Annotated in this window: 58 protein-coding genes (1 of these 58 only partly in view); 26 read left to right on the top strand and 32 right to left on the bottom strand. The window is 65.2% G+C overall.

Annotation, left to right across the window (positions count from 1 at the left end; translation table 11 throughout):
- Positions 1-119: 119 nt before the first annotated feature.
- The 8 genes from Q319_RS0104185 to Q319_RS0104225 all read right to left on the bottom strand — a co-directional run bounded on the left by Q319_RS0104185 (position 120) and on the right by Q319_RS0104225 (position 9,488).
- Positions 120-1,154, bottom strand: coding sequence for a DNA topoisomerase IB (locus Q319_RS0104185; RefSeq protein ID WP_029480743.1), 1,035 nt, complete (start codon positions 1,152-1,154; stop codon positions 120-122).
- Positions 1,154-3,454: a uracil-DNA glycosylase gene (gene ung / locus Q319_RS25335; protein ID WP_081845885.1), complete on the bottom strand. Its 2,301-nt coding sequence runs from the start codon at positions 3,452-3,454 to the stop codon at positions 1,154-1,156. Before ung ends, Q319_RS0104185 begins: the two co-directional genes overlap by 1 nt.
- 76 nt (positions 3,455-3,530) lie before the next feature.
- Positions 3,531-4,715, bottom strand: a complete 1,185-nt coding sequence (gene carA / locus Q319_RS0104195) for a glutamine-hydrolyzing carbamoyl-phosphate synthase small subunit (protein WP_029480745.1) — start codon at positions 4,713-4,715, stop codon at positions 3,531-3,533.
- 347 nt (positions 4,716-5,062) lie between these two features.
- Positions 5,063-5,899 carry a cytochrome c oxidase assembly protein gene (locus Q319_RS0104200; protein ID WP_034413723.1) on the bottom strand — a complete coding sequence of 279 codons (837 nt, stop codon included), beginning with the start codon at positions 5,897-5,899 and terminating at the stop codon, positions 5,063-5,065.
- Positions 5,900-5,938: 39 nt separating this feature from the next.
- Entirely contained in the window at positions 5,939-6,604 is a 666-nt protein-coding gene (locus Q319_RS0104205; RefSeq protein ID WP_029480747.1) for an SCO family protein, read from the bottom strand.
- A 4-nt stretch (positions 6,605-6,608) separates the two neighbouring features.
- A complete protein-coding gene (locus Q319_RS0104210; RefSeq protein WP_029480748.1) occupies positions 6,609-7,124 on the bottom strand; it encodes a copper chaperone PCu(A)C in 516 nt (171 codons plus the stop codon).
- Positions 7,125-7,317: 193 nt separating this feature from the next.
- Positions 7,318-8,448 (bottom strand): GGDEF domain-containing protein, encoded by a 1,131-nt coding sequence (locus tag Q319_RS28955; protein ID WP_281173825.1) that lies wholly within the window; start codon positions 8,446-8,448, stop codon positions 7,318-7,320.
- A gap of 77 nt (positions 8,449-8,525) precedes the next feature.
- Entirely contained in the window at positions 8,526-9,488 is a 963-nt protein-coding gene (locus Q319_RS0104225; RefSeq protein WP_029480750.1) for a GNAT family N-acetyltransferase, read from the bottom strand.
- A gap of 462 nt (positions 9,489-9,950) precedes the next feature.
- On the opposite strand from Q319_RS0104225, the gene Q319_RS28960 reads away from it, so the two are divergent.
- From Q319_RS28960 to Q319_RS0104235, 3 genes are all read left to right on the top strand, one after another.
- On the top strand, positions 9,951-10,079 hold the full coding sequence (locus tag Q319_RS28960; protein ID WP_281173826.1) for a hypothetical protein: 129 nt from the start codon (positions 9,951-9,953) through the stop codon (positions 10,077-10,079).
- Between the two features lie 27 nt (positions 10,080-10,106).
- Positions 10,107-11,006: an RIO1 family regulatory kinase/ATPase domain-containing protein gene (locus Q319_RS0104230; protein ID WP_029480751.1), complete on the top strand. Its 900-nt coding sequence runs from the start codon at positions 10,107-10,109 to the stop codon at positions 11,004-11,006.
- A 122-nt stretch (positions 11,007-11,128) separates the two neighbouring features.
- On the top strand, positions 11,129-12,886 hold the full coding sequence (locus Q319_RS0104235; protein WP_029480752.1) for a hypothetical protein: 1,758 nt from the start codon (positions 11,129-11,131) through the stop codon (positions 12,884-12,886).
- 78 nt (positions 12,887-12,964) lie between these two features.
- Here Q319_RS0104235 and Q319_RS0104240 read toward each other — a convergent pair whose 3' ends face one another.
- Positions 12,965-14,806 (bottom strand): menaquinone biosynthesis decarboxylase, encoded by a 1,842-nt coding sequence (locus tag Q319_RS0104240; RefSeq protein ID WP_029480753.1) that lies wholly within the window; start codon positions 14,804-14,806, stop codon positions 12,965-12,967.
- Between the two features lie 195 nt (positions 14,807-15,001).
- Here Q319_RS0104240 and Q319_RS0104245 point away from each other — a divergent pair, with 195 nt between their 5' ends.
- The 15 genes from Q319_RS0104245 to Q319_RS0104315 all read left to right on the top strand — a co-directional run bounded on the left by Q319_RS0104245 (position 15,002) and on the right by Q319_RS0104315 (position 30,843).
- On the top strand, positions 15,002-15,778 hold the full coding sequence (locus Q319_RS0104245) for a transporter substrate-binding domain-containing protein (RefSeq protein ID WP_029480754.1): 777 nt from the start codon (positions 15,002-15,004) through the stop codon (positions 15,776-15,778).
- A 74-nt stretch (positions 15,779-15,852) separates the two neighbouring features.
- Positions 15,853-17,013 carry an N-methyl-L-tryptophan oxidase gene (solA, locus tag Q319_RS0104250; RefSeq protein ID WP_081845886.1) on the top strand — a complete coding sequence of 387 codons (1,161 nt, stop codon included), beginning with the start codon at positions 15,853-15,855 and terminating at the stop codon, positions 17,011-17,013.
- Between the two features lie 86 nt (positions 17,014-17,099).
- A complete protein-coding gene (locus tag Q319_RS0104255; RefSeq protein WP_029480756.1) occupies positions 17,100-17,876 on the top strand; it encodes a transporter substrate-binding domain-containing protein in 777 nt (258 codons plus the stop codon).
- 177 nt (positions 17,877-18,053) lie between these two features.
- Positions 18,054-18,725 (top strand): amino acid ABC transporter permease, encoded by a 672-nt coding sequence (locus Q319_RS0104260; protein ID WP_029480757.1) that lies wholly within the window; start codon positions 18,054-18,056, stop codon positions 18,723-18,725.
- A 70-nt stretch (positions 18,726-18,795) separates the two neighbouring features.
- Positions 18,796-20,385, top strand: a complete 1,590-nt coding sequence (locus Q319_RS0104265) for a DUF4153 domain-containing protein (RefSeq protein WP_156039163.1) — start codon at positions 18,796-18,798, stop codon at positions 20,383-20,385.
- 20 nt (positions 20,386-20,405) lie between these two features.
- The gene (locus tag Q319_RS0104270; RefSeq protein WP_029480759.1) at positions 20,406-21,041 is read left to right on the top strand and encodes a DUF2268 domain-containing putative Zn-dependent protease; all 636 of its coding nucleotides are present in this window, start codon (positions 20,406-20,408) and stop codon (positions 21,039-21,041) included.
- Between the two features lie 54 nt (positions 21,042-21,095).
- Complete coding sequence (locus Q319_RS24205; protein ID WP_034413727.1) at positions 21,096-21,932, top strand: ion transporter; 837 nt, start codon at positions 21,096-21,098, stop codon at positions 21,930-21,932.
- Between the two features lie 8 nt (positions 21,933-21,940).
- The gene (locus tag Q319_RS0104280) at positions 21,941-23,170 is read left to right on the top strand and encodes a M24 family metallopeptidase (protein WP_029480761.1); all 1,230 of its coding nucleotides are present in this window, start codon (positions 21,941-21,943) and stop codon (positions 23,168-23,170) included.
- 78 nt (positions 23,171-23,248) lie between these two features.
- Positions 23,249-23,932, top strand: a complete 684-nt coding sequence (locus Q319_RS0104285) for an SDR family oxidoreductase (protein ID WP_029480762.1) — start codon at positions 23,249-23,251, stop codon at positions 23,930-23,932.
- 106 nt (positions 23,933-24,038) lie between these two features.
- Entirely contained in the window at positions 24,039-24,518 is a 480-nt protein-coding gene (locus Q319_RS0104290; RefSeq protein ID WP_029480763.1) for a DinB family protein, read from the top strand.
- 58 nt (positions 24,519-24,576) lie between these two features.
- A complete protein-coding gene (locus Q319_RS0104295; RefSeq protein WP_051655097.1) occupies positions 24,577-25,032 on the top strand; it encodes a DUF3197 domain-containing protein in 456 nt (151 codons plus the stop codon).
- A gap of 629 nt (positions 25,033-25,661) precedes the next feature.
- Positions 25,662-28,499: a sensor domain-containing protein gene (locus Q319_RS0104300; protein WP_245618968.1), complete on the top strand. Its 2,838-nt coding sequence runs from the start codon at positions 25,662-25,664 to the stop codon at positions 28,497-28,499.
- An 84-nt stretch (positions 28,500-28,583) separates the two neighbouring features.
- Positions 28,584-28,958 (top strand): nuclear transport factor 2 family protein, encoded by a 375-nt coding sequence (locus Q319_RS0104305; RefSeq protein ID WP_029480769.1) that lies wholly within the window; start codon positions 28,584-28,586, stop codon positions 28,956-28,958.
- Between the two features lie 99 nt (positions 28,959-29,057).
- Positions 29,058-29,786 (top strand): 23S rRNA (guanosine(2251)-2'-O)-methyltransferase RlmB, encoded by a 729-nt coding sequence (gene rlmB, locus Q319_RS0104310; protein WP_029480770.1) that lies wholly within the window; start codon positions 29,058-29,060, stop codon positions 29,784-29,786.
- A gap of 133 nt (positions 29,787-29,919) precedes the next feature.
- Positions 29,920-30,843, top strand: coding sequence for an aldose 1-epimerase (locus Q319_RS0104315; protein ID WP_029480771.1), 924 nt, complete (start codon positions 29,920-29,922; stop codon positions 30,841-30,843).
- 10 nt (positions 30,844-30,853) lie between these two features.
- Here the strand turns inward: Q319_RS0104315 and Q319_RS0104320 are convergent, their stop codons facing one another.
- The 3 genes from Q319_RS0104320 to Q319_RS0104330 all read right to left on the bottom strand — a co-directional run bounded on the left by Q319_RS0104320 (position 30,854) and on the right by Q319_RS0104330 (position 33,194).
- Entirely contained in the window at positions 30,854-31,090 is a 237-nt protein-coding gene (locus Q319_RS0104320; RefSeq protein WP_029480772.1) for a hypothetical protein, read from the bottom strand.
- 56 nt (positions 31,091-31,146) lie between these two features.
- Positions 31,147-32,220 (bottom strand): S1C family serine protease, encoded by a 1,074-nt coding sequence (locus tag Q319_RS0104325; protein WP_029480773.1) that lies wholly within the window; start codon positions 32,218-32,220, stop codon positions 31,147-31,149.
- 80 nt (positions 32,221-32,300) lie between these two features.
- Positions 32,301-33,194, bottom strand: a complete 894-nt coding sequence (locus tag Q319_RS0104330) for an N-acetylglucosamine kinase (protein WP_051655098.1) — start codon at positions 33,192-33,194, stop codon at positions 32,301-32,303.
- Positions 33,195-33,385: 191 nt separating this feature from the next.
- Here Q319_RS0104330 and Q319_RS0104335 point away from each other — a divergent pair, with 191 nt between their 5' ends.
- The 3 genes from Q319_RS0104335 to Q319_RS0104350 all read left to right on the top strand — a co-directional run bounded on the left by Q319_RS0104335 (position 33,386) and on the right by Q319_RS0104350 (position 35,285).
- Positions 33,386-33,859: an EVE domain-containing protein gene (locus Q319_RS0104335; protein ID WP_029480775.1), complete on the top strand. Its 474-nt coding sequence runs from the start codon at positions 33,386-33,388 to the stop codon at positions 33,857-33,859.
- Positions 33,860-34,210: 351 nt separating this feature from the next.
- Positions 34,211-34,837, top strand: a complete 627-nt coding sequence (locus tag Q319_RS0104345; protein WP_029480776.1) for a 1-acyl-sn-glycerol-3-phosphate acyltransferase — start codon at positions 34,211-34,213, stop codon at positions 34,835-34,837.
- 19 nt (positions 34,838-34,856) lie between these two features.
- Positions 34,857-35,285, top strand: a complete 429-nt coding sequence (locus Q319_RS0104350) for a GNAT family N-acetyltransferase (protein ID WP_029480777.1) — start codon at positions 34,857-34,859, stop codon at positions 35,283-35,285.
- Positions 35,286-35,432: 147 nt separating this feature from the next.
- Here Q319_RS0104350 and nrdR read toward each other — a convergent pair whose 3' ends face one another.
- The 6 genes from nrdR to Q319_RS0104380 form a co-directional block, all read right to left on the bottom strand.
- Positions 35,433-35,882 carry a transcriptional regulator NrdR gene (nrdR, locus tag Q319_RS0104355; RefSeq protein WP_029480778.1) on the bottom strand — a complete coding sequence of 150 codons (450 nt, stop codon included), beginning with the start codon at positions 35,880-35,882 and terminating at the stop codon, positions 35,433-35,435.
- 7 nt (positions 35,883-35,889) lie between these two features.
- Positions 35,890-36,627, bottom strand: a complete 738-nt coding sequence (locus Q319_RS0104360; protein WP_051655101.1) for an SDR family NAD(P)-dependent oxidoreductase — start codon at positions 36,625-36,627, stop codon at positions 35,890-35,892.
- Positions 36,628-36,658: 31 nt separating this feature from the next.
- Entirely contained in the window at positions 36,659-36,865 is a 207-nt protein-coding gene (locus Q319_RS0104365) for a hypothetical protein (protein WP_029480780.1), read from the bottom strand.
- A gap of 78 nt (positions 36,866-36,943) precedes the next feature.
- Positions 36,944-37,654: a heme exporter protein CcmB gene (locus Q319_RS0104370; protein ID WP_029480781.1), complete on the bottom strand. Its 711-nt coding sequence runs from the start codon at positions 37,652-37,654 to the stop codon at positions 36,944-36,946.
- A 174-nt stretch (positions 37,655-37,828) separates the two neighbouring features.
- The gene (gene ccmA / locus Q319_RS0104375; RefSeq protein ID WP_245618969.1) at positions 37,829-38,506 is read right to left on the bottom strand and encodes a heme ABC exporter ATP-binding protein CcmA; all 678 of its coding nucleotides are present in this window, start codon (positions 38,504-38,506) and stop codon (positions 37,829-37,831) included.
- Complete coding sequence (locus Q319_RS0104380) at positions 38,491-39,174, bottom strand: cytochrome c biogenesis CcdA family protein (RefSeq protein WP_029480783.1); 684 nt, start codon at positions 39,172-39,174, stop codon at positions 38,491-38,493. Before Q319_RS0104380 ends, ccmA begins: the two co-directional genes overlap by 16 nt.
- Positions 39,175-39,319: 145 nt before the next feature.
- Here Q319_RS0104380 and Q319_RS0104385 point away from each other — a divergent pair, with 145 nt between their 5' ends.
- Positions 39,320-39,865 carry a hypothetical protein gene (locus Q319_RS0104385; protein ID WP_029480784.1) on the top strand — a complete coding sequence of 182 codons (546 nt, stop codon included), beginning with the start codon at positions 39,320-39,322 and terminating at the stop codon, positions 39,863-39,865.
- A gap of 75 nt (positions 39,866-39,940) precedes the next feature.
- Here Q319_RS0104385 and Q319_RS0104390 read toward each other — a convergent pair whose 3' ends face one another.
- The 3 genes from Q319_RS0104390 to Q319_RS0104400 form a co-directional block, all read right to left on the bottom strand.
- The gene (locus tag Q319_RS0104390) at positions 39,941-40,357 is read right to left on the bottom strand and encodes a hypothetical protein (RefSeq protein ID WP_029480785.1); all 417 of its coding nucleotides are present in this window, start codon (positions 40,355-40,357) and stop codon (positions 39,941-39,943) included.
- Positions 40,358-40,437: 80 nt separating this feature from the next.
- Entirely contained in the window at positions 40,438-42,819 is a 2,382-nt protein-coding gene (locus Q319_RS0104395) for a transglycosylase domain-containing protein (protein ID WP_029480786.1), read from the bottom strand.
- Between the two features lie 34 nt (positions 42,820-42,853).
- Complete coding sequence (locus Q319_RS0104400; RefSeq protein ID WP_029480787.1) at positions 42,854-43,231, bottom strand: response regulator; 378 nt, start codon at positions 43,229-43,231, stop codon at positions 42,854-42,856.
- A 129-nt stretch (positions 43,232-43,360) separates the two neighbouring features.
- Here Q319_RS0104400 and mnmA point away from each other — a divergent pair, with 129 nt between their 5' ends.
- A complete protein-coding gene (mnmA, locus tag Q319_RS0104405; protein ID WP_029480788.1) occupies positions 43,361-44,500 on the top strand; it encodes a tRNA 2-thiouridine(34) synthase MnmA in 1,140 nt (379 codons plus the stop codon).
- A gap of 13 nt (positions 44,501-44,513) precedes the next feature.
- Here the strand turns inward: mnmA and Q319_RS0104410 are convergent, their stop codons facing one another.
- The 4 genes from Q319_RS0104410 to Q319_RS0104425 form a co-directional block, all read right to left on the bottom strand.
- The gene (locus Q319_RS0104410; RefSeq protein ID WP_029480789.1) at positions 44,514-44,858 is read right to left on the bottom strand and encodes a hypothetical protein; all 345 of its coding nucleotides are present in this window, start codon (positions 44,856-44,858) and stop codon (positions 44,514-44,516) included.
- Between the two features lie 72 nt (positions 44,859-44,930).
- Positions 44,931-45,587, bottom strand: coding sequence for a PAQR family membrane homeostasis protein TrhA (gene trhA, locus Q319_RS0104415; protein WP_029480790.1), 657 nt, complete (start codon positions 45,585-45,587; stop codon positions 44,931-44,933).
- Between the two features lie 91 nt (positions 45,588-45,678).
- Entirely contained in the window at positions 45,679-46,524 is an 846-nt protein-coding gene (locus tag Q319_RS0104420) for an HpcH/HpaI aldolase/citrate lyase family protein (RefSeq protein ID WP_029480791.1), read from the bottom strand.
- Positions 46,517-47,569: an NAD(P)/FAD-dependent oxidoreductase gene (locus Q319_RS0104425; protein WP_029480792.1), complete on the bottom strand. Its 1,053-nt coding sequence runs from the start codon at positions 47,567-47,569 to the stop codon at positions 46,517-46,519. Before Q319_RS0104425 ends, Q319_RS0104420 begins: the two co-directional genes overlap by 8 nt.
- Positions 47,570-47,709: 140 nt before the next feature.
- On the opposite strand from Q319_RS0104425, the gene paaI reads away from it, so the two are divergent.
- The gene (gene paaI / locus Q319_RS0104435) at positions 47,710-48,075 is read left to right on the top strand and encodes a hydroxyphenylacetyl-CoA thioesterase PaaI (RefSeq protein WP_029480793.1); all 366 of its coding nucleotides are present in this window, start codon (positions 47,710-47,712) and stop codon (positions 48,073-48,075) included.
- Here paaI and Q319_RS0104440 read toward each other — a convergent pair.
- The 3 genes from Q319_RS0104440 to Q319_RS0104450 form a co-directional block, all read right to left on the bottom strand.
- The gene (locus Q319_RS0104440; RefSeq protein WP_029480794.1) at positions 48,072-49,181 is read right to left on the bottom strand and encodes a DUF4357 domain-containing protein; all 1,110 of its coding nucleotides are present in this window, start codon (positions 49,179-49,181) and stop codon (positions 48,072-48,074) included. The genes paaI and Q319_RS0104440 overlap by 4 nt on opposite strands.
- Before the next feature lie 52 nt (positions 49,182-49,233).
- Positions 49,234-50,049: an AfsR/SARP family transcriptional regulator gene (locus Q319_RS0104445; protein WP_051655099.1), complete on the bottom strand. Its 816-nt coding sequence runs from the start codon at positions 50,047-50,049 to the stop codon at positions 49,234-49,236.
- A gap of 165 nt (positions 50,050-50,214) precedes the next feature.
- Entirely contained in the window at positions 50,215-50,484 is a 270-nt protein-coding gene (locus Q319_RS0104450; RefSeq protein WP_029480796.1) for a GlsB/YeaQ/YmgE family stress response membrane protein, read from the bottom strand.
- A gap of 582 nt (positions 50,485-51,066) precedes the next feature.
- Here Q319_RS0104450 and thrB point away from each other — a divergent pair.
- Positions 51,067-51,978 (top strand): homoserine kinase, encoded by a 912-nt coding sequence (gene thrB, locus Q319_RS0104455; protein ID WP_029480797.1) that lies wholly within the window; start codon positions 51,067-51,069, stop codon positions 51,976-51,978.
- A gap of 4 nt (positions 51,979-51,982) precedes the next feature.
- On the opposite strand, the gene Q319_RS0104460 is transcribed toward thrB, so the two are convergent.
- Entirely contained in the window at positions 51,983-52,192 is a 210-nt protein-coding gene (locus Q319_RS0104460; protein WP_029480798.1) for a hypothetical protein, read from the bottom strand.
- A gap of 134 nt (positions 52,193-52,326) precedes the next feature.
- Between Q319_RS0104460 and Q319_RS0104465 the strand changes: the two genes are divergently transcribed.
- On the top strand, positions 52,327-53,496 hold the full coding sequence (locus Q319_RS0104465) for an aminotransferase class I/II-fold pyridoxal phosphate-dependent enzyme (protein ID WP_029480799.1): 1,170 nt from the start codon (positions 52,327-52,329) through the stop codon (positions 53,494-53,496).
- 5 nt (positions 53,497-53,501) lie between these two features.
- On the opposite strand, the gene Q319_RS0104470 is transcribed toward Q319_RS0104465, so the two are convergent.
- The 3 genes from Q319_RS0104470 to Q319_RS0104480 form a co-directional block, all read right to left on the bottom strand.
- Positions 53,502-53,738, bottom strand: coding sequence for a hypothetical protein (locus Q319_RS0104470; RefSeq protein WP_029480800.1), 237 nt, complete (start codon positions 53,736-53,738; stop codon positions 53,502-53,504).
- 4 nt (positions 53,739-53,742) lie between these two features.
- Complete coding sequence (locus Q319_RS0104475) at positions 53,743-53,934, bottom strand: hypothetical protein (RefSeq protein WP_029480801.1); 192 nt, start codon at positions 53,932-53,934, stop codon at positions 53,743-53,745.
- A gap of 71 nt (positions 53,935-54,005) precedes the next feature.
- Positions 54,006-54,213: the 3' portion of a DEAD/DEAH box helicase gene (locus Q319_RS0104480; RefSeq protein WP_029480802.1), read on the bottom strand. The gene runs 2,423 nt beyond the window's last position; the window shows 208 of its 2,631 coding nt (coding positions 2,424-2,631); the start codon falls outside the window, past its right edge — the gene reads right to left on this strand; the stop codon is at positions 54,006-54,008.

The following is a 54,213-nucleotide window of genomic DNA, read 5'->3' on the forward strand; positions in this document are numbered from 1 at the left end:
ACCATTTTGGGACTTTGAACATCTCCAAATGGTTTCAGGCGGCGCTGAGATTTCTCTCAGCGCCGCCTGAAAAAATGGACAAAGTCGAACTTAGCAAATAACTTGATCGGAGTTGGTCTTCACGCTCTCCTGCGCCGCCCCACCTTCAGCACCTTCTCGCTCTCCAGCAGGCGTTTCAAGGCCGCCTCGCTGCGGCTCAGGCCCTCCAGTTCGGCGGGCAGGCGTCCGGCGCGCGGTTCGTAGTCGTCCAGCACCTTGCCCTCCAGATAGCGGTCAAAGATCACCGGGCAGATGTAGCTGCCGCGCGTGACGGCGGGCGTATTGCCCAGGTCCTCGGCCACATGCTTGACGCAGTCCACCAGCACCTTACGGGCCTCGCGCTCGGTTCCCGCCACCCCAGCCTCGGCCAGATACTCGGCAGCCAGCAGCGTACCTCCCCAGGTGCGGAAATCCTTGGCGGTAAAGGGGCCGATGACCTCTTTCAGGTAATGGTTTAATTCCGGGGCGTGAACGCGGCGGCGGCCTTCCTCGCCCACCGTCTGGAACAGCCACGGGCCGGGCAGCTCCAGCAGCTTGCCGATATTGCCCGCCAACGTGGGGTTGCGCGTCGCCTTGTTCTGCGTGATGCCGTGCTTGCCCCGGAAGTTGAAGGTGATCAGATTGCCCTCCAGCGTGACATGCCGCTGGCGCAGCGTGCTGAGGCCATAGGTCTTGTGTAGTTTGGCGTAGGCGTCGCTGCCCACCCGGAAATGCGCGACGTGCAGCAGCCGGGTCATCAGCGCCATGACCTTGCGCGGCGGCAGCCCCTGAAGACGCAGATCGGAGGTGGTGACCTCACGCAGTGTGGGCAGAGCGGTGGCGAAACGCGTCAGCCGCTGCCATTTCTTCAGCGCCCCGGCCTGCACAAAATCGGGGTGATAACGGTACTGGAGGCGTCCGGCGGCATCGCGGCCAAACGCCTGCAACTCGGCATCCGCATCGGGCGAGACGTAGACATCGGCGTAAGCGGGTGGTACAGCGAGGCTGGCAATGCGTGTGATGCCGCCGTCATCCTCATAGGGCGTGCCGTCCGGCCAGAAATACTTGAACTTCTTGGGATCGTTGCCCTCGCGGCGCAGGTATTCCTCCTGCAAGATTTCGGTGCGGCCCGGCATTATTCCGTGACCTGCATCGGCAACTGCCAGTCAACGGGGGTTACCCCAGCCTCTTCCAGCGCGGCGTTCACCTTGCTGAAGGGTTTTGTCCCCATGAATTTGGTCACGCTCAGCGGGCTGGGGTGGGCGGATTCCACGATCACATGGTTGGGATTGGTGATCAGCTTGGCCTTCTTGCGGGCATACGCGCCCCACAGCACGAAGACCACGCGCTCTTCTTTGGCATTCACGGCTTTAATCACCGCATCCGTAAAGCCCTCCCAGCCCTTATTCGCGTGGCTGTTGGCCTGCCCCGCCCGCACGGTCAGCACAGCGTTCAGCAGCAGCACGCCCTGCTCGGCCCAGGCCCGCAGGTAGCCGTGACGCGGCGGCGTGAAACCGGAAATGTCGGTCTGCAACTCCTTGTAAATGTTCTGGAGGCTCGGCGGTACGCGCACGCCGGGCCGCACGCTGAAGCTCAGGCCGTGCGCCTGATTCGGGCCGTGATAGGGGTCCTGCCCCAGAATGAAGACCTTCACGTTGTCCAATGGCGTGAACCGCAGCGCGTTGAACACATCGGCGGCAGGGGGGTAGATGGTCTGCGCGGCGCGTTCCTCCACCAGAAAATCCTTGAGTTCGTGGAAATAAGGTGCGGCAAATTCACCCTCCAGCGCGGCCTTCCATGAGTCGGGAATGCCAGCGGGAATGATGGGTTTGGCGGCGTCGGGGGCGTTGCCGAACAGGTCTGGTTGATCGCTCATGGGGGTTCTCCTGGGGGTGGGCGGTCTGGTAGGCGTCTTTTTGGGAGGTGGTTTGGCGGGCAGTCCGCGCGCGACTCTTTCCGCACGGATGGCGGCTTTCTTGCGGCTGCCGTGCTTGTGGTAGATGCGTTTGGCCTCGGTTTCAAATTCGGGCGAGGCGCGGGCGGCGGCAATGCGGGCGCGGGCCAGCCGTCCGGCCCTGTTCTCGTCCACGATGGGCGGCGGGTAGTTCAATCGGGCGGCCCCGCTCCACTCCCAGGGCGCGTGCAGAAAATCCCCCGGTATATCCGCCAGCTCCGGCACCCAGCGGCGGATGAAAATGCCGTCCGGGTCCTGCTCGCGGGCCTGCCGGGTGGGGCTGTAGATGCGGACGCGGTTGATGCCCACGGTGCTGCTCTGCATCTGCATCTGGGACCAGTGGATACCGGGTTCGTTGTCCAGCCACTGCCGCGCCAGAAACAGGCCCGGCTGCCGCCAGTGCAGCCATAAATGCTGACTGGCAAACGAAACGAGCATGGCCCGCATTCGGAAATTGAGCCAGCCGGTCTGCCGCAGCATCCGCACACAGGCGTCGATCAGGGGGTAGCCGGTCTGCCCGTGCGCCCAGCGGTCATAGAACTCTGGATTCCACTCGTCCTCGCGCAAGCCGTCCAGCGCCCGGTTGAGGTTGCGAAATTCCATCCCTGGTTCGGATTCCAGCCGCTGCATGAAGTGGCAGTGCCAGTGCAGCCGACTCTCATAACTGCGGAGCGAACGCACCCAGCGCGAATCGGCCCAGGTGTCACCGCGCACGGCAGCGAGGCGCTGCCGGGTAGCACTCACCACACTTCGCAGGGAAACCGTGCCGTAAGCCAGCGGGCCGCTCAGGCGCGAACAGCTTTCCTCCGCGCTCAGGGGACTGCTCATCTCGCGCATGTAGTTCACGCCGCGCACAGCCAGGAACGAGTCCAGGGTGGCGCGGGCCACCGATTCGCCGCCAGGGGGGATGATCTTGTTATCAGTCTCCACACCGAGTTCAGCGTGAGACATGATCCGGCGGGGTGAAATGGACGTTCCAGATAACTTTTCCGGCGCGGGCAGAGGCGGCGTTCCCAGGCGTTCTTCCCAGGCATCGGCCCAGCCGTCACGGTTCCGCATCCCGCGCACCACACCGTTCTGCGCCAGTTCGGTCAGCGGCAGCCCACGCGCACGCGCCCAGGCCCGCACCCGCCGATCCCGCGCAAAGGACACGCCGTTCCCCGTTTCCTGATGCGCCCAGACGCCGCCAATTGGAAGCTCGCGGCTCAGCTTCTCCAACACTTCCACCGCCTCGCCGTGTCGCACCACCAAAGGCGTTCCCAGTCCACGCAGATTGATGTCCAATTCTCCCAGGCAGTCGTTCAGGTAGGTCAGGTGCTGTCCGGTGAATTCCTCGTGTCCAAGCTGCTCCGGCTCGTAGATGAACAGCGGCAGGACTGGGCCGCGCGCCGCCGCCTCACACAACGGCGCGTGGTCCGCCACCCGCAGGTCCTTCTTGAACCAGACGAGCTGAACGGGACTGGATTGTGCGGAATGAGGCACGCCGCAGTCTTATGCAAGGCTGCGGCGTGGACGGTAAGAAGAGACGGGTTGGAGCTTTGGGAAACCTGAAGGCGGCTTAAACGCCCAGCCGTCCGGTCTGCGATTTCTCGGCAGGCGTTCCGGTTGCGCCGTCAAAGGCGTCAATTTCTTCAATGAAACGGTCAAACAGGTAGCGGCTGTCATGCGGTCCCGGCGAGGCTTCGGGGTGGTACTGCACGCTAAAGACGGGGTAACGGCTGTGCGCCATACCTTCCAGCGTGCCGTCGTTGAGGTTGATGTGGGTGGCGACGAACGCGCCGTTCGGGATGCTCTCCAGGTCCACCGCGTAGCCGTGGTTCTGGGCGGTGATTTCCACGTTGCCCGTGAGTAGATTCTTGACCGGCTGATTACCGCCCCGGTGGCCGAATTTCATCTTGAAGGTCTGACCGCCCGCCGCCAGCCCCAGAATCTGGTGGCCCAGGCAGATGCCGAAGGTGGGCAGCAGACCCATCAGTTCCCAGGCGGTCTTGTGCGCGTATTCCAGCGGCGCGGGATCGCCGGGGCCGTTACTGAGGAAAAGGCCGTGCGGTTGCAGCGCCATCACCTGCGCCGGGGTGGTGTGCGCCGGGACCACGATGGGTTCGATGCCCACCTCCGAGAGCCGCTCGATGATGGTGTGCTTGATCCCGAAGTCCATTAACACCACGCGCTTGCCGTGGCGCAAGGTGGGAAAGGCGTAGGGCAGGGCGGTGGTCACGTCCTTGGTCATGTCAAAGCCGTCGATGTCCTGATGGTCTCTGGCACGCTGCACGTAGACGCTTTCCTCTTCGGGGGAGAATTCGCCGTAGGGGTCCGTGGGGTGGGTGTACGAGCGGTGGGCGATGACGCCCTTGACCACGCCGCCCGTGCGGAGGCGGCGGACCAGGGCGCGGGTGTCGATGCCCTGAATGCTCACCACGCCGTACTGCTGCATGAAGGCTTCCAGCGACTGCTGGGCGCGGTAATTGCTGTATTCGCCGCTAAACTCGCGGGAGATGAAGCCGCGCACATACGGCTTGTTGCTCTCCATGTCGTAGATCGCCACGCCGTAGTTGCCCACATGCGGGTACGTGATGGTCACGATCTGCCCGTTGTAGCTGGGGTCGGTCATGATTTCTTGGTAGCCGGTCATGGAGGTGTTGAAGACCACCTCGCCCACGGTCTCACCCCGTTGCCCGAAAGCGTAGCCCCGGTACACCGTGCCGTCCTCCAGCGCCAGAATCGCGCGTTCTTTCCTGATCATGCTGTTTCTCCCATATTGGCCCCCCTCCATTCGCGCCTCACGGGACGCAGTTCATGACGTGTGCAGTGCATGGTGTGTAGCGTAAGGCATCGGCAGGTTGCCGGGTGACCCCTTGCTCTAGAGGAGCATTATCCACGCTTGCGGCGCGGAAGCGTCCGCCCCGGCTCACGTTCTCGCAAACGGCGGACGGCTGATCAACATTCGGCTCAATCCGCTCCAGCACTTGCCACGCTGGAATCTGAATCGCCACCACCTTCAGCGCCGAGCTGGCCCCAAGACGCGCCACATGAAAAGCCCCATCCAATCACCGTTTGACCGGGCACAGGATGGGGCAAGAGTGGCTGCCCTCAGGTGGGCGGCATCGCCTCGTCGCCCCCGGTCAGTTCCACCAGCCACTGGAACAACTGGATAAACGCCAGCGCCAGCGCCGGAATCCCGGCCAGCATCATGATCCAGCCCGAGAGCTGCTGGTTTTGCAGCGGCGAGAGGTTCCACAGGCACAGCGCGTTGACGTAGGGCGTGTACAGCACATTCGGCGCGTACAGCCACACCGAGGCCACCGCCATCATGGGCAGCGCCGCCAGCAGGCCGAAGCCCCCGCGCGATCCCATTCCGGCGGGCTGCACGTTCGGCAGCGGGCGGAGAATGACGCTCCAGACCAGCAGGCTGCTCAGCAGGTACAGCGCGGGCAGCAGCGCGGCGGCGGTGTTGGTCACCACGCTGGCGTTGAACCCGGCGGGCACATTCCAGAAGATGATCACAGCGGCCCACACCGCCAGCGCCACCCACGGATCGAGCAGCACGCCCAGTACGCGGGCTGCCGCGCCGCGCGGGTTGATCTTCACGCCGCGCGGAATGCCCAGCACCAGCAGCGGCGGCACGATCTCGGCCAGCAGCATCAGGCGGCCCATGTACAGCGCCATGCTGCTGCCAGTCAGGGTGGCGGCGCGGCTCTGCGTGGTCATCAGGAGCAGCACCATGCCCAGCGCGAACAGCACGGCCCGCCAGACCGGCCAGCGGGCACGGCCCTCGGCGCTGCGACGCGACACGATAAAGCGCCAGACGTAATATCCAGCCACCAGCAGCGTGGGAATCAGGAACACCAGATCGGGGGCCGGGATCAGCAGATCGGTCAGCGTGGGATCGAGGTTGATGGAGCCGGGAACCGTGACGGGGGCGCTCATGGTGGTGTTCTCATTGCATCGTCCTCACAGTGTCAGCCTTCATGGGGAAGTCTCCAGCACATGCTGCACATCGGCCACCACGCGGTCCACCTGCGGCAACTGGGTGTAGTCCCACAACAGGCGCAACTTGCCGGAGCCGTCGATCAGGTACGTGGCGGTGGTGTGGTTCATCTGGTAGTCCGCGCCCTTCACTTCCGCCCGCTGATAGCCGACGCCGTAATCGCGGGCCACCTGACTCAGGGCGGGTTCGGGAATGTAGATGCCTGAAGCCTTGCCGAAATATTCCACGTAGGCCTTGAGGCGCTCAGGCGTGTCGCGGGCCGGGTCCACGCTGACCAGCACGGTCTGAAAACGCTCACGTTCACCCTCGGGCAGCGCCGCCTTGACCTTGTCCAGATACGCCAGGGTCAGCGGGCAGATGTTGGGGCAGTGCGTGAAGCCGAAGAACAGCGCCGTGACCTTGCCCCCCTGCCCCGGCACGAAGGCGTAGGGCTTGCCATCCTGATCGGTGCCCTTGAAGCCCGCCGCCGCCGTGTTGCCGTTGTAGGCGGTGCCGTAAAAGGGGTAGGGACTCTTGAGCCGCGCGAAGACCCAGGCCGCGCCCAGCAGCAGGCCCACGGCCACCACGGCCAGCAGCGCCGACACGTACCACGGACGGCGGGCCGGACCCGTCTGAATCTCGGAGGTGACAGGCAGTTCGGTCATCCGCTCAGGGCTTCCTGACGGTGGCCTTGAGGGCGAAGGTCCGTCCGTCCCTGGCACTCAGGGTCAGGGTCAGCGTTTCGCCGATCTTCAGCGGACGCCTGAGCTTCATCAGCATCAGATGATCGCCCGTGTCGCTCAGGACCAGCTTTCCCCCGGCGGGAATGGTCAGGGTCTGGGCCATGCTCATGCCCTGCATTCCGCCCGCAGCCTTCTTCGTGACCATCAACATGCCGTGACCGGCGACGGCGGCCCGCACGCCAGTGATGACAATCGGCGTCTTGCCGGTGTTCATCAGCGTGCCGAAAACGCTGGTTTCCGTGATGATCGGCGGCACGGCCACCACGGTGGCGTTCATGGCCCTGATCGGCAGCGTGCCAGTGGACTTCTGGGCCGCCGCAGCGGGCATGGGCATACTGTGATTCATTTGCTGGGCCATGACTGGGAGAATCAGGACGGACACGCCCAGCGCCGCAGCGAGGGCAGCGCCGAACAGCATCCGGCGGGAGGTGGGGTAGGACATGGGGCAACTCCTTGATGAATGTGTGGCGGCAGCGGCCAGCGAAAAACCCGCGCGGAGAGGGGAGCCGTCTGCCAGAGACAGGCGCAGTCTAGGCCACGCCGACAGGCTCAATTGTCCCCACTGTCTCCACCCTCAGCGTCTCCAGGCATCGGCGTTCCCGCAGCCGCAACGTTGCCGCCGTTCAGCCGCCGGGTTATCTGGAAGGAGTCAGTTCCAGCGGCGCAGCGCTGAAGGACCGGGCTTCACCGGTCAGATCGCTGGCCTGCACGTCGTCCATGTTCATCCGGGCACGGCCTGCATCCTTGGCGCGGTACAGGCGACAGTCCGCCAGTTTCAGCAGCTCTGCCGCTTCCTGCGCCTCACTCGACAGCGCCGCACCGATGCTGACCGTGACGCGGGGCAGGGCCTGCGGCCAGTCCTGCTCGGCCAGCGCGCGGTGAATGCGGGCGCAGATGTGTTCCAGCGCGGCGCGCTCGCCCGCAGCCACCAGCAGCACGAATTCCTCGCCGCCCCAGCGGACCGCCAGATCGCCGGACCGGGCGCAGGCCCGCAGCGTCTGCCCCACGGCCACCAGCACCCGGTCCCCGGTGTCGTGGCCGTAGGCGTCATTGACCGCCTTGAACAGATCGACGTCGATCAGCAGGATGCCGATGGGCGCAGCCCTCTCTCCAGTGATGGGCGGAGTGATGGCAGCAGCATGGGGCGCACTGGCCTGCGGACTGTAGTGGTCCTCCAGCCGCCGTTCCATCGAGCGGCGGTTGAGCAGCCCGGTCAGTGGATCGGTCAGGGCCAGATCCGCGTAACGGGCGGTGCGCGACAGTTCCTGCTGAAGCTGCCGCACGGTCACGGTCATCTGCCCGATCAGAAACAGCAGAAAGCCAGTGTACAGCAGCGGCACCGGATCGGTGGGCCAGCGGCTCAGCACCAGCGCAGCCAGAACCAGATACAGCACCCCGCCGCGCAGGGCGGCCTGTTTCAGCGGCAGCAGCCCGAACCACACCGCGAAAAAGAGCGGGACCGTCAGCGATTCCCGCGCGCCCAGGTCCAGGCCCCGGCTGGAGAAGTCCCACAGAAAATAGCCCGCCCCGATGTTCGCGCACCACACCACCAGCGTATCCAGCCGCTGCGCCGAGACCCGGCGACTCAGGATGACGGGCAGCAGCGCGGCGCTCAGCAGGGCCACCGTTGCGGCCCGCCAGTTGCCCTGCGGCAATTCCCGTGTGGAAATAGCCGCATGAACCGCCACCGAACACGCGCACAGCACCAGATAGCCCCGCCGACGGGTGGCTTCCAGCAGCCGTTCGCGCAGGGCGTTCTCGGGCATCCAGCCCATTCTAGGAGCCTGTCCTTTATGACCGCTGCTACATTTGGCACATCTCTTGACTTGGCCTTACGCCGATGCTAATCCAAAGGGGGCAGGACAGATAGAGAGGGGAGGGCCAGCTCGCGCTCCCAGGTGATCCACATGCGTTCCACGCGGTAGCCCAGCCGGGTGTTCACGCGCAGCATCGGCAGGTTTAACACCGTGCCGCCGGTGCCCGCCTTCAGAAAGCCCTCGCCCGCAGCCCAGGCCAGCGCGCGGGCCTTGACCAGCGTCGCCAGCCCCCGTGAGCGGTGATCCGGGTGGGTGACGGTGTTCTCGCTCTCCACTTCAGATCCTTGCGGGGTCAGCCGGGTCAGGGCCACGATCTGGCCGCGCCAGCGCACCACGAACGCGGTTTCCTCGCGCACGATCATCTCGCGCAGTTCTGCTCGGGTCAGGGGATCAGGGATGGTGGTGGGGTTGCGCGGCGCGTCGGCCAGCCCGCGCCCATGCAGGACGTACAGAGCGGTCCAGTCGGCTTCCGGCGCACCGTTGGACAGTTGCTCCACCTCGTACCCCTGCAAAAAGAGGCGTTCTTCCAGAGGTTGAAAGGCGGCGAAATCAAATCCCTCCAGGTCCAGATGTGCGCCCCAGGATTGCCAGGCGTTGCGAAAGCCTGCCGCACCGAAAAAGTCCATCTGTTCACCAAAATCCTCGCGGGTCACGCCCAGCAGCCGTGAGAAACCGGGGGGCAGATCGGCCAGATGCGCCAGATACAGCGGCGTAAAGGCGGCCCCGTCTCCGGCCAGATCCAGGCGCAGGGCATCAGGGGTGGCGTCTCCAAAGGGCAGCAGGTGGGCGGTGGCGATGACCTCTGTACCAGCCAGCGCGACGAGGCGACGGCGCAACGGATCGGCACTCTCGCGGAAGCGCTCCGGTGGGTAGGTCCAGTGACCGCGAACGCCGTCTGTGACGAGGCGGGCAACGGCAGATGCGTCGGCATTCTGGAAAGGACGTAGCGTGAAACGGCCTCCAGGGGGGTGTTCGTGTGAATCGTTCATGCCGACATCCTGGCCGAAAGGCGGGTGGGGGGCGAATTTCCGCCCTAAGCCAAATGGCGCATTTCCTGCATATGCGCCGGGTGAATACCGGCCTTCCTCTGTCCCCGACGCCGGGGCTGAATATCCAGACCACCTCATACTCAGTCTGCATACACAGACCAGCTTGACATGATTATGCTCTTGGCGTATTATGCCTACACCGGAACGGGAACGCCGACAGCGTGTTCGCAGGCCAGCCCGGAGGAAGCCCCGCCTTCCCCCAGCTTCAGAAGCACAGATTTCTAAAACACGAGTCCACAGCAGGATCAAAGCAGGCCGCGCCCCCACTGACAGACAGGGGGCGCGGCTTTGTCGTGTCTCACATGCGTCAGGAGAAAGTGACCTCTCCCCCATTAGGCATGATGGCCTATGCCCGCCGTTTGCCTGCTACGCTCTGCCCATCACCGAAAAGGAGGTGCGCATATGACTGAAACCAACATCATCGATTTTCCGAAGGCCCAGAGGATAGGAACCCCAGCCCCCGCAAATCGGAGTACTTTTGCTGATCCAAGACATATCGCCGCCTCCATATTCGGGCTACAACTGGCCTGATCCCCGGCACAATTCACAGGGGCACCCATGAACGCCCACTGGCTGACTGGTCTTGACGAGTCCGGCGAGCTGGAAGGCGCGGACACCCCGCCGGAGCGCCGCAGCAGGTTTAAAAAGAAGAGACTGCTGGGCCGCCGCAAGCTGGATGACCTGACCGCCGAGGACCCGGAAAACATCGCGGACGACACCATTCGCCGTCTGATCGACACCGGTCACATCACGGAGATCGTGGCTGAACTCAAAAGCGGCAAGGAGGCCACCGCATACGTGGCCCGTGGCCCGCTCGGCTCCGTGCTGGTCAAGCTGTACCGCGAGTTGGAAGCCCGCAGTTTCAGGAATGACGCCGTGTACCGCGAGGGTCAGGTGGTTCTGGACGAACGGGCGAACCGGGCGATGCAGGGCCGCACAAAAAAGGGACTGGAAATGCTGCAAGCCGACTGGGTCAGCGCCGAGTACGCGCACCTGTGGACGCTGTGGCGTGCGGGTCTGAATGTGCCCGAACCGCTGGTGGGTCCAAACGTCAAAGCCTGCGCCGAAACCGTTCCCGCCGTCCTGATGCGCCTGATCGGCACTGAGGACGAGGTGGCCCCCCGCCTGAGCGAGGCCCGCCTGACCCCCGCAGAGGCGCGCAGCGCCTGGCAACAATCCGTGCAAGGGCTGGCCGACCTGCTGCGGCTGGGCTACGCGCACGGCGACTACAGCACCTACAACCTGCTGTGGTGGGAGAACACCGTGATCATCATCGACTTTCCGCAACTGACCACCCGCCAGAACCCCAACTTCCAGCAGTTGCTGCGCCGCGACGCCCAGAGTCTGGCCACCAGCTTCCGCAAGCACGGCGTCCAGACCGATGGCGAGGCCACCCTGCGCGAGGTGCAGCGTCTGGTGCGCGGCAAGGGGCCGGAACCCAGGATCGTGCTGCCATGAACCGTGCGCACGAGACGCAGACCGGGGATAGCTGCTCCCCCGCCGTTCATCTGATGGGGGGTAAGGGACGCATACATCTAATGGCCGACTTATTTTCCCATCAGTTTCCCTATGATGTAAGAATGAAAAACACTCTGCTTCTGACGGCCCTTCTGCTGGGTACGGCCTCCACCGCCCGCGCCGCTTCCCTGTCCGAGGGATTGCCCGCCGGGGCGCTGATGACGCTGGAAACGAAGAATGCGGGCGGCGCGATTGACCGTTTCTCTGGCCTGCTGGTTTCGGCAGTCAACGGCTTTGCTGGTGGAGACGAGGGCGGCGAGATGGTCGGCGGTTTTCAGCAGATCCTCAAGGGTTCGCTGGGCCAGGAAGCCGTGGCAGGCGTCTTTTCGGTGGGCAACGCGGGCGGCACCTTCTCGCCGGAACTGCTGGCGGTTTCAAAGGTGGACAAGCTCTCCGGCGAGTTCTTCGCCAGCCTGATGGAACCCAGAAAGGGCGCGCGGGTGGGCGACTACACCTTCTCGCGGCAGGGCAGCACCTTCGCGGGCATGGCGAACGGACTGGTCTATGTCTCCACCAACAAGGACCTGCTGATGGGCTACCTGGGCCGCCTGAGCGGCAAGGCGGCCCCCCGACTGATGAATTCGGCGGCCTACACGGTGCCCAGACGGGCAACGGGGGAGCAGGAGCTGTCGCTGTTCCTGAACTTCTCGGCCACCGCCAAGGTCATTCGCGGCGTGCTGGGCAAGGAAATCTCGCTGCCACGTCTGCTCTCGCCGCTGGTGGACGCGCTGGACACGCTGGGACAGTACGCGGCAGGCTTTACCACCACTGCCGGGGGCCTGACTGCCGCCTCCGCCCACGCCGCCAACGTGCAGGGCAAGGACAGGCCGCTGTACCGCATCCTGACCGACAGCGCCGATTTTACCGTGCAGGACATTATCCCCGCTGGCGCAGAGGCGGTGGTGGCCTCGGCCTGCGCGCCCGAATCCGGCGCGTACCTGGGCCGCTGGCTGACCCGCGTGGACCTGTTCGATCCGCTGGGTTTTTTAACCGACAGCCAGCTCGCCAGCCACCTGGAGCGCTCGGGGGCGTGGCTGGGCCACGAGTGCGCGCAGGTCACGCTGGCCGGGGGCATGAAGTCTGGCCTGGACGTCAGCAACCCGCTGGCCAGCCTGGATTACACCGTGAGCTATCAGCGCGTCGCGGACATGACGGCGGCCCAGGCGCAGATGCCCGAATACGCCGACAGCGTGAACGCAGCCATCGCGGGGGCGTCTGAGAGCCTGAAAAAACTGCTCAAGGACGACCTGTTCGGCACCGTGGGCCGCAGCCTGCCCGGCGAGATGGGTGCGGCGGCGGCAGCCGGGGGCGCGGCAGCCAGCGGGAGCCTGAAAATGGTGGACGCCATGCTGGGCAACCTCAAGATGGTCTATGCCTTCCGGGGTGACTACCTGATCACGGCGTTCAGCCAGGCGGCTCTGGACGCCGCGCTGGATGAGGGAACCGCGCCACTCGCGCAGGACGCGGGCTTCATGGCCGCCGGGATCGAGCCGCGCTTTTCTGCCGGGTGGACCTATGCCCCCAACCCCGAAGACATCAGCGGCGAGGAACTCTCGGAAGCCATCATGAGCAACCTGGGTGCAGGCGGCGAAATGATGGATGAGGAGATGGCCGAGACCGACACGGCAGAGACGGGCGACGACATGGACATGGAATACGACGACGAGGGCATGGACACCGGCGAGATGATGTCCGGCATGATCGGCACTATGAGCGATCTGATGGCGGACCTGATCAACCGCTACGACGGCCAGACCGTGCAGAGCGCCGTGCAGGGCAACGTGATCACCAGCAAGTCGAACGTGCTGTACCGCTGGTAAAACAGCACTTCTCAAAGAGGCAGGTCAGGACGGCTCCATCCCCGTCCTGACCTGCTTTTCATTGTTCCAGAGGACCGCCTAGCGCCATTGCTCCGGCAAGCCGTACACATGCCACATCGCCTCAACCCGCTCCACCACCGCCGGGTCCATATTAATTTTGGGGGGCCAGGGGCGCACGAAACCTTCTTCCGGCAATTTGCGTGCGCCGTCCCAGGTCAGCAATGCGCCGTGCCGGACCACATCGCGCTCCGGGTCGATGTTGTTCAGGATGGTCCACCACACGTCCTGAATGTTGTTCACGTCGGTAAACTCGTCGCAGATCAGCAGGTGACGCACTCCGGCGGCGGCAGGGTGGGCGGCAAATGCCTGTGCCAGTTCCCGCGCCTGACCGGGGCGGGTCTTGTTCAGGGCCACCAGCCAGTAGCCGTCCCCATTCTGCCGCTGGGCCACCACGCCTTCAAAGTCCGGCAGATCGGCGGCGGCGTGCGGCTTGAAGACCGTCTCATGCGCCAGATCGCCCGCCTGTAAATCACGGCTGGACTCGGCCCCGCCGATTTCCTCGGGGCGCTTGGTGGTGGCGTCGATGATCAGCTTGCTGCCGTAGCCCCAGCCCCGGCTGCTGTGGTCCAGCACGTCGGTGGGGCCGCGCGTGGTCAGGGTGTCGCGGCCCGGCACAGCGCGTTCGGCCACGGCACGCCACACGGCTTCAAAGTCATTGACCTTCACGTCGTCGTCCAGCACCACGATCACTTTGGCAAACATCATCTGGCCCAGACCGAACATCCCGTTCGCCACCTTGTACGCCTGCCCCGGATACCCCTTGTTGATGCCCACGAAGACGAGGTTGTGCGCCACGCCTGCCGGGGGCATATGGTAATCGGTGATCTCGGGGATGATCAGTTGCGCGGCTGGCAGGAACAGCCGCTCGGAGGCTTCGATCAGGTAGGCGTCCTCCATCGGCGGGCGGCCCACGATGGTGGCAGGGTACACGGGCTGGCGGCGCATGGTCACGGCAGTCACATGGAACAGCGGGTACAGGTCCGGCAGCGTGTAGAAGCCGGTGTGATCCCCGAACGGCCCCTCCATGATCCAGTCCTCGGACGGGTCCACGTAGCCTTCCAGAATGAATTCGGCGTTGGCGGGCACGTCCAGATCCACCGTGATGCCCTTCGTGACCGGGTAACGCTGCCCGCGCAGATAGCCCGCCAGCGCAAATTCGTCCAAGCCGGGAATGGGCGGCAGAGGCGCGGTAGCGGCATAGATCAGTGCCGGATCGCCACCGATAGCGACGGCCACTTCCAGCTTTTGCCCCAGCCGTTTGGCCTTCTCCAGATGCTTGGTGCCCGTTTTGTGGCGCTGCCAGTGCATCCCGGTGGTGTTCTTGCTCATCACCTGCATGCGGTACATGCCCATGTTGCGCTCGCCGGTTTCGGGGTCTTTGGTGATCACCAGCGGCAGGGTCACGAACGGCCCACCGTCCAGCGGCCAGCATTTCAGGATGGGGATGCGCGACAGGTCCACCTCGTCGCCGCGCCACACCACTTCCTGCACCGGGCCAGTCCTGACCCGTTTAGGCGGAAGGTTCATGGCGTCCTTGAGTTTGGTCACGTTGCTCAGCAGCCCCAGTTTGCTGCCGCCGCCGCCCAGGTCAATCAGGGCGCGGACCTTCGCCGCCAGATCGTCCAGATCACTGACCCCTAACGCTAAAGCAGTGCGTTCGCGGGTGCCCATCAGGCCGATGACCACCGGAAATTCGCTGCCGCGCACGTTTTCAAACAGCACCGCCGGGCCGCCGGATTTGACCAGACGGTCCGCGATCTCGGTGATTTCAAGGTCATGGCTGACCGGGGCGGAGACGCGCAGCAGTTCGCCGCGTTCTTCCAGCAGGCGCATGAAGCTCTGAATGTCGGGAAAGGCCATGCTCGGCAGCATAGGGCTGCGGGGGCGGGGCAACCGTACCGGAAGGCGAGATGCGACAGGCGAACATGACGATTCGCTCAAGCCCATACATCACTTGGTTCACAATTAATTCCGCTCTGTTTTATAAACTGGTTTAACGATCAGAGATTCAGTACGTCTGACCTGATCCCCAGCCTCAACCCCTCAAGGAGTCCCATGAAGCACCTGTTGTTAATGTCCGCCCTCGTCCTCGCCTCCAGCAGCCTCGCCGCCACCGCGCCCGCAACCAAAACGCCCAGCACCCTCTCCAAGGGTACGTTGAAAATCGGCATGGAAGGCACCTACGCGCCCTTCACCTACCGCGATGAAAAGGGCGTGCTGACCGGCTTTGATGTGGATATCGCCAAGGCAGTGGCCGCCAAGCTGGGCCTGAAGCCCGAATTCGCGCTGACCGAGTGGAGCGGCCTGCTGGCCGGGTTGCAGGCCAACAAGTACGACGTGATCGTCAATCAGGTGGGCATCACCGCCGAGCGCCAGAAAAGCATCGGCTTCAGCACGCCCTACGCGTATTCCTCACCGCAGATCATCGTGAAGAAGGCGGGCAGCCTCGCCCCCAAGACGCTGGCCGAACTGAAGGGCAAGCGCGTGGGCGTGGGCCTGGGCAGCAACTTTGAAAAGCAACTGCGCGACGCGGGCGGCATCAACGTGGTGACCTACCCCGGCGCACCCGAATACCTGGCGGACCTGGGAGCGGGCCGTCTGGACGCCGCCTACAATGACCGCCTGCTGGTGGGCTACCTGATCAAGTCGCAGAACCTGCCGGTGCGCGGCGCAGGCGTGATCGGCCAGCCGGAAGCGGTGGGCATTGCCCTGAAAAAGACCAACACGGGCCTGAAAACGGCGGTGGACAAGGCGCTCTTGCAGATCAAGGCCGACGGCACGTATGCCAAGATCAGCCGCCAGTGGTTCGGGCAGGACGTCAGCAAACCCTGATCTCTGCCCTCTGGCGCAGACCCCTCCCGGTCCAACGGGGAGGGGTTTTTGCTGGCAACCCTTAAAATCAGACCATGAACCAGCACGTCCAGCATCTGATCATCGGCGCGGGGGCGGCGGGCAGCGCGGCGGCGTATGCGCTGGCCCGGCGCGGGCAGGACGTGCTGCTGCTGGAGCAGTTTCAGATCGGCCACACGCGCGGCTCCAGCTTCGGGCCGTCGCGGATTTTCCGGCTGGCCTACGAGGAACCCGACTACGCCGGGCTGGCCCAAGCAGCGCTGGCGTCGTGGCGGGCGTTAGAACGTGAGGCGGGACAGCAGTTGTACTGGCGCACCGGGGGCCTTGACCTTGGCCCCGCTGGAACGCCCAGCCTGGAAGCCGTTCACGCCTCGCTGAGCGCGCTGGACGCGGCCCCCGAGTATCTGAGCCGCCGCGAACTGGCCCAGCGTTTTCCACAGTGGCAGGTGCCGCCCGACTGGGAAGCGGTGTACTCGTCCGAAGCGGGGATCGTCAGCCCGCAGATCACGCTGAGGGTCCTGACCGATCTCGCCCGCCAACACGGGGCGCGTGTGCTGGAGGGTGTGGCGGCGCTGGAGATACAGGGAGGACAGCAACCCGCCATTCGGACCAGCACGGGTGCAATCACCTGTGACCACCTGATCGTGGCGGCGGGCGCGTGGCTGCCGCGTCTGGTTCCGGGGTTGCAAGCCTCGCTGAGCGTCACATTGGCGGCCTCCAGCTTTTACCGCCCGGATGATCTGGCGGCCTTCCAGCCGGAACGCTTCCCGGTCTTCATCACCCATGACGATGAATTTCAGGCGTACGGCTTTCCAGCTTTCGGCGTCCCTGGCGTAAAAATTGGCGTGGATGTGGTGCGCCCCGTCACCAGCGGCGATGACCGCACACTTGAAGTTCCGCCGCAGGTTGTGGAGGCGTCCGACACGTTCATGCGGCGCTATCTGCCGGGGGCCAGCGCCGTCATGGAGCGGCAAACCTGCCTGATCACCCGCGCGCCGGGCGGCGATTTCATCCTCGCGCCGCACCCGGATTGCCCGCAGATCACGCTGGCCTCTCCCTGTTCAGGACACGGCTTCAAGTTCACGCCGCTGCTTGGAGAATTGCTGGCGGCGCACGCGCTGGGTGAAAGGCATCCCTGGCACCTGCCCCGTTTCGCGCTGCCGCCTCAGGCCGTGCGCCAGACAGCAGACCAGCACCCCCTCCCAGGAGGCTTATAGTCAGCTCCATTCCTCCTGTATCGGGCCAGTGCAATTCCCCCACCCTCTTGACGGCGCTTCCGATGGGCCGTGTTCAAGGAGAAGCCATGCGCGCATTCCGTCCCAGTCTGGTTCTAGGTACTGCTCTGCTTCTGGCCGCCGCCACGCCCTCATTGGCCCAGACCGCGCCCACCCTGAGCAAGGGCGTGCTGAAAATCGCCGTGGAAGGCACCTACGCCCCGTTTACCTTCAAGGACGACAAGGGCCTGCTGACCGGATTTGACGTGGACGTGGCGCGGGCGCTGGCCGCCAAACTGGGCCTCAAGCCCGAGTTCGTGCTGACCGAGTGGAGCGGCATTCTGGCGGGCTTGCAAGCCAACAAGTACGACGTGATCATCAATCAGGTGGGCATCACCGCCGAGCGCCAGAAGAGCATCGGCTTCAGCGATCCCTATGTCTTCAGCCGTCCGCAGATTGCCGTCCATACCACCAAAGGGCAGAACTACAACACGCTGGCGGACCTGAAAGGCAAGAGGGTGGGCGTCGGGCTGGGTACCGTGTTTGAAAAAGACCTGCGCGACGCGGGCGGCATCACCGTGGTGACGTATCCCGGCACCCCGGAATATCTGGCAGACCTGTCCAGTGGCCGCCTGGACGCCATTTACAATGACCGCCTCTTGATCGGCTACCTCGCCAAATCGCAGGGCCTGCCGATCAAGGGCGTGGGCGACGCCGGTTCGGTGGACAGCATGGGCATAGCGATCAAGAAGACCAATACAGGACTAAAAACCGCAATTGACGCGGCCCTCAAGGGCATGAAGGCTGACGGTACGATGGCGAAGATCGGCCAGCAGTGGTTCGGGCAGGACGTCAGCAAGCCCTGAGCGCCCGCCTGTGCGCGTGGACCCCTCCCAGTTCAGTGGGGAGGGGTTTGCGTTGGGAAGCGGGCGGGTCTAAACGTCAAAAGGTCTAATCGTCTGACCGCGAAAGTGACCTATTCTTCTGGCCGTTAGACCGTTGGACGGTTTGACCCTTAGACCGCCTCCAAAGGAGCGCCCCGCATGGACACCGAACAACTTCAACTGATCGTGCAGAGTGCCTGGGCCGCCGTTCCCGCGCTGCTGGTGGGGGCGCGGCTGACCATCGGCTTTGCGCTGGCGGCGATGGTGCTGGGATTGCCGCTGGGGCTGGCGGTCACGCTGCTGCGGCTGTACGCGCCGGGGCCGGTGCGCTGGCTGGCGGGTCTGTACGTGTCGTTTATCCGGGGCACGCCGCTGCTGGTGCAGATCTTCGTGATCTATTACGGCCTGCCCAGTTTCGGCATCGTCCTCGATCCGGTGGTGGGCGGCGTGCTGGCCCTGACCCTGAACGCCGCCGCCTACCTGTCCGAGACCATCCGCGCCGCGATTCTGAGCATTCCCAAGGGCCAGCACGAGGCGGCGTACAGCGTGGGCCTGAGCAAGGCCGAAACCATGCGGCTGATCATCCTGCCGCAGGCCGCGAGGGTGGCGCTGCCCAGCCTGGGCAACAGCCTGATCGGGCTGGTCAAGGACACCTCGCTGGTGTCGGTGATCACGGTGGTGGAACTGCTGCGAAGCGCGCAACTGGTCATCGCCCGCACCTTCGAGCCGTTCGGCCCGTATCTGGCCGCCGCGCTGATCTACTGGGCCATCTCCAGCGCACTGGAAGTGGTGCAGCGCCGTCTGGAACGGCGGTTCGCGCGGGGAGGCTAGGCCCACAAAACCTCTTCCATCACCCCAAAGACGGACGACATCACCATTGGCCCGCCGCTACGGTACGGGCATGACCGGAACCCCGATGGCTGGACCCGCTGCCCCGCCCACCACTTCCGGGCATTCCACGCCTGTTCCCTCTGTTCCCCGTCCCGCACGGACCGCAGCGCCCTTTCTGATCGCGCTGGGACTGGGCGTCGCGGCGCAGATTCTGACGGGCGCACGGGGCGACGTGTTCGGCGTGAATGTTCCCATCTGGGTGGCCCTGTTCGTGGCCGCCTGCCTGTGGGCGCTGCGGAGGCGCGGTGAGCGGCCCACGGCAGAGGGCCTGACCCTGCTGGGCACGGCCTTTCTGCTGGCCGTCACCACCTGCGCGGTCCGGGACGTGCCGGGGGACCTGGGGGCGCTGAACGCTGCCGCGCTGTGGCTCTCGCTGCTGCTGGGCGCGGCGTTTCTGCGCTTTTCCGGCCTGGGCGGCTGGAGCCTATGGGCCACCGTGGGCGCGGGCCTGACGGGCGGCCTGCGCTTCGTTTACGGCCCCCTGGCACTGCTTGAACGCCTGCCCTGGGCACGGCTGCGGCCCGCGCAGGGCAGCGGACTGAGGCGCTGGGGCGTGGGCGTGCTGCTGACCCTGCCGGTGCTGGTTGTGTTCGGCGGATTGCTGGCGGGCGCGGACGCGGGCTTTGCCGGGCTGCTGGGCGGCGTGCTGGACTGGCGGCTGGACCGGTTGTGGAGCGACGGTTTTCAACTGGCCCTGTGGTGCGCCTTCGCGGGCGGGCTGGTCTACCCGGCGGTCATGGCGCTGCGGCCCAGCCTCCTGCCGCGCACCGGACCCGACGTGGCGCGGCTGGGGCTGACCGAGATCGGACTGCCGCTGGCGTCCCTGGCGGCGCTGTTCGTGGTCTTCTTGCTGGCGCAACTGCCGTACTACCTGAGCGGCACCGGCCTGCCGGACGGCGTGACCTTCGCGGGGTACATCCGCGAGGGCTTCGGGCAACTGATGGCGGTGGCCTTTTTGAGCCTGACCCTGCTGCTGGGCGCACACGCCCTGACGCGGCAGGAGGTCCGCACCCGCCTGTCGTACCGCCTGCTGAATCTGGCCGTTCTCGTCCCGCTGGCGCTGGTGCTGCTGAGTGCGGCCAACCGCTGGCGGCTGTACGGGCTGGCCTACGGCCTGAGCGAGACCCGCGTGATGGGCGCGGCCTTTCTGGTCTGGATGGCGCTGTGCCTGGTGTGGCTGGCATATCTGCTATGGCAGTCGCGCCCGCAGCGCTTCGCCTACCCGGCCCTGCTGATGGGATTCGGCGTGCTGCTGACCACCACCGCCCTGAACCCCGGCGCACTGATCGCCCGCGTGAATGTGGAGCGTGCCGTCGGCGGCGTGACCAACGAACTCCGCAGCACCCCGCAGGACGTGAGCGTGCCGACCCTGCTGGGGCTGGGGGCCGACGCCGTCCCCACCATCGTGACCCATCTGGACGCCCTGACCCAGGATTGCCCGCAGGGCAAGGGCTGCCAGAATTCGCGCCAGGACGTGATTAACCTTCTGCACGAACAGTACGACGCGCCACGCGACCCACGGGCCTGGAATGCCAGTCACGCCCGCGCCCACCAACTGGTCCTGACACTTCCCCCACCGACGCCAGAACCGGGGCGCTAGAAACCCGTCAGAATCGGGCCATGCCCAACGCCCTGCACGTCATGAACGCTGGCGGCCACCTCTCCCCCATCCTGGAAAACGAGGTGCGAGAGGTGGCGCAGGCTGCTCTGACCCGGCAGGCCACGCGGCTGGGGCTGGACGGAGTGGATGTGGCCGTCTCCGTCTCGCCCTGGGATTTGCCCGAAACGGGTATCCACGGTTACGCGCCGCTGGACCATCTGGTGCAGATCACCCTGAACCCAGACAACCCACACTTTGCCGCCAGTTGGCGCACCGAACTACCCGCCACGGTGGCCCACGAACTGCACCACGCACGGCGCTGGCAGGGGCCGGGTTACGGTTCCACCCTGCTGGAAGTGCTGGTCAGCGAGGGGCTGGCTCAGGCGAACGAGTTGGATGAACGGGGTGGGGAGCCGCCACCCTACGCACGGGCCGGGGTTGATCTGGACGCCCTATGGGTGCGTGCCCTACCGATGCTGAACCGTAGCGATCACAGCTTCGGAGCGTGGTTCTACGGCTCAGAGGTGGAGAATTTGCCGCGCTGGAGCGGCTACAGCCTGGGCTATGAGCTGGTGCGCCGCCATCTGGCGCGGGTGGGCGGGGACGCGGCGGGGCATGTCCACACGGTTGCCGGGGTGTTCCGTGGGGCGTGGTAAACAGCCAAGACTGCGCCCATTTGCCCGCCCTCCAGCCGCCTTACCCTGAAGCCCATGCCCGACACCGCCCCTCCCCCTCCGCCCGCGCCAGAGGAACTCAAGTCCGCCCGTCTGACAGCGCTGGCCCATCTGGACGCGCTGCTGGAACGGCCCATGATCGTCCTCAGTTTCGCGTGGCTGGGGCTGCTGGTGCTGGACCTGATGCAGGGACTGCCACCGCTGCTGCAAATCGTCAGCAACGTGATCTGGGGGCTGTTCGTGCTGGACTTCGCGCTGGCGATTGTGCTTGCGCCCGACAAGTCCGAGTACCTGAAGAAAAACTGGCTGACCGCCCTGAGCCTGATGCTGCCCGCGCTAAGGATTCTGCGGCTGTTCCGTGGCCTGCGGGCGCTGCGGGTGTTGCGCCTGACGCGCGGCACCAACCTGCTGCGAATCCTGACCAGCCTGAACCGGGGGCTGCGGACCCTGCAACGCACCCTGCGCCGCCGGGGCCTGGGTTTCGTGGTGGGCGCAACTGCGCTGGTGGCGCTGGCCGGGGCGGCGGGTATGGCGTCCTTCGAGGGGGGCCAGACGGGTGCGCCGCAGGGCTTCGGCCAGTGGCTGTACTGGGTGGGCATGCTGCTGACCAGCCTGGGGTCCGAATACTGGCCCCTGACCGCCGAGGGCCGCGCGCTGACCTTTCTGCTGGCGCTGTACGGCTTCGCGGTCTTCGGCTACATCACGGCGGCGCTGGCCAGCCTGTTCGTGGGCGCGGATCAGGATTCGCCGCCAGAAGAGGGTGATGACGAGATCAACAACGAGGCCCTGCGCCGGGAATTGCGGGAACTGCGGGGCGAGATCGCGGGGCTGCGGGGGGAATTGCGCCCTCCACCAGAGCCGCGCACCCCATAATCGGAGGCATGACCTCTCCCGTTGACCGGATGCGCGCCGCCCTGCAAGCCACGGACCTGGACGGCTGGCTGATCTACGACTTCCAGGGCCTCAACCCGCACGCCCGCCGCGTGCTGGACATGCCAGGAGGCGCGTTTCTGACCCGCCGTTTCTTCGTGTACGTGCCGCGTGAGGGTCAGGCGGTGCTGCTGCACAACCACATCGAGGGCGGCACCTGGGGCGAGATCACGCGTGACTGGGACATCGAGCGCCGTGCCTTCGGCTCTCATGACGAACTGGACGCGGCGCTGAAAAAAGTGGTGAGCGGGCAGCGGATTGCGATGGAGTACAGCCCGAATGGGGCGGTGCCCTACGTGAGCCGGGTGGATGCCGGAACGATTGAGCGTGTGCGGGCAGCAGGGGCCACCGACATCGTGAGCAGCGCGGACCTGCTGCAATCCTTCCTGGCATGGTCTGAGGAAGATCTGGCCGCCCACCGCCGCGCCGCCGCCCTGCTGATGCGGGCCAAGGACGACGCCTACTGGCTGATCCACGAACGCCTGAAAGCGGGCGAGGACATTACCGAACTGGAAGTCCAGTCTCTGATCATGGACGCCATCGCGGGTGCGGGCATGGGCGCGGGCCATCCGGTCAATGTGAGTTTCGGCGTGAACGCGGCGGACTCGCACTACGAGCCGGGCGGGGATAAGAATGCCGTGTTGCAGGCAGGCCAGTGTGTGCTGATCGACCTGTGGGCGCAGGAATCGGGCCGCCCCTTTGCCGACGTGACCTGGGTGGGCCACGCGGGGCAACCCTCCGCCGAATATCTGGACGCGTGGGAAGCGGTGCGGGCCGCGCGGGACACGGCGCTGGACCTGCTGAAGACCCGATTCGGGGCAGAAGGCTGGGGCAACTTGCAGGGCTGGGAACTGGACCGCGCCGCACGGGACGCGATGGGACCCGACTGGGCACCGTATTTCTTCCACCGCACCGGACACGATCTGGGCGTGCAGATTCACGGCTCGGGCGCAAATCTGGACGACTATGAAACGCACGACACCCGCACGCTGACGCCGGGGCTGGCCGTGACGGTGGAACCCGGCACCTACCCGGCGGCAAAGGGCTTCGGCATCCGCACCGAGGTGGACATCCACCTGTCGCCGGACGGCCCGGAGGTGACCACGGACCTTCAGCGCCAGCCGTTCGTCCTGGGAGTGGGCGAGTGGGCGGCGGTGCGGGCAGCGGGATACGGGGAATAAGCTCACTCTCAGTCCCACTACTGAATCTTTTCTGCATATCCCACACCCCACGGCCCTCAACCCGCTAGGCTGGGAGGCATGGCTAACCTCAGCTCCTCGACAGTAATGCTCACAGGGGCGGGCGGCGCGCTGGCGACTGCCATTGCCCAGGAACTCGACGACGCGGGCGCGCAGATGGTGCTGGTGGGGCGCGGCGAGGCCCTGGCCCGCGCCGCAGACCGCATCCCCGCCACCGAAGTGATCGACGTCGATCTGGCTGACCCCGCCAGCGTGGCGCAACTGAAAAAGGTCAAGGTGGACATCCTGGTGCATACCGCCGGGGCCTACTCAATGCAGGCCGTGCAGAAGGCCACCACAGATGACCTGCGGGCCATGCTGGACGCCAATTTCCTGACGCTGTTCCACGCAGTTCAGGGCGTGTTGCCCAACATGATCAAGAACAAGGACGGCATCATCCTGGGCGTCAGTGCGGCGCAGGCCGCCCGCAATACTGGCCCCGGTGCGGCGCTGTACACGGCGAGCAAAGCGGCGCTGGGGGCATACCTGAACAGCCTGAACGACGAGTTGAAGTCCAAGGGCGTGCGCGGCTGCGTGCTGTACCCGATGGGTGCCATCGACACCCCGGCCAACCGCGACGCGGGCCTGAAATGGGAAACCATGATCGACCCGCGCGGCCTCGCCAAGAGTGTGGCCCATATCCTGACGCGCCCGGACCGCGCGCACATCACGGACATCAAGGTCTACCCGGACGAGGAAGAGTAGGACGGTAGGAAAAGCTCTGGCGCGGCTTTGATCCACCCAAACCGCTCTACAGGCAAGATCGCTTGAGACCTGCTACCATTCTCCAATTCCAGAGATAGCATTGGGCATGAACACGCTGTTCGGTCCGCCGCCAGCCACGCTGCAACTGCTGCTGGATGACCCCGCCGAACACGATTTTCCCTGCGCCGAACGTCTGCTGGGTGGGCTGACGTTTCAGCAGGCTGTCACCGTGCCGCCAGGGCTGTCCCACTCCATCGCGGCCATCCTGGCGCACATGCACGCCAACATCGTCTTCAATCTGGGGCTGATCGAGAGCGCAGAGCCTCTCTCGTTCCAGCCGCCAGAAAACCTCTGGCCTGCCGTTTCCGCTGGGCAATGGCCGCATCTGGTTCAGGCATTTCTGGCCGATCTGGCACGGCTGGGACAGATGGCGCAAAACGCGCAGGAGCTTGAGCGCACCCTTTATCCGGCCACTGCCGATGAGCCGGGCTGGACCGTGGGCTACAAACTCGCGGCCAGCGTCGCCAAACACAACGCCTACCATTTTGGGCAGATTGCGTTGATCCGGCGGCTGGTGGGGGCCTGAGAATGGGGTGTTCTCTCGCCACACGCTCCCTTGCGTCCCGCTTGGGTACACTGCGGCCATGAACACTACCGCGTCCCTGCAAATTGCCGACCCGCTGGGCGTTCCCGGAGCGCCGCAGGAAACGCTGACCGCCATGATGGCGCACCTGGAACGGTTCCATTCCGGTGGCGCGGTGGGGCAGCTCATCCTGGTCACGGACCGGCAGGGAGACCGGGACCGCGCGGGCTACGCGGTGGTCCTCATCGCGGGGCCAGTGGTCACGGTGGCGGCCCAGGCGTTCGGGCCGCGTTACGGGCAGCCCGGAATGCAGGCGCTGGAGCAACTGGTGCGCTGGGCGCAGGACCACGAATGGCTGGTGCGCGAGACCGTGCTGAACGGCTCGGACTTCACGCGGGTCATCGACGAGCCGGACGCGGGCGAGATCAGAAAACTGGTGGCGGCCAGCAATCCCAGCGATCCGGGCATCTATCTGGTCTGGCCCGCCGCCTGGAAAGAGGAACGCTGGCAGGACTGATCTTTCGGGCCAGATCTTCAGAGCAGACACGCGCAGAAAGCAAATGGGCTTCTGCGCGTGTTTGCTCTGCTCCTCCTCATGCCGCCTCCGCAGGCCACAATCAGCCAGCGCCGGGGCGTGCGCTACTGCCTGCTGTGACGCCGTGAAATTTTCCACTTGTAACCGTGGTCCTGGAGCAAGGAAGCCGCGCCTGGACGGCTGCAATGGGGGGGGATGGGGGCATCCATGATCCCACGCCACCCAGCTTCAATACCTCAAAAAGAGCGTGTGGGTGGGATTTTGCAGGCCGGCAGCAGATGCCGGAATGACTGACAGGTCAGTTTTCGCCGTATCTCACGCACTTTCTTGAATGATTGGGGTAAGAGTTCGGGTGACAGGATAACCCTCAGGTGATCATCACCGGCCCTTCCTTCCCCCGCCGCTGCCCCATTTTTTCCATGCGCTTTCCTGCCGGGTGGCTGCGTTTTTACTGAACTTCCGTGTTCGTCCCGGTCTGTTTTTTTCAACCCCTGTCCGCCGCCCGCCGTGGCCCGTTTCCACCGCTTCCTTCCTGTCCTTTTTCCCGCTGCTGCGTCTTCCCACCAGGACCGAACATTCAAAAGCGTCTACAGACGCGAGGTAACTTCAGCGTGACTCCTTCCCTGTCCAAATCCAAGCGTGCGGCCCCGGACCCCGTGACCGGGAAACGCGCCAGCCGCCCGGCCCCCATTCAGATCAGCGCCCCACTCCAGACTCCAGCCCAGGCCACGGTCCATGTGCCCGGTACGGACCATTCCAGCTCGGCGCTGCACACCGCCCTGCGCGATCTGCTGCGTGTTCACGCGCCGGAAGCGGCGTTGCTGGCGCGGGTGGGCGGCGCGGTGCTGCACCTTCAGGACGACGTCATGGAGCTGTGCGGCCCGGAGCTGGAGCCGCCCGAGGCGTGGCTGGAAAGCGGCGAGATGACCTGGCTGTCGCGCGACGGCGAACTGCTGGGGCTGCTGTGGAGCGACGGTGGGCCGGAAGGCAAGCCCGTGTCAGCCACGGCCACCGAGGTGCTGACCATGCTGCTGGCGGCCTCGCGCCCGGACGGGGCGGGGCGGGAAGCCGAGGTGCTGGTTACGCAGCTTCCGGTGGCCACCGCGTGGCTGACCCCCGAACTGGTGTTCCGGCGGGTCAGCCGACCTTTTCTGGAACTGCTGGACATCAGCGACGCCGGAGTGCTGGGCCGCACGGTGGCCGAGGTGCTGCCCGGACACCCGGCGCTGCTGGGGGCGCTTCAGGGCGCAGTGGCGGGCCGCTCGGTGCGTTTGCCCGACGCGCTGCTTTCCGCCAGACAGGCAGACACCGCCCCACGCTGGGTGCGCGGCGAGGCTCGGCCCTACCTGGGCGGCTGGGGCGCGGGCGTGATGGTGACCTTGCAGGACGTGAGCGGCGAATACGAGCGGGCCGCGCGGGTCTCGGCACTGCTGGACACCCGCACCCCTGCCGCGCTGCTGACCGAGGACGGAGTCGTCCTGCACGCCAGCCCCGGCCTGAGCGAACTGGCCCCGCAGATTCCCGGTCAGCCCGCTCCGGCACTGATCGGCGCGGCCCTGTGGGACTGGCCCGGCTTCGACGGCGCGTCCGTGGGTGCGGCGCGTGATCTGGTGCGGCTGGCGGCAGCGGGGGGCGAGGCGCAGGCAGACCTGACCCTGGCGGGAGGCGAGACGCTGACCCTGAGCGTGCGCCACTCTGCGGCGAGCGGGCTGCTGGTGGCCGAGAGTGTGGGTGCGCCCGTGGGCGGCGCGGCCCCGCTGGGCCTGATCACGCAGATGCTGGCCCTCTCTGATGACGCCACCGTGCTGGTAGACGCGGCTGGCCGGGCACAGTTAATCAACGAGCGCGCCGCAGTGCTGCTGGGTGTGGAAGCTTCCCGGCTGATGGGCCTGGGATTAACACGGGTGCTGGGCGAACTGGGGGTCAAGGTCTTCTCGCCGGACGGGCAACCGCTGGCGCTGCCCGACTGGCGCACCCTGCCGTCACCGCTGTGCCGCGAGGTGCTGCTGGCGCTGCCCGGCCACTCGCTGCGCCACATGGAACTGCGCGTGACCCCGGTGGGACCGGAAGCGGGCCGCCGCGAAACCGGCAACCGGGGCAGCGTGCAGTCGGGCGGCCTGCTGCTGACCCTGCGCGACGTGACCGTGCTGCGCCGTGCCGAGGCAAAAATGCACCACGACGCCCGCCACGACGCCCTGACCGGCCTGCACAACCGCGTGGGCCTGCGTGAGGACCTGGCGGCCCTGGAAGCAGCCGAAACAACCACAGGCGCGCTGGTCTGCCTGAACATCGACGGTTTCGGTGCCCTGAACACCGCGCTGGGCCGGGTGGCCTGTGACCGCCTGCTGATCGGTCTGGCCGCCCGCCTGAGCGACGTGGCCAGTGGGAAGGGCGGCAGCGCAGCCCGGCTGGAAGGCGGCACCTTCGCCGTGCTGATGCCAGGGCTGGACATCCACGACGCGCTGGAAGCCGTGCAGCGCGCCCTGAGCGTTCCGCTGCGCTGCGGCCCGCGCGAGACGCCCCTGACCTTTGCGCTGGGGGTGGCTGCGCTGGGCGAAACAGCGCTGGGCGGGACCGCAGAAGACAACATCTCGAACGCCGAGATCGCCGTGCGCCACGCCCGGCAGCAGGGCCGGGGCGGCCTGGGCTTCTACACCCCGGCCCTGCGCGCCGGGGTCCGCAGCGCCTACGCGCTGGAAGAGGACCTGCGCGGCGCACTGACCGCCCGTGAGTTCACGCTGCTGTATCAGCCGCTGCTGGACCTCAAGACCGGCAGGGCGCTGGGCGCAGAGTCCCTGCTGCGCTGGCAGCACCCCGAACTGGGCCTGCTGCTGCCCCACAGCTTTCTGGAGGTGGCGGGCCGCAGCGAACTGATCACGCACATCGGTGAGTGGGTGGTCGAGGAAGCCGTGGCCAGCCGGGACCGCGTGCGTGCCGAGTGCGGAGAGGCGCACCCCGGATGGCAGGTCTCGGTGAACCTGAGTCTGGAAGAACTGCGCCGCAGCGAGGGCCTGAGCCGTCTGCTGCCGCTGCTGAGCGCTCAGGGCGCGCCGGACATCGAGGTCACGGCGGGCAGCCTGCTGGACCACAGCGAGGAAACGCTGGACATGTTGGGGCAGCTCCGCAGCCACGGCGCACGCCTGAGCGTGGACGACTTCGGCGACGGCGCGGGCAGCAACCTCAGCGCCCTGACCCGCTTTCCGCTGGACACCATCAAGTTGCACCCCACCCTGACCGCCCGCCTGCCCGGCGACCCCAGAGTGGTCACGCTGGTGGCCTCCACCATCGATCTGGCGCACCGCCTGGGTCTGAGGGTGGTGGCGGTGGGCGTGGAGAGAAGCGAGCAACTGGACATCCTGCGCGAACTGGGCTGCGACGCCGCGCAGGGCTACGGGGTCTGCCCGCCGCTGCCCGAGACGGAGCTGCTGGCCTGGCTCGCGGAGCGCTGAGGGCAGTGCGTTCGCAGCTTTATCAAACTTTCTGAAGGTAAGGCCACACACCCTCTGCGGGCGGGCCGGGTGGTCTGGTGAGGCATGACCACCACCGAAGAGTTCATGAGCGCGCTGCAAAATGCCGAATCCAGCAAGGACCCCTCCGGCCTGGTGGCCCTGCACGCCGGGGACGTGACCCTGAGCAACCTGACCAGCAAAGTCTGGGAAGGCACCGACGGGGCACAGGCATTCTGGGAAACGTACCTCAGCGACTTCGAGACGATCCACAGCGAATTCACCCACCACCACGAGAGCGACGGCCTGGGCGTGATGGAATGGAATGCCACGGGCAAACTGAAAAACGGGGACGACATCGAGTACCGGGGCGTCAGCATCATCGAGACCAAAGACGGCAAGGTGGGCGCGTTCCGCACCTATTACGACAGCGCGGCGTTCGTGAAGCCCGCGCAGCAGTAAACGCTTCCTCATCCCACAGGCCCTCCCGAGTTGGAGGGCTTTTTACTGTCTTGCTCCTGTTCTGGCAGTGCAGCGCCGGCTTGCCCTAGACTGCCCAGCATGTTGCTGTATGGAAGGAATCCGGTGCTGGAAGCCCTGAAAGACGGGCGGGTGAGCGAGGTCATGGTGGCGCGTGGCGTCGAGGAAAGCTTCGTGAACGAGCTAAAAGCTGAGGTTGGGGAAAGCGGCGTGCGCCTGCGGTTCGCCGCGCGCATCGAACTGGATCAGTTGGCCGGGACCACCGCCCACCAGGGCGTGATGGCCGAGGTGGAGGACCTGGCCTGGGCCAGCGTGGACGACATTCTGGACCGCGCCGAGGCCAGGGGCGAGGAGCTGCTGATCGTGCTGCTGGACGGCATCACCGATCCGCGCAATTTCGGGGCGATCATCCGCAGCGCCGAGGTGCTGGGCGCACACGGCGTGGTGGTGGAGGAACGCCGCAGCGCCCCGCTGTCGCCCGTGGTGGCCAAGACGGCGGCGGGGGCCACCAGCTTCCTGCCGGTGGCGCAGACCAAGAACCTGCCCCGCCTGATCGACGCCCTGAAAGAGGACCGCATCTGGGTCTACGGCGCAGCGGGCGAATCCGCACAGGACGTGACCAAAACCGATTTCAGCGGACGCGTGGCGCTGGTGATCGGCGCGGAGGGCGAGGGCCTGCGCCGTCTGGTGCGCGAGAAATGCGACGTGCTGGTGAGCATCCCCACGCGCGGGCAGGTGGACAGCCTGAACGCCTCTGTGGCGGCGGGCATCCTGATTCATGAGGTGATGCGCGGGCGCGGCAAGGCGTGATACGGATTCCGTCTGTTTCGTTAACAAATCGGGAAAGCTCCGGTTCGTTCACTCCACACCCGGAACCCGTCCTTATCCTTCTCGCATCCGCTCGGATTTCATCGTTTTTGCAAACGATCCAATCGGAGTCCGAATGACCCAGCCTGAACCCCACCGCACCGAGACGGTCTCCAGCGGGGCGATGACCTTGGAAGTGCTGCCCGATCTGGGGGCCAGCGTCCTGAACCTGCGCGCCGCGTCGGGCCGCCCGGTGCTGCGGGCCGTGGATGTGGCGGATGTGAAAACCAGCAGCCAGTGCGCCAGCTTTCTGCTGATCCCGTTTTCCAACCGCATCCGGGACGCGCACTTTCCTTTTGAAGGTCAGGACGTGCAGCTTGCACCCAACACCAAGAATGGGCTGGCCCAGCACGGCGACGTTCGCAACCGCCCGTGGACGGTCACACGGGCTTCCGACAGTCACCTGATCTGCGACTTCGACAGCCGGAAGTTCAGCGATACGAACTGGCCGTGGGCCTTCACGGCGCGCGTGGAATACCGCCTGCACGGGCCGCATCTGGACACCACCATTACGCTGACCAACGCCGACACCCAGGACATGCCCGCCGGAATCGGAATGCACCCATACTTCGAGCGCCTTCAGGACGACATCGATCCGGCGCTGGAATTTGACGCGCCATTGACCTACGACACCGACGAGCGGCAACTGACGGTGGGCGGCTCACGGGAGGTCCGGCCCGACGAGGATTTCCACACGCCCACTCCTGTCGGTTCCAGACAGGTGGACCGGACCTACACCGCCTGGGACGGCGTCGTGCGGCTGGACTGGTCAACCGAAGGCCAGCCCGCGCGGGCGCTGGTGCAGACCGCCGACAACGTCTATTCGCATCTGGTGGTCTTCACCGCGCCCGACGGTAATCTGGCGCTGGAACCCGTCTCGCACGCCACCGACGCCTTCAATCTGGCTTCTCTGGGCGTGGCGGGCGTGGACATGCGGGTGCTGTCGCCAGGGCAGAGTCTGGCAGGAACGGTGCGGATCACGCTGGAAGGACAGTGGTAAGCAGGACAGTTTAAGCCGCGTTGGTCGCCAGCAGTTCGCCGTCCATGCTGCGCAGCTCGAAGCCGGGGCGGGGGCGGTCTGCCAGCCAGCGCAACGCGTCCAGCAGATCGTCGGTTTCGCGCATGACTTCCGGCTGGGCAGCACTTGCAGGATCTATGTCGCCCGTCCAGACGACGCGGTAGGCACGGGTGGCGCTGGGCGGCGTCCACGGCACGCCCGCTTCCTCTTTCATAAATGCGCTAGACATCCTTTTAGCCTACTGGGACAGGATGAAACGCGGGTAGGCGCGGCGTAATGCCGTCTTTACTCGCGCAGATCAGGCAGGCTCGCCTTGGCCACCAGGGTGATACGGGTCTCGCGCGGCTGCTCGCCCCGCACGTAACCGATGGTCACCGTGTCGCCCACCTCGGCGCTGCGCAGGGCCGTGAGCGCCTCATTCGTATCGCGGGTTCGCTGGCCGCCCACAGTGGTAATGATGTCGCCCAGGGACAGGAGGTTGCCGTTTTCATCGTAGGCACTTCCCACAAGCCCAGCTTGGTCCGCAGGACTACCCTCGACCACCTCCGCGATGACCATTCCCGCCGGAGTAGTCAGCCCGCTGTGGACACCGTCATACCTGATGCCCAACACCGGAACGTCGCGCTTCTCTCCGGTCCGCAGCGCCGTGATCAGGTTGTCGCCGTCCACCACCGGGACCGCGTAACTGCGCCGGGTGATGCCGCTGCTGTCCACGCTGATGTAACTGACCACGCCGATTGCGTTGCCCAGTCCGTCGATAATCGGGCCGCCGCTATCGCCGGGGGCCAGCGGGGCATTCATTTCCAGCGTGCCCTGCGGGAAATCGGCGCGGCCCGCCGACGCGCCCAGCCGCAGCAGTTCGCCGCGCCGGGGTTGCAGGAAGTCTCCGCCGCTGTTGCCCACCGCCAGCACCGTTTCACCCACGCGCGGCGCGCGGGCGGCCAGCGGCAGGAAGGGGAACGGGCCGCGCCCCTGAACTTCCAGCAGAGCCACGTCCGCCCGCGCGTCGAAAGCGGTCACTTTGGCCCGGTACGACTTTCCATCCAGCGTGCTGATCTGAAACAGCGTTCCCAGACTGACGACGTGGTAGGCAGTCAGCACCTGCCCGGTGTCGCTGATAAAAAATCCGGTGCCGATGCCCGCCTCACGGGTGCGGGGGTCCAGGCTCTCGACGCGCACGGTGGCGGGGCGAACCTTCTCGAACAGCGCCTGGGTGGCCTCGGGCAGCGTGCCCGGCAGCGTGGCGGACACCTGCGGTGACCCTCTGGGCACCAGATCGAACTTCGGCTGCCAGTTGGGCAACAGGTAAGCCCCCAGCGCCAGGATGAGCAGAACGGGAAGCCAGGGCGAGAGGCGCACGGGCGCAGTCTAGAGCGGCCCGCACGCGGGCAAGGTAGGCAAAGGCACGCAAGCGGGGGGTGACGCGGCGGGGGTGGTTCTCAGCCTGCCGGAGCCAGCGCCAGTGCCCCCAGCAGCGGCGAGACGGTGGGGGTGAACATGACGTCGCGGTCCACGAATTGCCTGTGGAAAGACGCAGCCACCAGCGGGTTGAAACTGCCGCCGCACAGGGCCAGTCGGGGGATTCCGGTGCGCCTCAGCACGGCCCCACCCAGCCGGGCCAGTTCCTCCCCGGCGCGGCGCTGGATGTCCTGGGCGTGTGGATCGCCCCCCACCGCCGCCTCGTACACGGCGGGAGCCAGCCGGGCCAGCGCTGCACGGCCCTCGCCGTACACGTAGGCGCGAATATCCGGCCAATGCTGGGAACCGATCACCCCGAAGAGTCTGGAGGCCAGCAGGCTCTCGCCCCACCCCTCATCCACTTCCCGCAACACCGCTTTCAGGCCCTGCCGCCCCTGCCAGAAAGCCCCGCCCGCGTCGTCGATCAGAAAACCGTGACCGCCCGCGCGGATCACCTCGTCCGCCGCTGTACCGTAACTGGAAACGGTGCGGTGATAGGCCATGCTTCCGGTTCCGGCATAGACGAGCGTGCCACCGCCCACCGGGCCGTCCCGTAAGAAATGCGCGGCGTAGGCCAGATGCAGATCGTCGGTGACATACAGCGCCGTCTGGGGCAGATGGAACGTACTGGACAGCATTTCCCTGATCAGCGGCACAAAGTCGGTTGACAGACCGGTAATGCCCACCACCACCGCTGAAGGCTGGGCGGGGACGGCGGCGCGAATCCCGATCAACCCGGCGGCCATGTGCTGCCGCGCTTCGGGCGTGTACAGGTGGCCGGAAAGGGGCGCAGAGTTGCCGCTGGCCGTCATTTCCCCACCAGAGAACAGCGCCCACTTGCTGCTGCTCGCGCCCATGTCGATGCCCAGGATCATCGGCTCTCCGGTACCGCCCCGGCAAAGGTGCGGGTCATCTCGCATGGGTTGTCGGCGCGAGCCTGATCGTGTCCGGTCAGGCCGCGTGGCACAGGCTGGGGAGTCATGGGGGGCATTGTTTCATGACGGCTGTATACAACTGGGAGACGACACCGAGGACTTGCCGCCCCTCCCCGCTCTACCCTGATCCGATGCACTACTGGCTCCTCAAATCCGAACCCGATGTCTTTGGCTACCCCGATCTGGAACGCGTGGGCCGCGAACCCTGGAACGGCGTCCGCAACTACCAGGCGCGCAATTTTCTGCGGCAGATGGCGGTGGGTGACCTCTGCCTCTTCTACCACTCGCGCAGCAAGACGCCAGGAATTGCGGGCGTGGCGCGGGTCACGCGGGCCGCCCACACGGACGATCTGCAATTTGACCCGGCCAGTGCCTATTTCGATCCAGCATCTTCACCTGAGAACCCGCGCTGGAGCATGGTGGAGGTAGAAGCCGTGCGCGCCTTTCCCGCCGTGCTGACGCTGGACACTATTCGCACGCTGCCCCAGTGGGAGGACTCTCCCCTGACCCGCAAAGGCTCGCGCCTGAGCGTGTTGCCCGTGACGGCGGAGCAGTTTGATGCGGCGCTAGCAGCAGCGGGGCTGGACTTAACAACTGACCCGTGATTCAAATGTCAGACGCTACAGATCACACTGAATTATGGAACTCGTGTTCGCCGGACTGGCTATCGTTTTCTCGTTGCTGCTGGCCTCCATTCAAAAGGAGCCGGAGCGTCAGCCAGTGCCGGTGAAGGTCAGGGACCGGCGGGACTGAGTGGAGGGACTGCGTGGAAGTAAAGATTGGGCAGGAGTCATAGTCTCCAGTTGTTCTGGCCCGTGACCTTGCCAACCAAACGGCCAGATCCTTGACCGCCCACCACTATCACGGCGGCTGAACTGCTCCGCGAACGCGGCGGCCTGATCTGCCTGTAAGGCCGCGCAAGAGTTCTGGCAGAACGCCCCCCGTATACTCGGGCCGTGTCTGTCACCTGGCTGGGCCGCCCGCACACACTGGGATCGCGCGTATCACTCTTTCTGCTGCGGCTGACCGGCTGGACGCCGCTGCTGGAGCCGCCGCCGATGGGCGGGGTCAAGTTCGTCACGGCTGCCGCGCCGCACACCAGCAATCTGGACTTCTGGCCGGGCCTGTTCTGGAAGTGGGCCACCCGCATTCCGCTGCACTGGGTAGGCAAACGCGAGCTGTTCAATTTTCCGATGGGCATCTTCATGCGCGCCGTGGGCGGCATTGCCCTGGACCGCCGCCGCGCGGGGGGCAACTTCGTGGACGCGGTGGTCTCGGTGATCGAGCGCGAGGAAGAAATAGTGCTGCTTGTCGCGCCGGAAGGCAGCCGCAACCGGGCGGAATACTGGAAGACCGGCTTTTATTACATGGCCCTGAAAGCGGGCGTGCCCATCGCCGTGACCGCGCTGGACTGGCAGCACAGGCGCATCGGCATCATCGGTTATGTGCAGCCGACGGGGGACGTGAAGGCCGACTTCGCCCGGATTGCCGATCTGTTAAAAGACGTGCGGGGCCGCATTCCGGCCAACGAGACGCCCATCATCCCCCGCCCCGACGACACGGGTCCGGCTGCCCCAGCCTGAGCTGGGCCTCCCTTGCAGCATGACCTTCCGCCTGACTGCCGAAGATGCCCCCGCACTGGACGAACTGCTTCGCCTCTACGCTTCGGTAGGCTGGACCGCCTACACCCGTGACCCGCAGGCACTGGCCCGCGCCCTGCGGCACTCCAGTTTCGTGTGGGCCGCCCGAAACGAGGGTGGCGAACTCGTCGGTCTGGTGCGCGGTCTGAGCGATGATGTAAGCATTCTGTTCGTGCAGGACATCCTGGTCTTGCCCGACTGGCAGCGCCAGGGCGTGGGCCGCGCGCTGATGGGGGCCGTGCTGGACCATTATGCCCACGTCATGCAGACGGCGCTCCTGACTGACGACGGGCCGGAGCAACTGGCCTTTTACGAATCCCTGGGCTTCGGCAACACCCGGAATCTCGGATTGAATGCATTCTACCGCGCGAACATGCAAACGGATTCCTGAAAGAAGTTCGATTATGCCGTCCCAGCACATGAATTTTAGGGCAATGTATAAATTTGACACCGGCTGTATTAGGCGCTATGGTATTGCCATCACCGTCCGAGAGGGCGGGTTTTTTATTGCCTGGGCAGGATTGCCTGCCGGAAGAGCCTACTCCTCCCGGTCCTTCAATCCCCGGATTTCCTCGATAAAGCGTTCCAGGCTGTCAAAGTCGCGGTAGACGCTGGCAAAGCGGATGTAGGCCACGTCGTCCAGCGGGCGCAGGAAGGTCATGGCCCGCTTGCCGATCTCCTCGCTGGCGATCTCGGCGGCCCCCACCTCGTCCTCGAAGCCGTAGGCGAAGGCACGCAGGGCCTCTGGCTCTACCGGGCGTTTCTCGGTGGCCAGACTCAGACCGCGCAGCAGCTTGTCGGGATTGAATGCCTCGCGCGGGCCGCTGCGCTTGACCACCATCAGGGGTTCAAGCTGGGCGCGTTCGTAGGTGGTAAATCTGCGGGCGCAGTTCAGGCACTCGCGGCGGCGGCGGATGCTGGCCCCGTCGTCGCTGGGGCGCGAGTTGACCACCTTGGAATCGGGGGCAGAGCAGTACGGGCATTTCATCTTCGGCTCACAGCGCGTTGACGGCGCTCATCAGTTCGGGCAGGCGAACCTTTGGCGCGGCGGGCAGCGGCACGTCCATCACGTTGCCGCGCAGGTGGCGCATTCGGGGGGCGGCCAGGGCCAGCACGGCGTCGGACAGGGGGCGGTCCAGCAGCTCGTCGCCGCTGCTGGCGCGCGAGGGCAGCAGCATGTTCAGGCGCAGCTCCTCGCGCACCGCCGCCTCCACCAGCCCGCGAATCGCGCCGCGCTGCGGGTGGGCCTGCAAACCCGGCTCGTCGCCGTGCGGGCCGATGATGGTCAGCCAGGTGTCGGGCAGACGGCGGCCCAGAATCTGCGCGATGGCGACGCTGCTCTTGACGTTGCTGTTGAACAGTTCCATCCACTCGTTCTCGCTGAGGGCGGTGAAACTGACGTTGGTGCGCTTGTCGGCCAGATGGACGATGCCGTGCAGCGCGCCGAAGATTTCCAGAATGCGGGTCTGGGCACTGAGCCAGTCCAGTGGCACGCTCACGTCAGCCTTGATGGGAATGGCGTGCCCGCCGGAGCGCTCCAGCGCACTGGCCTGCGCCGAGAGCGATTCGCTGTTGTTGCCGATCAGCACGACGCTGGCCCCGGTTTTCGCCAGGGCGGTACTGACCGTCTTGCCGTAGCCCGTGTCGGCCCCGGTCACGGCGATCACCTGTCCGGCCAGCACCTCACGGTAAAGTGCCCCGGCGCGGTCCTGCGAAGAGGTTGGGTCCGTCATGCGGCCCAGCATAGCGCCCCGGCCTGCGCTGTTATCCCGCCTGGGGCAGCGGCCTGAGCGCGTCTATGGGCGGATCGCCCGCGCGGTGGCCCTTGCCGCAGGTGTGGCACCAGTACGCCTGATCGCCGTCGCGCAGATCGTGCAGGGTCATCGGCAGGGCGCAGTCCGGGCAGACATGCACATATCCGCGTCCGCTGGCCGGATATGCATCGGCTTCATTACGTAATTGACGCTTCATATTCTGATACTAGCAGAAGAGGAGCGGGTGTCAAATGGTGGGTGGGACATGCTCTTCGTACTTTTGTACGGGGAGAGATCAGCCCTCCACCGCGTAGGGAAACAGCAGCGTCGCCAGAATGATCGTCCCGATATCAAAAGCGGTCAGGAAGGCGAACCAGGGCCACAGCTCGTCAAAGGGCAAGCCTTCAATCAGGCCAGAGGTGGCGCGCACGGTGGCAATGACCACCGGAACCAGAATCGGGAAGGCCAGCGCGGGCAGCAGCGCCTCGCGCGCCCGCAGGCTGACCGTGATGGAGCCGTAAAACGTTGTGCCAGCCGCAAAACCCGTCACACCCAACACCGTGACGAGAGCCAGCAGGGGCCATGGCGTCGGCGCGCATTCGCGGCCCGGCACACAGTCCGCACCCGCCGCGCCGAACAGCAACAGCCCCGCCGGAAGCGTGAACGCCGCCACCAGCAGCAGCGGCCCCAATACGCCCAGCAGCTTGCCCAGATACAGCGCCCCGTGCGGCCCCGGATACAGCGTGAGCTGCTCCAGCGCTCCCGCCTCCTGCTCCTGCGCGAAGGCCCGCTGCGCGCCCACGGCGGCGGCCAGTGCCAGCGCCGTCCAGACTGCGCCGGACGCCACACCCGCCGTCTGGGACAGCGTGCGCCCCACATTACCACCCAACGCCAGCCCCAGCACCAGCAGCACCAGCCCGGCGAAGAAGGCAGTGGCGAGGAGGGTGTCGCGCGTGCGTCCGGCCACGCGTAAATCTTTGGCGGCGAGGTGAAAGATGTTGTTCATGGGTGGGCCTGGGGGGAAGATCTGAAGCTGGAACCTCTTTCATTCTGGCAGCGTTGAAAAGGCGTTTGCGTTTCCCCCCACCCAGCCTCCCCCGCAGGGGGGGAGGAGCTAACAGCCCGTGTTTCTGGGTGGCGAAGAAAGATTGAAACCCTTTTGAAACACGCCCTTAGATTTTCACTCCTCATGCAATACCCCAGCCGCCAGCCGCAGCGCACGCGGGGCCACCTGCCGGGCCAGTTCCGGTTCGTGGGCGGCGATCAGCAACGTGACGCCATCGGCACGGAGTTCGGCCAGCAATTCCAGCACGAGCTGGCGGCCTGCGGTGTCCAGATTGGCGAAGGGTTCGTCTATCAGCGTGACTGGGCGGGCCAGCAGGTGGGCGCGGGCCAGGGCCAGCCGTTTCCGCATCCCCGCCGAGAGAAAGCGGACGCGGCGAGTGGCAGCAGCCTCTAAAGTCACGCGGCGCAACGCCGCTGCCACAGCCCCAGTCTGACCGTGCATTTTCAGCGCAAATTCCAGATTCTCAGCGCAACTCAGGTCCGGGTACAGTCCAGCGTCCACGGGCATCAGGTGGATGGAGTCACGCACGGCCCGCGAGTCGCGCAGGTCAAAGCCCATCACCCGCCCTTCACCACGCGTGGGCCGCAGCCCGGAGGCCAGCAGGCGCAGCAGCGTGGTCTTTCCGGCCCCGTTCTCGCCCAGCAGGGTGATGCCCTCCCCTGGCATCACGTCCAGATTCACGCCGCGCAGAATGACCTCGCGGCCCAGTCTCAGCCACAGGTCACGCAGTTGCAGGGCGGGTTCGGGGGGTGGGCTGTGTAGAGCAGAAACCGTGATTAGACCCTCAGCCACGCGGGCGTCACCTCGTAAAAGAATGTGGCCAGACGCGTGAATTGCCCGGTCAGCATCAGCACGCCCACCAGGACCAGAATGCCGCCGCCCACCTTCTCGAAGATTCCGGCGTAGCGGTTGAGGCGGCGCAGATTAAAGCGGTCCCACAGCAGCGCGGCCAGCAGAAACGGCACGGCCAGACCCAGCGTGTAGGCGCTGAGGAGCAGTACGCCGCTGCTGAGGCTGGCGCTGCTGGCGGCCAGACCCAGGATGCTGCCCAGCGCTGGCCCCAGGCAGGGACTCCAGCCGAAGGCGAAGGCCGCGCCCAGCGCCACCGGGCCGTAACCCCCGGCATCGGCCAGGGCACGGGTATCGCGCATCAGGAAGGGCAGGCGGATCACGCCTAGCATCACCAGACCAAAGAAGATGATCAGCACCGCCGCGATCTGGCCCAGCAGGAACTTGTGCGGGGCGATCAGTGCGCCCAGGCTGCTGGCCGTGGCTCCCAGGGCAATGAACACCAGCCCAAAGCCCGCGATAAAACCCAGCGCCCGCAACAGTGGCACCTTTGCCCCGCCAATCACGCCCAGGTAACTGGGCACCAGCGGCAGCACGCAGGGGCTGAGAAACGAGATCAGCCCCGCCAGAAACGCCACCGTGAGGGTGGGAGAGCCAGCGGGAAGATTCATGCGGCGAGTCTAGCGGCTGCGGGGAAAAAGAGAGGGGGCAGGCGTCCTTTTGGGGGGTGGGGTGGCGACAGCCTGTTCTGGGCCGCTCCGCACCTCAACCCCAGACGCAGATGAACGGGCAAAATGGAGACGGAGGAATTTGGGCATGACTGAGATTCCACAGCAGCTTTTCGATGAAGCCGTTGAACTTAACTGGGCGATCTACAACAACTGGAAGTCAAACAACGGCACCGATATCTGGGAAGAAGTCATTGTCTGGGCCGACAAATGGATTGAACTTCTGGACGAGTGGCCGGATGAAATTACTGAAATCAGCCTGAATGGAAGGCGCAAGGATTCCAGCGCCAGAGCTTGTTTAGCGGCGCTGGCAAAACAGGGAAGTATTTACCCTATCGCTCTGGCAGAGAAAGCTCTGCTCTGGCTTGAGCAGGGGCGGTCCCCATTCCACGTTGTCAGTGACCTCTACCCACTCGTACACGACACGTTCTCTACTGGTGGACTTGAAGTTGAGTTAACCGTGCCAGAGCCTCTACGTAAAGCGATTTACCAGATGGATTACGACTCGGAGGCTGTTGATCCGGTATATGGCTGGGCAGGTGTGCGGGGTGAAGAAGCTGGAGGATGGTTGCGTGAGGAGATGCAGAAACACCTGACCAACGCACTCACTGAGATCAAATCAGACCAGCTTTGAGTTACTGGGCTTGAGCGCAGAGGCAGCCGTTACAAGTGGCCCACAGCGCGGCAGAGGCGTGCAACCTCACCCCACTTACTCCAGCTTCCCCGTAAAGTCCCCTTCCCAGGCGTTCAGAATCCGGTCCCCCTGCACCAGCAACACGGTGGGATAGGCACTCACTTTCAAGGCGCGGGCGAAGGCGGTGGCCCCGTCGCCGCGCCAGGGGTTGAGGCCAGCCGGAGCGGGCGAGGGCGTGCCCTCCGCGTTCACGGCCCGCACAGGCAGATCGCTGTCCAGCACGGCCTGCCACAGCGCCCCCAGATCGCCGCAGTCGTGGCTGTAGACCACCACCACCTCACGGCCCTCTGCGTTTGCGCTGGCCTGCCACGGGTGAGCGGGTAGCAGTTCGCCCAACCGCACACGGGCATCGGCGCTGCCCAGAGACGGCACCGTGCCCAGCGCAAGAAGGAGCGTCAGCAGGGGGGCGTGTCGGTGGCTCATGGGGTCCATCATGCCGCGCCGCCCCGTGCATTTGCATGACGGGGCGGTGAGGACGGCTTTGGACGCAACCAGATGCAGGCAACCAGAAATCAGGGGCTGGCTGGCTTGGGGGCCGGTTTTTTCGGTGCCGGAATCTGCGGCACGGCGCTCTGGTTCTTCACAGCCTTCACGGCGGCGGGATCGGGTGTCTCGTCGGTCAGCGGGGCAGGGCTGTCGTCGGGGGCGTAAGCGGGCAACTGCTCGATATACACCCGGCGCTGGACGATGTTTTCCGGCGGGGTGAACTCGGTGGCCTGCTGATTGGTGGTGCGGTCCACATCGATCAGGACCGTGGTGGGATCGTTGTAGGCCGCCGTGTACCGGGATTCGGCGTACTTGACCGGGGGCGGCGGGGTGTCGTTCTGGAGCGCGGTATCGGCGGCGTCCCTGTAATTGGGGTCCAGCACGGCCAGCCTGACGCCGGGCAGATAGCCGGGGTCCGGCGCGTCGGCATACTGAATACCGGGGGGTTCGCTGAAGGCGCGCACGGTCTGGCCCTTGTGCGCCAGTTCCATCATGCGCCGCCAGATCGGGCCGTTCACGTAGCCGGAGTAATACCCGCTGGTGGGCATCTCTCCGCCCTGCTGCTTGCCCACCCACACGGCCCCGGTGTACAGAGGCGTGGTGCCCACGAACCAGAAGTCCTTGGGACCGTTGCTCGTCCCGGTCTTGCCCGCCACGGGCCAGTCACCGAATTTGGCAGACCACGCCAGACCGCCCTGGGCTTCAGTGAGGTCGTTGACGACACCCCGGATCATGTCCAGACCCAGCCACGCGATCTGCGGGGTCCACACCCGCACGGGCTTGACCGGGTTCAGGGTGTCGTCGTACAGCACCTCGCCGCGCGCCGTGGTCACCCGCGTCAGGTAACGGGGCGCGCGGTACAGCCCGCCGTTGGCGAAGGGGGCGTAGGCCGCCGCCATCTTGACCGGGGTGGTTTCCACCGCGCCCAGCGCCGCCGCCAGCCCGGTCCCGTCGTTGGGCGGTATGCCCAGTTGGCGCAGCTTGCCGAAAAAGGTCTGGAGGCCGATCCGGTCTGCCAGGCGCACCGTCACCAAGTTCAGAGAGCGGTCCAGCGCCTCACGGATGGTCATGTTGCGGTAACTGGTCTGGCTCTCGAAGTTCTGCGGCTCGTACACGCCCTCCTTGCAGGTAGGGCAGGGGAAGGTGATCGGTCTGTCTTCCTCGCGGTGGTCCTGAGGAAGTCCGGTGGACAGCGCGGTGGTATACAGCAGCGGCTTGATGGTAGAGCCGATCTGCCGCTGGCCCTGCGCGGCGTTGTTCCACGCGGCGGGCGGCGCGTCCCCGTACAGCTTCTGCCCGATCATGCCCAGCACCTCGCCGGTAAAGGGATCGACGACGGTGGCCCCCAGGGTCGCGCCGGGGGGCAGACCGCGCGCCTCCTTGCTGGCGGTTTCCACGGCGGCCTGAATGCGGGGGTCCACGGTGGTGTACACGCGCAGGCCCCCGCTGCCATACACCTTCTCGCGCCCGAAACGGCGCACCAGCTCCTGCTCGACCTGTCCCATGAACTGCGGGTAGCGCACCGTGGTCACGGCTTTCAGTTCTTTCTGGGTGCGGTCCACCAGCCTGGCACTGGTGATGCTGCCCGATTTGTTGTAAAGCACCTGCCAGCCGCGCGGTTGCAGGTTTTCTTTCAGGGCCGCGTCCATCTGCGCCCCGGTGATCCACTTGTCTTCCACCATGCGGGCCAGCAGGGTCTTCATCAGGGGCCGCATGGTCTTGTAGTCGAAGTACCGGCCCGCGCTGGGCACCAGCACCGTCAGGTAGGCGCTCTGGGCCAGGGTCAGGTCTCTGGGCGTGGTGCGGAAATACGCCTGGGCCGCCGAATAGATGCCGTACAGCTCGACGGGGCCGCCGTCTCCCCAGTAGATGGTGTTCAGGTAGTTCTGGAGAATCTCGGCCTTGGTAAAGCTGCGCTCGACCTGCACGCTCAGCAGCCATTCCTTGATCTTGCGGTCCGGGGTGCGGGCCTGGTTGTATTCGTCGAGCAGCAGGGTGTTCTTGATCAGTTGATTGGTCAGGGTGCTGCCGCCCTGCACGCTCTCCCCTGCCGCCAGCCGCTGCACCTGACGCCCCAGGCCGTAGGGATCGATGCCGTAATGCTCGAAGAAACGCCGGTCCTCGTTGCTGACCAGCGCGGCCACCATGAAGGGGCTGATCTCGTCCAGATTGACCAGCGTGCGGCTGATGGCCTGTTCGCCGATCTTGGGAATCAGGCTGCCCAGCGGCGTGTTGTCGCGGGCGAAGACCCGGGTTTCCGCGCCCAGCGAGAGGGTGTCCAGTTGGCGGTAATCGGGCAGCTCACGCCACCATTTCAGGCCGTAGGTGGCCGCCACGCCGGTTCCGGCGATCAGGGCGGCAATCAGGAGGGAGGTCAGGAATTTCAGGAAACGGAGAAAAAAGATCATGGGCACAACCTCGTAAAAAAACGGCTGAAGGCCGTCAGGGGCGGCGGGCCGCGACGAGCTGGTTGATGCGTCCGCGCAGATTCTTGCCGGACAGCGGTTTATAGACGATGTCGTCCGCGCCCACCAGCTTGGCGTGATCGCGCGTCTGATCGTCGTCGAAGCCGGTCAGCAGCAGCACGGGGATGCCGCGCAGCCGCTTGACCCGCTTGACGCGTGAGCAGATCTCGAAGCCGTCCATGTGCGGCATCTTGATGTCCAGCAGCATGGCGTCGGGCGTGTGGTCTTGCAGGTATTCCAGCGCCGCCTTGCCGTCGGGCACTGCCACGATCTCGTGCCCATCGGCGGACAGAATGACTTCCAGCATGGTGCGGATGGCTGGCTCATCGTCGGCGACGAGGATCGTATACGGCATATGCCGAGCATGATAGTGCAGCCCACATGAAAAAAAGAGAACCGGGCGGCTTTTGAGCGCCCAGCGGTGGCAATTGCCGCTCCCCTCACCGCGCCGGGCGTGGGCGGGCTGGTAATGTCTGTGGTTGGTATGACGGCCCTGACGACAGCAACAACCCAGCAGACTGCGCCCCCCACTGGCGAGCGCGTGCTGTGCGCCATGTCCGGCGGCGTGGACAGCAGCGTGACGGCAGCCCTGCTCAAGGACGCCGGGTACAGCGTGGTGGGCGCGATGATGCGCTTCTGGCCCGATGACAAGCGCACGGACACCTTCGACAGTTGCTGCTCCCCGGACGCCGCCTACGAGGCCCGCCGCGTGGCCGAGCAGGTGGGCATCCCGTTCTACCTGCTGGATTACCGCGAGCAGTTCCAGCGCCACATCGTCGGCCCCTTTATCGAGGAATACGCGCAGGGCCGCACGCCCAATCCATGCGTGAACTGCAACACCAAGGTCAAGTTCGACGAACTGGTGAAGAAGGCCAAGATGCTGGGCTGCCGCTATGTGGCCACCGGCCATTACGTCAAGCGCGTGGATACAGCCGACGGCGGCGTGGAGTTCTGGCGCGGCGACGATCCGCAGAAGGACCAGACCTATTTCCTGTGGGGCACGCCGCGTGACGCCCTGCCGTACATCCTTTTTCCGGTGGGGGAGCTGGAAAAGCCCCGCGTGCGCGAGATCGCCGAGGAACGCGGCCTGCTGACCGCACGCAAGCCCGAGAGCCAGAACATCTGCTTCGTGCCGGGCAAGGTGCAGGACTTCGTGGCCGAACATCTGCCGCAGGCGACGGGACTGATCCGCGAGATCAGCAGCGGCGAAGTGGTGGGCGATCACCTGGGCACGCAGTTCTACACCCTGGGCCAGAAGCGCGGCATGGGGCTGTACCAGTCTCACAAGGTCCGTCACATCGTCCATCTGGACCCGAAGACCAACACCGTCTGGGTGGGCGATTACGACGATTGCCTGTGGAGCAGCCTGAAGGCGTCGGGCGCAAATTACCTGTGCGATCTGGCGGACCTGCCGCGTGAGGTAGAGGTCCAGGTGCGCTACCGCACTAAGCCCGTGCGGGCCACCGTACTACACGCCGACGAAAACGGCTTTGAACTCCAGTTCGATGATCCCCAGTTTGCCGTCGCCCCCGGCCAGAGCGCCGTGCTGTATGACGGCCCGCGCCTGCTGGGCGGCGGATTGATCGATGACCATGCGCGGGAGTTGCCGGAAATATCCAGTTGACTGGCAACTGTGGTCAACGTTTAAGAGCCTCCCGGTAGTCCTTGACCGTCTGATCGCCGCAACCGACAGGGAGGACATGCACCAGTCGCCTCCAGTCCGCAAAGTGCTGATCGTCGATAAAAACCTGTGGTTTGGGTAGAAACGCCCGAAAGCAATCACCCAGGCCGCAGTCCTCGGCACTCTGACGGGCATAAACTGCGCCCCCCGAACTCCAGCAGTAAAGTTCAGCTCCCTCTTCGTACAGGGCGCGGACATGGCGGATGACTGCCGGAATAGGAATGCGTGACTTGCCGTAATTTCTGATCAGCGTTTCATCGACATCGACATAAATGACCAGCGGTGTCAGGTTGACTGTCATAGAGTCAATTTACATCCACAGCCAGCAAAAAGCCCTTCCGCTCAGGAGAGAACCCGGCTGGGAATTCGCGCTTCAGCGCAAACTGAACATCATTGCCACATGCGCTGTGGTGCCGCCCAGCACGAACAGGTGCCAGACCTCATGGAAGCCCCAGAGTCGCCAGAAGCCCTTCTCACGCGGGGCAAACAGCTTGGTGCCGTAGATCACCGCGCCCAGCGTGTACAGTACGCCTCCCGCCGACAGCCAGAAAATGGCGGCGGGGGGCAGGTTGCGGACCAGTTGCGGCAGAAAAATCACGGCCAGCCAACCCATGACCAGATACAGCACGGTGCTGACCCAGCGCGGCAGGCGCATGGTGATCAGCTTCAGCGCGATGCCAGTCAGGGCAATGCCCCAGACCACCCACAGCACCACGCTCTGCCACACGCCGTGCAGCCCGAAATACGCCAGCGGCGTGTAGCTGCCCGCGATCAGCAGGAAGATGCCCGCGTGGTCCAGCTTTCTCAGCCACAACATGCTGCGTTCGCTGCGGCCAAAGGAGTGGTAACTGGCACTGGCCGAGTACAGCGCCACCATGCTGACCCCAAAGACCACGAAGGGCCACAGCGCCAGCCCGCGCGAGTGCGCCCACCACAGCAGCGGCCCCAGCACGATCAGTGCTGCCAGCGCGCCGCCCCAGTGGGTCAGGGCGTTGACGGGTTCACGCGGGGCGAGCAGGAGGCGCTTCATAGGTACAGGCTACGCCTCCTACAAATAGGCGTGGTGGTCTTGAACGCAGTTCAAATAGGGCTGGAATGGTCAGTGCTGGTGGTCTGAACTGTCAATGACCCGTTCCTGATTCACTGCCCTGGTTGCCTGCCCACAGCGCCAGAATCTCCCGCGCCTCGTCGGCGTGCATCTGTTCAACAAGTGCGCCGTCGTAAGTTACGACGCTCTTTCCAGCGGCCCGCCCCTCTTCCCAGGCGTCCAGCAACGCGCGGGCCTGCTGCGCCTGCTCATCGGTGACGCCATAAGCGGCGTTGGCGGGGGCAATCTGGTCCGGGTGGATCACGGTCTTTCCGGCGAAGCCCAGCGCGCGGCCCTCCTCGCATTCGCGGGCAAAACCCACCGCGTCACGCACATCGTTGAATACGGCGTCCAGCGGCAGTTTGCCGTGGGCACGGGCCGCCAGCACCACCGCCGAGAGGGCGTGTAGCAAGGGCAGGCGCTGCGGGTGCGGACGCGTTCGCAACGCGCGGGCCAGATCGTTCGCGCCCACCAGCAGGCCCGCCACCCCGGGCACGGCGGCGATGGCCGGGGCGTTCAGCACGCCACGGGGGGTTTCGATCATGGCCCACAGCGGCCTGCCCAGTGACAACTCCTGCGCGGCGCGGGCGTCCTCCACCTTGGGCAGCACCAGGCCAGACGCGCCCGACAGCAGCGCCATTTCACGGTCCTCGTGTTCCCACTGGGTTCCCAGCCCGTTGACCCGCACCAGCACGGGAACACGCCAGCCGCCCGACAGCAGGGCCGCACGCACATTCGCACGGGCCTCGACCTTGTATTCGGGGGCCACCGCATCTTCCAGATCCAGAATCACGGCGTCGGCGGCCAGCGTGCGGGCCTTTTCGATGGCGCGGGGTTTGTCGCCCGGCACATAGAGCATGGAACGAAACGGTTTAAGCATCGCCGTCCATGCGTGCCGCCAGCGCCCAGCCGCTGAGCAGGGCAGCCTCCACGCGCGGGCCGTGATCGTCGGGGGTGAAGCCGTCGCCGCACAGACCCAGACCATGTGGGGCGTCCCAGAAGCAGGGGCCGGGGGCGCGGCGTTCGGGGGTGGCGTAGCGCCAGCGGTGGGCAAAAGCGTGGGCAGGTTTAATTTCCTCGCCCAGCACACCTGCCGCCGCTGCCAGTAGTTCGGGCAGAACCTCGTCGGGGCGGCGTTCCAGATTGGCACGGGACCACGCCGCCGAAGCTTGCAGCATCAGCGCGGGCGGGTGGCCCTCCAGGCGCTTGGTGTGTTCCTGGGCGATCCACTCCAGTACAGGATGGTTTTTGAGACTCAAGGCAGGCCAATCAGCCCCGATATCTGTTTCCAGCACCACCCCTGCCGCCCAGCACGGGGCGTAGGCCACGCGGCGCATCTTCTCGGCAGCCGTCTTCAATTCCTCCAGATCGTCCGCGCCGCCCAGCAGCAGCGGTTCCAGCAGCGCCAGCACCTGCGGGGCAGGCAGATTCAGCACCAGACGCGCGGCCTCCCCTGCTACACCGTCACGGGAATGTACGCGCCAGCCGCCGGGCAGGCGTTCCAGACTGCTGACCTCCAACCCGGTCTGCACATCCAGCCCGCGCGCCAGCTCCCGGCCCAGCGTACTCATCCCAGCAGGCGGGGCGTAGCGGGGGTGGCCGTCCTGCGGCGGGGGCGTGGTCTGGCCGTCCTCCCAGGCTGCGAAGCCCCGTGCCCAGACCCGGTTCCAGCCCGCCTCCACGCCGCTTTCAGCCAGGGCCACGGCGCGGGGGTGACGGGCAGTGAAGTAGCGTGCGCCGTGGTCCAGCCGCGCCTCTGAAAACTGGGCCTCGGGCGAGGAGGTCCGGCGGGTGGCCGCGCGGCCCGACACCCCACGTGACTTGTCCAGCACGCGCACGCCCAGGTCCCGGCCCTGCAAATCGTGGGCCAGCGCCAGCCCCGCCAGCCCCGCACCGACGATCAGCACATCTGTTCTATGAGGCACGGGGGACCTCGTTTCTGGATGGACGCGCCGCGCCCGACACCAGTAAAAAGGGCAGCAGCGCCAGCAGGAATTTCAGAGGCCGTTTCATGCCGCCCAGGGTAACGCGCCATGCTCTAGCCTGCCTGCATGAGCCAACCCATATGAACTATGCCGATCTGCTGGGACTGAGGGTGCTGGAGGCCACGCCACAGCGCACCTGCGTGCGCGCATCTGTGACCGCTGCGGGCCTGAACATGCACGGCACCGCGCACGGCGGCCTGATCTTCAGTCTGGCGGACGAGGCGTTCGCGGTGATCAGCAATCTGGAGGCACAGGCGGTGGCGGTGGACACCCACCTGAGTTTCTTCCGCGCCGCGAAAGTAGGCGACGAACTGGTGGCCGTCGCCACCCCGGAGCGCGTGGGCCGCACCCTGGCCACCTACCGCGTGGAAATCCGGCGCGGCGAGGAGGGCGAGGTGTTGGCGCTGTTTACGGGCACGGTTTCGAGGCGGGTGCGAGAGGCTTAAACGGGTTTGGGACGGTAATCCTGGGCTGGGCGTCCCTGGGCGTCTTTCCAGCAGTCCCAACCATTGCGGGATGCTCCAGCAATGTCCATAGCTGACGTGCTGGCACTCCCATAAACCACGTCCTTCACGTATTCCAGCAGCTCAGCGTTTTTCTCGACGAGCTGTCCAGCCTTCAGGCTGCTTTGCCTGCGACCTTGAATGCCCTTCGCATTAGTTCCGTTTTCGCCCAGCACGCGATTTAGAGCCGTACTTCCCGCCTTGACGGTCCAACTTCCATCGGCAGGCTTATAGACAGCGTGGGCTTCGGCCCCGAGAAGGCAGTAAGTGAAGTGGATTTGCTCGGCATCAGTGCCTGATGGCTGAGCTTTCTGTGGTGGCTGGGGCTTGAGCGGCTTGGAAGAGTTTGTTGACTCCGCTTTCTGCACTGCCATCCCCAGCAACACATCCCGCTCGGCTTCCGTGATCTGCTTTAATTTGGCCGCGAGAATGGCGGCCTGTCCGAATGTACCTATCCCATGCTCTTGCTGAAAAGCCTCAACAATAGGAGCTTTCTCTTTAAAAATTCGTTTTTCTGCTTTTCGTTGTTCCCGACGACTTTTAATCGTTTGTACAGCTTCAGCAAAAGCATCGACACGCCACGTCTCAGCATCCAGAAGGAGCGCCAAGTCGTCGGCGAAGGCGTATCCACCTTGATGCAACCCCAGCTTCAAGACCTCGTGATCTTGAAATGTCCCAGTTGGATTATGCGTCCGATCCATGACTATCCATATCCCGCCGTTGGTCAACATCGCCCATCGCATGCCTTTATTGCCGGCGTACCCTACAACTTGTTGATAATCTCCAGGCTGAAAACTGGCATTCATACCTTTGAGTTCTAAAGCAAAAGAGCCTTGCCCCACTCGAATCATCAGGTCCGCTCTTTTTTTGGACTGATTGGTCTCCTCCGGCACCACCTCTGCCGGATTCCAGATGTCAAAGCCAGCGGCATGTAAAAGGCGCAGAACGATGGCCTGACGAACTACAGCCTCACCGGGCTTAGGAGTGTCCGCCAACCAGCCCTGAATGGCCTCGACTGCCGCCCTGATCCGCTCCTGAGTGCCTGACATCTGGGCAGGAGTCTATCAGCGGCGCGCTTTCCCTACTCTTTTCCAGTCGGAATTATTTCCCAGTCAGCAGGTACGGCCCGTGATCGCAGGGACGCTCACCAGCTTTCAGCCGTTCGGCCAGATCCACGGTGTCATGCATGGGGGTGTCGCCGACTTCCTCGGCCAGATAGTGGCGGTAACGGCGGTAATGCTCGATGCCGGCGTATTTATCGCGGTTCATGGTCAGGCAGACCATCAGGCGCTGGTGGTGGTCCTCGCCGATCAGCGGGTCCGTCTCGGCGGCGCGGACCAATGAGAGGGCAGCCAGCGGGCATTCGCGCGCGACGCAGTGCAGCAGCGAAAGCCTCAGATGGCCCTCCACGACAGCGGCGCGGTGCTGACTGCGGGCGGCTTCCACCCACTCGCCCTGAAGATGTGGCAGGTATTCACCGTCGGCGCTGGCCAGGGCCTGCCGCAGCAATTCCTCCTGCTGGCGCGGCCCGCTACTTACTTTAGAGGCGTCCAGCGCGTGATGCAGGGCGTGGGTGTCGCTGGCGGCCATCAACTCCGCGTGCAGGGTGTAACGGCCCCGCTCGTCCACCACGGCGTCGGGGCGGCCCAGCACGGCGCGCAGGCGGTGCAGCGCCACCCGGAAGCGGTTGGCGGCGGCGGGGGTGTCCTCCAGATCCCACAGTTCGGCCAGAATATCGTGGCGGTAGCGGCCCTGCGGGTAGGCGTGCAGATACCACAGCAATTCCTCGGCGCTGCGGGCAGGCCACACCACGCTCACACCGTCCACGATCACGTCAGCGTTGCCCAACGAGCGCAGCAGATAGCGCGGAGGCGGGATGGCGGTGGCCTGAGCGGCACAGATCTGTTCATGAAGCATGATGATCCTCCCTTTCCGTATTAATTCTGACATTTCTACGGAAGGCAGGTGTCCCTTTGAAAAAGCAGCAAATCTTTTTCAGGGTTGACTTTTTTAATTTGATGGAACGGAGACATAAAAAAAGCCGGACACCACGAGGATGTCCGGGCAATTTAAGGTGAAGGCTTAGCGCAGAACCTTGAAGGCCTTGAGAAGGGCGATCAGAATCACGCTACCGACAACGCCCCAGATGATGCTCCAGAAGCTGAAGCCGCCGCCCGCTGCTGTCGCGCCGCCGATGTTGAGAAGGCCCGCGAAGACCCACTGGGCCAGCAACGCGCCGACGATGCCGATCAGGATGTTGGCGATTGCGCCCTGCTGCGCGTTGGTGTTCATGATCATGCTTGCCAGCCAACCGCAAAGCGCACCTACCAGAATAGTAATAATCCAACCCATGTTCGTGACCTCCTGTTAAAGTCGTTGAGTTTCCAACGTGAAACGCTCGTTGTGGGTGAAGCATGAAACTGTACGGAAAGCTCAATTGAATCTGGTCATACATTCTGAAGGTGCCGAAAAGGTGAAACGCCTGACCATTCAAGTCCGCTTAAGCTGTCTTCTCAGATATCAGTCATGCGCCGCTCATTTCTGATGTTGCCTTGACGTTCCGGGGGACCAGCAACAGGGGTCAAGACCGTCCTGCTTTGATTCCAAGTGCTGCCGAAAAAAGCCAGCGGCAGTTTGTCCTGTCGGCAACCGGTGGTCTGCCAGCCACCCTCTTGCCGTGAGCTGCCCGGACCCGTCAACAGGCCCCCATCAGAACGTCACCCCTCTGCGGCGCAGCCCTGCAAGTCCCGCTCAGTGTGTCGTCTAGGAGGGGCGCGGGCATTTGTCTTACCTCTGCGCCCACCTGTCTGCTGGGGGCGGCTAGCATGGGCGCAGACATCCGCCCGGCCCAGCGTGGCCCCGCGACTTTTTCTGCGCGACTTTTTCTGGAGGCCCCACCGCTATGCCCGCACTCCTCAGCCCTGACCGTCCATCATGACCACCTTTACCGTGCGCGCCCCGGCCAGCAGCGCCAACCTGGGACCGGGTTTTGACAGCCTGGGCCTGAGCGTGCCGCTGTACACCACCGTGAAGGTAACGCCAGGCGACGTGACCGAGGTGGTCCCGCACGGGCCAGAGCTGGAAGGCACGCCCGCCGACGAGAGCAATTACGTGTACCGGGCGATGTTGCTGGTGGCCAAGCGCACCGGACTGACCCTGCCGCCCGCCCGCGTGGAAATCACCACCGAAGTTCCACTGGCACGCGGCCTGGGCAGCAGCGCCGCCGCCCTGGTGGCCGGAATCGTGGCCGCCAACGAGCTGCTGGGCCGCCCGCTGGACACCGACGCCGTGCTGGACGTGGCTGCCCGCGAGGAAGGCCACCCCGACAACGTGGCCCCGGCGCTATTTGGCGGCATCGTGGTAGCCACCCTGGACAAACTGGGCACCCATTACGTGCGGCTGGACCCGCCCGCCAATCTGGGCGTAACCGTGCTGATTCCCGACTTTGAGCTGAGTACCAGCAAGGCCCGCGCCGTGCTGCCCCGTGAGTACAGCCGCGCCGATGCCGTCCACGCGCTGTCCCACGCCGCTTTGCTGGCCGCCGCACTGTCTCAGGGGCGTCTGGACCTGTTGCGGCACGCCATGCAGGACTACATCCACCAGATCTGGCGCGCGCCGCTGGTGCCGGGGCTGAGCGACATTCTGGAGGATGCGTGGCGGCACGGCGCATTGGGGGCGGCTCTGTCCGGTGCGGGGCCGACGGTCCTGTGCTTCCACGACACCCGCGAAAGCACCGCGCCGCTGCACACCTACTTAACTAGCGTGATGCACAAAAACGGCCTGGACGGGCGGGTTATGGACTTTCCGATTGACACCCAGGGAACGCTGATTGAGCGCGAGGGCTAGAACGTTACTCCATACCTGCGTTGCCCGTCTGCTTGATCAGCTCCATTTTTCCTACTGCTTCCAGCCAGTCTTTCTCGTTAATGGCGGTCACGTCCTGACCCGCGTAGTGTTCGGCCAGCACCTCGCGCATGGCCTCGGCCTCGCGCAGGCTGGTAGCCTCGCGGCCCATGCGCTCCAGAATGGGGTCCAGGCTCATCGTGCGGCTGATTTGCATGACTGCACGCTAGCGGCTGGGCGGGCGCAAGTGCGTGAGGACGGGGCAGGACGTTCTTTAGAGGCGGTCTGAACCGTCTGCCCGCTGACACTGTTGCCCTGACCTCGCTGGCCCGGATGCTCTAGCCTGCCCCCATGTGGATGTCATCACGGGCCGCCGATGTGCCGGGCAGTGTATTTGCGTTGATGGACGCGGCCAAAAGTCGGGCGCGGGCGCGTGGATTGGATGTGATCGACCTGAGCATCGGCAGCAGCGATCAGTCGCCACCTGAAGTGGTCCTAGAAGCGTTGCGTGAGGCCACCCGCGATCCGCTGACCTACCGTTACCCACTGTTCAGCGATACCGCGCCGTTGCGGGAGGCTGCTTCTGCGTATCTGCTGCGCCGCTTTGGGGTGAGTGTCAATCCCGAAACCGAGGTGCTGCCCCTGATCGGCGCTCAGGAAGGGCTGGCCCACCTGCTGCTGGCCGTCACCGATCCGGGCGACACGCTGCTGCTCCCTGATCCCGGCTACCCGCCGTATCTGGGCGCGGCGGCGGTAGCTGGACTCAAGACCGTGCCACTCCCTCTGCTCCCCGAGCGCGGCTTCCTCCCCGATCTGGACGCTGTTCCAGCCGATCTCCGGCCACGCGCCCTGCTGCTGAACTATCCCAACAACCCGACTTCAGCCGTGGCAGATGCGGCCTTTTTTGCGGAGGCTGCCGCGTGGTGCCGGGCGCGTGGCACGCTCCTGATTCACGATCACCCTTACGCCGAATTGACTTACGACGATTACCGCGCTCCCAGCGCCCTGGAATCGGGATTGGACGGCGTGGTGGAACTGCATTCGCTGAGCAAGACGCATCATATGGGCGGCTTCCGAGTGGGCTTCGCCGCCGGGGACGCGGGGGCGGTGGCCGCGCTGGCCCGCGTCAAGGGCGCGGTGGATTTTCACCCCTACCTGGGGATTCAGCGTGCCGCAGCCCTCGCCCTGGGCTTGCCGGATGAAGTGGGCCGCGCCGGAGCCGCCATCTTCCAGGCCCGCCGTGACGCTCTGGTTCCCGCCTTACGCGCTCTGGGCTGGGAAGTTCAGTGGCCCCAGGCCAGCATGTACGCCTGGGCGCGGGTGCCGGGCCTGACCGACAGCGTGGCCTACGCCGTGCGTGCCGCCGAGGAATCCGGCGTGGTAATCAGCCCCGGACAGGCGTTTGGAGCGCGAGGCGAGGACTTCGTGCGCTTTGCGTTGGTGCAGCCGCCGGAGGTTCTGGTTAAGGCGGCGCGGCTGCTGGCGGGGATTGAGGTAGGGGAAAGTATGGGAGTTAGCTAGATGGTTCAGTTCTCGTCATCGCCAGCATCCAGTTCGGGGTCTTCGTCCATACGATCTGCCAGCAGGGTGGCGTGGGTTCCCAGGTGAACGGTGCTGGCATATAACTCGCCGTCCACGTCCTCGCCTCGCCGCTCACGCTCCAGCAGTTCAAGGTAACGCCGGGCTTCCTCGGCCAGCTCATCGTGCAAACGTCGGCTGGCGTCCTGATAGTCGTGAACCCGCTTCCTGTCTACAGTGGTCATGCCCTCACCCCCTGCCCGGCAGCCGCCCCATGAGACGCTCCACCTGGGCGGTCCAGTTGCGAACTTCTTTCTCCCAGTGACCGATCACCTGACTGTCGGGAAAGACTTCTCGTTCAGCCGCAATCTTGTCAAGATGCAGGGCAATCTGCCGCTCCAGCCCCTGAATCCGCTTGCGAATGTCCTTGTTGCCTCCCACAGCAGCAGTGTATTCCGGGAGATTTAATTTGCAACTATGTTTTCGTGCCGACGTGGGCATCTCCCCGCAAATTATCCCGCCCCCACTCCCGGTCCGCGCTCAATCACACTCAACCCCGCGAACTTCAGCAGCAGCCGCTTTTGCCCCACGCCGGGGAAATAGACCAGCACTTCCCGTTTGTCGCCCTGATGAAAACCGCCCATGAATACGCCGTCGCCAAATTTGGCGTGATGCAGGCGCAACGGCTGGGTGCTGCTGACCGCGCGCTGCAACTCGCGG

Origin of the sequence: Deinococcus marmoris DSM 12784 (assembly GCF_000701405.1) — a bacterium.
GTDB classification, from domain to species: Bacteria; Deinococcota; Deinococci; order Deinococcales; family Deinococcaceae; genus Deinococcus; species Deinococcus marmoris.

What these genes read in the sequence shown, in the direction of transcription:
- Q319_RS0104185 (WP_029480743.1), bottom strand. Translation starts at nt 1,154, where the DNA reads ATGCCGGGCCGCACCGAAATCTTGCAGGAGGAATACCTGCGCCGCGAG.
- carA (WP_029480745.1), bottom strand. Translation starts at nt 4,715, where the DNA reads ATGATCAGGAAAGAACGCGCGATTCTGGCGCTGGAGGACGGCACGGTG.
- Q319_RS0104200 (WP_034413723.1), bottom strand. Translation starts at nt 5,899, where the DNA reads ATGAGCGCCCCCGTCACGGTTCCCGGCTCCATCAACCTCGATCCCACG.
- Q319_RS0104205 (WP_029480747.1), bottom strand. Translation starts at nt 6,604, where the DNA reads ATGACCGAACTGCCTGTCACCTCCGAGATTCAGACGGGTCCGGCCCGC.
- Q319_RS0104210 (WP_029480748.1), bottom strand. Translation starts at nt 7,124, where the DNA reads ATGTCCTACCCCACCTCCCGCCGGATGCTGTTCGGCGCTGCCCTCGCT.
- Q319_RS28955 (WP_281173825.1), bottom strand. Translation starts at nt 8,448, where the DNA reads ATGCCCGAGAACGCCCTGCGCGAACGGCTGCTGGAAGCCACCCGTCGG.
- Q319_RS0104225 (WP_029480750.1), bottom strand. Translation starts at nt 9,488, where the DNA reads ATGAACGATTCACACGAACACCCCCCTGGAGGCCGTTTCACGCTACGT.
- Q319_RS28960 (WP_281173826.1), top strand. Translation starts at nt 9,951, where the DNA reads ATGACTGAAACCAACATCATCGATTTTCCGAAGGCCCAGAGGATAGGA.
- Q319_RS0104230 (WP_029480751.1), top strand. Translation starts at nt 10,107, where the DNA reads ATGAACGCCCACTGGCTGACTGGTCTTGACGAGTCCGGCGAGCTGGAA.
- Q319_RS0104235 (WP_029480752.1), top strand. Translation starts at nt 11,129, where the DNA reads ATGAAAAACACTCTGCTTCTGACGGCCCTTCTGCTGGGTACGGCCTCC.
- Q319_RS0104240 (WP_029480753.1), bottom strand. Translation starts at nt 14,806, where the DNA reads ATGGCCTTTCCCGACATTCAGAGCTTCATGCGCCTGCTGGAAGAACGC.
- Q319_RS0104245 (WP_029480754.1), top strand. Translation starts at nt 15,002, where the DNA reads ATGAAGCACCTGTTGTTAATGTCCGCCCTCGTCCTCGCCTCCAGCAGC.
- solA (WP_081845886.1), top strand. Translation starts at nt 15,853, where the DNA reads ATGAACCAGCACGTCCAGCATCTGATCATCGGCGCGGGGGCGGCGGGC.
- Q319_RS0104255 (WP_029480756.1), top strand. Translation starts at nt 17,100, where the DNA reads ATGCGCGCATTCCGTCCCAGTCTGGTTCTAGGTACTGCTCTGCTTCTG.
- Q319_RS0104260 (WP_029480757.1), top strand. Translation starts at nt 18,054, where the DNA reads ATGGACACCGAACAACTTCAACTGATCGTGCAGAGTGCCTGGGCCGCC.
- Q319_RS0104265 (WP_156039163.1), top strand. Translation starts at nt 18,796, where the DNA reads ATGACCGGAACCCCGATGGCTGGACCCGCTGCCCCGCCCACCACTTCC.
- Q319_RS0104270 (WP_029480759.1), top strand. Translation starts at nt 20,406, where the DNA reads ATGCCCAACGCCCTGCACGTCATGAACGCTGGCGGCCACCTCTCCCCC.
- Q319_RS24205 (WP_034413727.1), top strand. Translation starts at nt 21,096, where the DNA reads ATGCCCGACACCGCCCCTCCCCCTCCGCCCGCGCCAGAGGAACTCAAG.
- Q319_RS0104280 (WP_029480761.1), top strand. Translation starts at nt 21,941, where the DNA reads ATGACCTCTCCCGTTGACCGGATGCGCGCCGCCCTGCAAGCCACGGAC.
- Q319_RS0104285 (WP_029480762.1), top strand. Translation starts at nt 23,249, where the DNA reads ATGGCTAACCTCAGCTCCTCGACAGTAATGCTCACAGGGGCGGGCGGC.
- Q319_RS0104290 (WP_029480763.1), top strand. Translation starts at nt 24,039, where the DNA reads ATGAACACGCTGTTCGGTCCGCCGCCAGCCACGCTGCAACTGCTGCTG.
- Q319_RS0104295 (WP_051655097.1), top strand. Translation starts at nt 24,577, where the DNA reads ATGAACACTACCGCGTCCCTGCAAATTGCCGACCCGCTGGGCGTTCCC.
- Q319_RS0104305 (WP_029480769.1), top strand. Translation starts at nt 28,584, where the DNA reads ATGACCACCACCGAAGAGTTCATGAGCGCGCTGCAAAATGCCGAATCC.
- rlmB (WP_029480770.1), top strand. Translation starts at nt 29,058, where the DNA reads ATGTTGCTGTATGGAAGGAATCCGGTGCTGGAAGCCCTGAAAGACGGG.
- Q319_RS0104315 (WP_029480771.1), top strand. Translation starts at nt 29,920, where the DNA reads ATGACCCAGCCTGAACCCCACCGCACCGAGACGGTCTCCAGCGGGGCG.
- Q319_RS0104320 (WP_029480772.1), bottom strand. Translation starts at nt 31,090, where the DNA reads ATGTCTAGCGCATTTATGAAAGAGGAAGCGGGCGTGCCGTGGACGCCG.
- Q319_RS0104330 (WP_051655098.1), bottom strand. Translation starts at nt 33,194, where the DNA reads ATGATCCTGGGCATCGACATGGGCGCGAGCAGCAGCAAGTGGGCGCTG.
- Q319_RS0104335 (WP_029480775.1), top strand. Translation starts at nt 33,386, where the DNA reads ATGCACTACTGGCTCCTCAAATCCGAACCCGATGTCTTTGGCTACCCC.
- Q319_RS0104350 (WP_029480777.1), top strand. Translation starts at nt 34,857, where the DNA reads ATGACCTTCCGCCTGACTGCCGAAGATGCCCCCGCACTGGACGAACTG.
- nrdR (WP_029480778.1), bottom strand. Translation starts at nt 35,882, where the DNA reads ATGAAATGCCCGTACTGCTCTGCCCCCGATTCCAAGGTGGTCAACTCG.
- Q319_RS0104360 (WP_051655101.1), bottom strand. Translation starts at nt 36,627, where the DNA reads ATGACGGACCCAACCTCTTCGCAGGACCGCGCCGGGGCACTTTACCGT.
- Q319_RS0104365 (WP_029480780.1), bottom strand. Translation starts at nt 36,865, where the DNA reads ATGAAGCGTCAATTACGTAATGAAGCCGATGCATATCCGGCCAGCGGA.
- Q319_RS0104370 (WP_029480781.1), bottom strand. Translation starts at nt 37,654, where the DNA reads ATGAACAACATCTTTCACCTCGCCGCCAAAGATTTACGCGTGGCCGGA.
- Q319_RS0104380 (WP_029480783.1), bottom strand. Translation starts at nt 39,174, where the DNA reads ATGAATCTTCCCGCTGGCTCTCCCACCCTCACGGTGGCGTTTCTGGCG.
- Q319_RS0104385 (WP_029480784.1), top strand. Translation starts at nt 39,320, where the DNA reads ATGACTGAGATTCCACAGCAGCTTTTCGATGAAGCCGTTGAACTTAAC.
- Q319_RS0104390 (WP_029480785.1), bottom strand. Translation starts at nt 40,357, where the DNA reads ATGGACCCCATGAGCCACCGACACGCCCCCCTGCTGACGCTCCTTCTT.
- Q319_RS0104395 (WP_029480786.1), bottom strand. Translation starts at nt 42,819, where the DNA reads ATGATCTTTTTTCTCCGTTTCCTGAAATTCCTGACCTCCCTCCTGATT.
- Q319_RS0104400 (WP_029480787.1), bottom strand. Translation starts at nt 43,231, where the DNA reads ATGCCGTATACGATCCTCGTCGCCGACGATGAGCCAGCCATCCGCACC.
- mnmA (WP_029480788.1), top strand. Translation starts at nt 43,361, where the DNA reads ATGACGGCCCTGACGACAGCAACAACCCAGCAGACTGCGCCCCCCACT.
- Q319_RS0104410 (WP_029480789.1), bottom strand. Translation starts at nt 44,858, where the DNA reads ATGACAGTCAACCTGACACCGCTGGTCATTTATGTCGATGTCGATGAA.
- trhA (WP_029480790.1), bottom strand. Translation starts at nt 45,587, where the DNA reads ATGAAGCGCCTCCTGCTCGCCCCGCGTGAACCCGTCAACGCCCTGACC.
- Q319_RS0104420 (WP_029480791.1), bottom strand. Translation starts at nt 46,524, where the DNA reads ATGCTTAAACCGTTTCGTTCCATGCTCTATGTGCCGGGCGACAAACCC.
- paaI (WP_029480793.1), top strand. Translation starts at nt 47,710, where the DNA reads ATGAACTATGCCGATCTGCTGGGACTGAGGGTGCTGGAGGCCACGCCA.
- Q319_RS0104440 (WP_029480794.1), bottom strand. Translation starts at nt 49,181, where the DNA reads ATGTCAGGCACTCAGGAGCGGATCAGGGCGGCAGTCGAGGCCATTCAG.
- Q319_RS0104445 (WP_051655099.1), bottom strand. Translation starts at nt 50,049, where the DNA reads ATGCTTCATGAACAGATCTGTGCCGCTCAGGCCACCGCCATCCCGCCT.
- Q319_RS0104450 (WP_029480796.1), bottom strand. Translation starts at nt 50,484, where the DNA reads ATGGGTTGGATTATTACTATTCTGGTAGGTGCGCTTTGCGGTTGGCTG.
- thrB (WP_029480797.1), top strand. Translation starts at nt 51,067, where the DNA reads ATGACCACCTTTACCGTGCGCGCCCCGGCCAGCAGCGCCAACCTGGGA.
- Q319_RS0104460 (WP_029480798.1), bottom strand. Translation starts at nt 52,192, where the DNA reads ATGCAAATCAGCCGCACGATGAGCCTGGACCCCATTCTGGAGCGCATG.
- Q319_RS0104465 (WP_029480799.1), top strand. Translation starts at nt 52,327, where the DNA reads ATGTGGATGTCATCACGGGCCGCCGATGTGCCGGGCAGTGTATTTGCG.
- Q319_RS0104470 (WP_029480800.1), bottom strand. Translation starts at nt 53,738, where the DNA reads ATGACCACTGTAGACAGGAAGCGGGTTCACGACTATCAGGACGCCAGC.